54 protein-coding genes (2 of these 54 cut by a window edge) are annotated in these 57,671 nt (G+C 45.6%); 42 read left to right on the plus strand and 12 right to left on the minus strand.

Annotated elements, in window-relative coordinates; genetic code table 11:
* A protein-coding gene (locus EI981_RS05855) for a glycoside hydrolase family 52 protein (RefSeq protein ID WP_418789060.1) crosses the window boundary here: on the minus strand, positions 1 to 1,814 show its 5' portion. 298 nt of this gene lie to the left of the window's left edge; the window shows 1,814 of its 2,112 coding nt (coding positions 1–1,814); it begins with the start codon at positions 1,812 to 1,814; the stop codon falls past the left edge of the window.
* Between the two features lie 156 nt (positions 1,815 to 1,970).
* Between EI981_RS05855 and EI981_RS05860 the strand changes: the two genes are divergently transcribed.
* The 26 genes from EI981_RS05860 to EI981_RS05985 all read left to right on the plus strand — a co-directional run bounded on the left by EI981_RS05860 (position 1,971) and on the right by EI981_RS05985 (position 30,321).
* Positions 1,971 to 2,891: a helix-turn-helix domain-containing protein gene (locus EI981_RS05860; RefSeq protein ID WP_126996280.1), complete on the plus strand. Its 921-nt coding sequence runs from the start codon at positions 1,971 to 1,973 to the stop codon at positions 2,889 to 2,891.
* Positions 2,892 to 3,066: 175 nt separating this feature from the next.
* Positions 3,067 to 3,825, plus strand: a complete 759-nt coding sequence (locus EI981_RS05865) for a hypothetical protein (RefSeq protein WP_126996283.1) — start codon at positions 3,067 to 3,069, stop codon at positions 3,823 to 3,825.
* A 17-nt stretch (positions 3,826 to 3,842) separates the two neighbouring features.
* Positions 3,843 to 6,326, plus strand: coding sequence for a peptidoglycan-binding protein (locus EI981_RS05870; protein WP_126996285.1), 2,484 nt, complete (start codon positions 3,843 to 3,845; stop codon positions 6,324 to 6,326).
* 18 nt (positions 6,327 to 6,344) lie between these two features.
* Entirely contained in the window at positions 6,345 to 6,749 is a 405-nt protein-coding gene (locus tag EI981_RS05875; protein WP_126996287.1) for a hypothetical protein, read from the plus strand.
* A gap of 885 nt (positions 6,750 to 7,634) precedes the next feature.
* Positions 7,635 to 9,014: a CpaE/TadZ family protein gene (locus tag EI981_RS05885; protein WP_126996289.1), complete on the plus strand. Its 1,380-nt coding sequence runs from the start codon at positions 7,635 to 7,637 to the stop codon at positions 9,012 to 9,014.
* A gap of 4 nt (positions 9,015 to 9,018) precedes the next feature.
* Positions 9,019 to 9,894 (plus strand): flagellar biosynthesis protein FlgA, encoded by an 876-nt coding sequence (locus EI981_RS05890; protein ID WP_126996291.1) that lies wholly within the window; start codon positions 9,019 to 9,021, stop codon positions 9,892 to 9,894.
* On the plus strand, positions 9,873 to 10,700 hold the full coding sequence (locus EI981_RS05895) for a CpaE/TadZ family protein (RefSeq protein ID WP_126996293.1): 828 nt from the start codon (positions 9,873 to 9,875) through the stop codon (positions 10,698 to 10,700). Before EI981_RS05890 ends, EI981_RS05895 begins: the two co-directional genes overlap by 22 nt.
* A gap of 14 nt (positions 10,701 to 10,714) precedes the next feature.
* Entirely contained in the window at positions 10,715 to 12,184 is a 1,470-nt protein-coding gene (locus EI981_RS05900; protein ID WP_126996295.1) for a TadA family conjugal transfer-associated ATPase, read from the plus strand.
* Positions 12,162 to 13,145 carry a hypothetical protein gene (locus tag EI981_RS05905; protein ID WP_126996297.1) on the plus strand — a complete coding sequence of 328 codons (984 nt, stop codon included), beginning with the start codon at positions 12,162 to 12,164 and terminating at the stop codon, positions 13,143 to 13,145. Before EI981_RS05900 ends, EI981_RS05905 begins: the two co-directional genes overlap by 23 nt.
* Positions 13,142 to 14,023, plus strand: a complete 882-nt coding sequence (locus EI981_RS05910) for a hypothetical protein (protein WP_126996299.1) — start codon at positions 13,142 to 13,144, stop codon at positions 14,021 to 14,023. The genes EI981_RS05905 and EI981_RS05910 overlap by 4 nt, the downstream gene beginning before the upstream one ends.
* A 32-nt stretch (positions 14,024 to 14,055) precedes the next feature.
* Positions 14,056 to 14,262 carry a hypothetical protein gene (locus EI981_RS05915; protein WP_126996301.1) on the plus strand — a complete coding sequence of 69 codons (207 nt, stop codon included), beginning with the start codon at positions 14,056 to 14,058 and terminating at the stop codon, positions 14,260 to 14,262.
* A gap of 6 nt (positions 14,263 to 14,268) precedes the next feature.
* Positions 14,269 to 14,772 carry a hypothetical protein gene (locus EI981_RS05920; RefSeq protein WP_126996303.1) on the plus strand — a complete coding sequence of 168 codons (504 nt, stop codon included), beginning with the start codon at positions 14,269 to 14,271 and terminating at the stop codon, positions 14,770 to 14,772.
* On the plus strand, positions 14,769 to 15,269 hold the full coding sequence (locus EI981_RS05925) for a hypothetical protein (RefSeq protein WP_126996305.1): 501 nt from the start codon (positions 14,769 to 14,771) through the stop codon (positions 15,267 to 15,269). Before EI981_RS05920 ends, EI981_RS05925 begins: the two co-directional genes overlap by 4 nt.
* Before the next feature lie 18 nt (positions 15,270 to 15,287).
* Positions 15,288 to 15,518, plus strand: coding sequence for an EsaB/YukD family protein (locus EI981_RS05930; RefSeq protein WP_126996307.1), 231 nt, complete (start codon positions 15,288 to 15,290; stop codon positions 15,516 to 15,518).
* Positions 15,519 to 15,532: 14 nt separating this feature from the next.
* Entirely contained in the window at positions 15,533 to 16,354 is an 822-nt protein-coding gene (locus EI981_RS05935) for a DUF5050 domain-containing protein (protein WP_126996309.1), read from the plus strand.
* Between the two features lie 2 nt (positions 16,355 to 16,356).
* Positions 16,357 to 20,238, plus strand: coding sequence for a type VII secretion protein EssC (gene essC / locus EI981_RS05940; protein ID WP_126996311.1), 3,882 nt, complete (start codon positions 16,357 to 16,359; stop codon positions 20,236 to 20,238).
* Between the two features lie 43 nt (positions 20,239 to 20,281).
* A complete protein-coding gene (locus tag EI981_RS05945) occupies positions 20,282 to 20,608 on the plus strand; it encodes a WXG100 family type VII secretion target (protein ID WP_162616102.1) in 327 nt (108 codons plus the stop codon).
* A gap of 36 nt (positions 20,609 to 20,644) precedes the next feature.
* The gene (locus EI981_RS05950) at positions 20,645 to 20,944 is read left to right on the plus strand and encodes a hypothetical protein (protein WP_126996315.1); all 300 of its coding nucleotides are present in this window, start codon (positions 20,645 to 20,647) and stop codon (positions 20,942 to 20,944) included.
* 154 nt (positions 20,945 to 21,098) lie between these two features.
* Positions 21,099 to 21,974 (plus strand): copper amine oxidase N-terminal domain-containing protein, encoded by an 876-nt coding sequence (locus EI981_RS05955; RefSeq protein ID WP_126996317.1) that lies wholly within the window; start codon positions 21,099 to 21,101, stop codon positions 21,972 to 21,974.
* An 8-nt stretch (positions 21,975 to 21,982) separates the two neighbouring features.
* Positions 21,983 to 22,159, plus strand: a complete 177-nt coding sequence (locus EI981_RS28950; protein ID WP_162616103.1) for a hypothetical protein — start codon at positions 21,983 to 21,985, stop codon at positions 22,157 to 22,159.
* 252 nt (positions 22,160 to 22,411) lie between these two features.
* Positions 22,412 to 24,052 carry a hypothetical protein gene (locus EI981_RS05960; RefSeq protein WP_126996319.1) on the plus strand — a complete coding sequence of 547 codons (1,641 nt, stop codon included), beginning with the start codon at positions 22,412 to 22,414 and terminating at the stop codon, positions 24,050 to 24,052.
* A gap of 54 nt (positions 24,053 to 24,106) precedes the next feature.
* The gene (locus tag EI981_RS05965) at positions 24,107 to 26,392 is read left to right on the plus strand and encodes a pesticin C-terminus-like muramidase (protein WP_126996321.1); all 2,286 of its coding nucleotides are present in this window, start codon (positions 24,107 to 24,109) and stop codon (positions 26,390 to 26,392) included.
* On the plus strand, positions 26,393 to 26,956 hold the full coding sequence (locus EI981_RS05970) for a DL-endopeptidase inhibitor IseA family protein (RefSeq protein WP_126996323.1): 564 nt from the start codon (positions 26,393 to 26,395) through the stop codon (positions 26,954 to 26,956).
* 41 nt (positions 26,957 to 26,997) lie between these two features.
* Positions 26,998 to 28,338 (plus strand): hypothetical protein, encoded by a 1,341-nt coding sequence (locus EI981_RS05975; protein WP_126996325.1) that lies wholly within the window; start codon positions 26,998 to 27,000, stop codon positions 28,336 to 28,338.
* Positions 28,339 to 28,744: 406 nt separating this feature from the next.
* Positions 28,745 to 29,992 (plus strand): hypothetical protein, encoded by a 1,248-nt coding sequence (locus EI981_RS05980; protein WP_227011714.1) that lies wholly within the window; start codon positions 28,745 to 28,747, stop codon positions 29,990 to 29,992.
* 101 nt (positions 29,993 to 30,093) lie between these two features.
* A complete protein-coding gene (locus EI981_RS05985; RefSeq protein WP_126996329.1) occupies positions 30,094 to 30,321 on the plus strand; it encodes an RNA 2'-phosphotransferase family protein in 228 nt (75 codons plus the stop codon).
* 113 nt (positions 30,322 to 30,434) lie between these two features.
* Here the strand turns inward: EI981_RS05985 and EI981_RS05990 are convergent, their stop codons facing one another.
* Positions 30,435 to 30,788, minus strand: coding sequence for a hypothetical protein (locus EI981_RS05990; protein WP_126996331.1), 354 nt, complete (start codon positions 30,786 to 30,788; stop codon positions 30,435 to 30,437).
* A 349-nt stretch (positions 30,789 to 31,137) separates the two neighbouring features.
* On the opposite strand from EI981_RS05990, the gene EI981_RS05995 reads away from it, so the two are divergent.
* Positions 31,138 to 32,064: a DMT family transporter gene (locus EI981_RS05995; protein ID WP_126996333.1), complete on the plus strand. Its 927-nt coding sequence runs from the start codon at positions 31,138 to 31,140 to the stop codon at positions 32,062 to 32,064.
* A 73-nt stretch (positions 32,065 to 32,137) separates the two neighbouring features.
* Here EI981_RS05995 and EI981_RS06000 read toward each other — a convergent pair whose 3' ends face one another.
* Complete coding sequence (locus EI981_RS06000) at positions 32,138 to 33,136, minus strand: hypothetical protein (RefSeq protein WP_126996335.1); 999 nt, start codon at positions 33,134 to 33,136, stop codon at positions 32,138 to 32,140.
* Positions 33,137 to 33,225: 89 nt separating this feature from the next.
* Complete coding sequence (locus EI981_RS06005; protein ID WP_126996337.1) at positions 33,226 to 34,848, minus strand: glycoside hydrolase family 9 protein; 1,623 nt, start codon at positions 34,846 to 34,848, stop codon at positions 33,226 to 33,228.
* Positions 34,849 to 35,119: 271 nt separating this feature from the next.
* Here EI981_RS06005 and EI981_RS06010 point away from each other — a divergent pair, with 271 nt between their 5' ends.
* The 10 genes from EI981_RS06010 (at position 35,120) to EI981_RS06045 (ending at position 47,411) form a co-directional block, all read left to right on the plus strand.
* Complete coding sequence (locus tag EI981_RS06010) at positions 35,120 to 35,878, plus strand: YwaF family protein (protein ID WP_126996339.1); 759 nt, start codon at positions 35,120 to 35,122, stop codon at positions 35,876 to 35,878.
* Complete coding sequence (locus EI981_RS06015; protein WP_126996341.1) at positions 35,875 to 36,372, plus strand: mismatch-specific DNA-glycosylase; 498 nt, start codon at positions 35,875 to 35,877, stop codon at positions 36,370 to 36,372. Before EI981_RS06010 ends, EI981_RS06015 begins: the two co-directional genes overlap by 4 nt.
* A gap of 30 nt (positions 36,373 to 36,402) precedes the next feature.
* Positions 36,403 to 36,498: an S-layer homology domain-containing protein gene (locus EI981_RS30200; protein ID WP_227011877.1), complete on the plus strand. Its 96-nt coding sequence runs from the start codon at positions 36,403 to 36,405 to the stop codon at positions 36,496 to 36,498.
* Positions 36,499 to 36,567: 69 nt separating this feature from the next.
* Positions 36,568 to 36,768, plus strand: a complete 201-nt coding sequence (locus tag EI981_RS28955) for a hypothetical protein (RefSeq protein WP_162616105.1) — start codon at positions 36,568 to 36,570, stop codon at positions 36,766 to 36,768.
* Positions 36,769 to 37,211: 443 nt separating this feature from the next.
* A complete protein-coding gene (locus EI981_RS06020) occupies positions 37,212 to 37,988 on the plus strand; it encodes an amino acid ABC transporter substrate-binding protein (protein ID WP_127004403.1) in 777 nt (258 codons plus the stop codon).
* Between the two features lie 20 nt (positions 37,989 to 38,008).
* A complete protein-coding gene (locus EI981_RS06025; RefSeq protein WP_126996343.1) occupies positions 38,009 to 38,668 on the plus strand; it encodes an amino acid ABC transporter permease in 660 nt (219 codons plus the stop codon).
* Between the two features lie 17 nt (positions 38,669 to 38,685).
* The gene (locus EI981_RS06030; RefSeq protein ID WP_126996345.1) at positions 38,686 to 39,429 is read left to right on the plus strand and encodes an amino acid ABC transporter ATP-binding protein; all 744 of its coding nucleotides are present in this window, start codon (positions 38,686 to 38,688) and stop codon (positions 39,427 to 39,429) included.
* A gap of 167 nt (positions 39,430 to 39,596) precedes the next feature.
* Positions 39,597 to 41,672, plus strand: a complete 2,076-nt coding sequence (locus tag EI981_RS06035) for a GTP-binding protein (RefSeq protein WP_126996346.1) — start codon at positions 39,597 to 39,599, stop codon at positions 41,670 to 41,672.
* Between the two features lie 613 nt (positions 41,673 to 42,285).
* Positions 42,286 to 44,163, plus strand: a complete 1,878-nt coding sequence (locus EI981_RS06040) for an endonuclease MutS2 (protein ID WP_126996347.1) — start codon at positions 42,286 to 42,288, stop codon at positions 44,161 to 44,163.
* A 107-nt stretch (positions 44,164 to 44,270) separates the two neighbouring features.
* A complete protein-coding gene (locus EI981_RS06045) occupies positions 44,271 to 47,411 on the plus strand; it encodes a GNAT family N-acetyltransferase (RefSeq protein ID WP_126996348.1) in 3,141 nt (1,046 codons plus the stop codon).
* 220 nt (positions 47,412 to 47,631) lie between these two features.
* Here EI981_RS06045 and EI981_RS06050 read toward each other — a convergent pair whose 3' ends face one another.
* The 3 genes from EI981_RS06050 to EI981_RS06060 form a co-directional block, all read right to left on the minus strand.
* Positions 47,632 to 48,363: an HAD family hydrolase gene (locus tag EI981_RS06050; protein ID WP_126996349.1), complete on the minus strand. Its 732-nt coding sequence runs from the start codon at positions 48,361 to 48,363 to the stop codon at positions 47,632 to 47,634.
* Positions 48,364 to 48,788: 425 nt separating this feature from the next.
* On the minus strand, positions 48,789 to 49,604 hold the full coding sequence (locus tag EI981_RS06055) for a TPM domain-containing protein (RefSeq protein WP_126996350.1): 816 nt from the start codon (positions 49,602 to 49,604) through the stop codon (positions 48,789 to 48,791).
* The gene (locus tag EI981_RS06060) at positions 49,601 to 50,272 is read right to left on the minus strand and encodes a LemA family protein (RefSeq protein ID WP_126996352.1); all 672 of its coding nucleotides are present in this window, start codon (positions 50,270 to 50,272) and stop codon (positions 49,601 to 49,603) included. The genes EI981_RS06055 and EI981_RS06060 overlap by 4 nt, the downstream gene beginning before the upstream one ends.
* 334 nt (positions 50,273 to 50,606) lie before the next feature.
* On the opposite strand from EI981_RS06060, the gene EI981_RS29195 reads away from it, so the two are divergent.
* Complete coding sequence (locus EI981_RS29195) at positions 50,607 to 50,783, plus strand: hypothetical protein (RefSeq protein ID WP_193556523.1); 177 nt, start codon at positions 50,607 to 50,609, stop codon at positions 50,781 to 50,783.
* A gap of 92 nt (positions 50,784 to 50,875) precedes the next feature.
* Here EI981_RS29195 and EI981_RS06065 read toward each other — a convergent pair whose 3' ends face one another.
* From EI981_RS06065 to EI981_RS06080, 4 genes are all read right to left on the minus strand, one after another.
* Positions 50,876 to 51,799, minus strand: coding sequence for an AEC family transporter (locus EI981_RS06065; RefSeq protein ID WP_126996354.1), 924 nt, complete (start codon positions 51,797 to 51,799; stop codon positions 50,876 to 50,878).
* An 83-nt stretch (positions 51,800 to 51,882) separates the two neighbouring features.
* Complete coding sequence (locus EI981_RS06070) at positions 51,883 to 52,338, minus strand: threonine/serine exporter family protein (protein WP_126996356.1); 456 nt, start codon at positions 52,336 to 52,338, stop codon at positions 51,883 to 51,885.
* A 30-nt stretch (positions 52,339 to 52,368) separates the two neighbouring features.
* Positions 52,369 to 53,061, minus strand: a complete 693-nt coding sequence (locus tag EI981_RS06075) for a threonine/serine exporter family protein (RefSeq protein WP_127004405.1) — start codon at positions 53,059 to 53,061, stop codon at positions 52,369 to 52,371.
* A 140-nt stretch (positions 53,062 to 53,201) separates the two neighbouring features.
* Positions 53,202 to 53,540: a L,D-transpeptidase gene (locus EI981_RS06080; protein WP_126996358.1), complete on the minus strand. Its 339-nt coding sequence runs from the start codon at positions 53,538 to 53,540 to the stop codon at positions 53,202 to 53,204.
* 277 nt (positions 53,541 to 53,817) lie between these two features.
* Between EI981_RS06080 and EI981_RS30205 the strand changes: the two genes are divergently transcribed.
* Positions 53,818 to 54,135 (plus strand): nucleotidyl cyclase domain-containing protein, encoded by a 318-nt coding sequence (locus EI981_RS30205; protein WP_162616106.1) that lies wholly within the window; start codon positions 53,818 to 53,820, stop codon positions 54,133 to 54,135.
* Here the strand turns inward: EI981_RS30205 and EI981_RS06090 are convergent.
* Positions 54,050 to 54,367 carry a hypothetical protein gene (locus EI981_RS06090; RefSeq protein ID WP_126996362.1) on the minus strand — a complete coding sequence of 106 codons (318 nt, stop codon included), beginning with the start codon at positions 54,365 to 54,367 and terminating at the stop codon, positions 54,050 to 54,052. The genes EI981_RS30205 and EI981_RS06090 overlap by 86 nt on opposite strands.
* A 197-nt stretch (positions 54,368 to 54,564) precedes the next feature.
* On the opposite strand from EI981_RS06090, the gene EI981_RS06095 reads away from it, so the two are divergent.
* From EI981_RS06095 to EI981_RS06105, 3 genes are all read left to right on the plus strand, one after another.
* Positions 54,565 to 55,569, plus strand: coding sequence for a LacI family DNA-binding transcriptional regulator (locus EI981_RS06095; protein WP_127004407.1), 1,005 nt, complete (start codon positions 54,565 to 54,567; stop codon positions 55,567 to 55,569).
* Positions 55,570 to 55,646: 77 nt separating this feature from the next.
* Positions 55,647 to 56,981, plus strand: a complete 1,335-nt coding sequence (locus tag EI981_RS06100) for a glycoside hydrolase family 30 protein (RefSeq protein WP_126996364.1) — start codon at positions 55,647 to 55,649, stop codon at positions 56,979 to 56,981.
* 23 nt (positions 56,982 to 57,004) lie between these two features.
* Positions 57,005 to 57,671: the beginning of a cellobiose phosphorylase gene (locus EI981_RS06105; RefSeq protein WP_126996366.1), read on the plus strand. It continues 2,555 nt past the right edge of the window; 667 of the gene's 3,222 nt are visible here — the first part of the coding sequence; the start codon lies at positions 57,005 to 57,007; its stop codon lies beyond the right edge, outside the window.

The following is a 57,671-nucleotide window of genomic DNA, read 5'->3' on the forward strand; positions in this document are numbered from 1 at the left end:
ACTGTATTCAGATGCTTGTTCAGCGTCTGGATGTATGCACCGAAGCGTCCATTCGGATCAAGCGCTTCTTTGCAGCCGGTAAAGAGCGGGAAGATCAGCCCTTCGATAGCCGGAATAATTCGGGAATCGTTGTTCTCTTGAATGACAGCCGGAACGTAGCCTTCTGGCAGCATCTGCGACACAATAGTCGCTGCGCAGCGATCAGCTTGTTCAGCAGCCAGGCTTGCTTGTTCCCCACGGCCAAGCTTCGTGAACAGCTTCTCCATGGCTACATAAGCAGCCCAGCTCTTGCCGGCCAAATAGATGTTGTTCCGTGCTTGTCCAAGCGATACGTCAAGGCTGTCATAGGTTGTGATCTCAGCTCCACCCATCGTGCGGGAGCTATCGAGACCCATAATACCTGTGCGTTTGGCTGGATCCGGATGGTCACGGTTCACCATGCTCTCCAGGCACTGCTCCATAATGCTCAAGTTATCATTGATCCACTTGCTATCCTGTGTTTGCTGTACGTATACAGTAGCGCACAGTAACCAGTTCACGAGCTGCTCATGCGTCATGTGCGAGAAGCAGTCATCAATCGAATGCAGCTCGTAGGAGGAATATTCAGGCTTGGAGAAGGCATTGGCCACGCCCATATCATGGGTGAAGCTGATGCCGCCCGGATAAGGAGTCGGATCTCCAGGGAAGTGAACCTGATCGGTGTAGCTGTAGCGCTTCACGAACAGATCGAGCTCATTTTTCACGGTCCATGGGTTCATTTTCATCTCATAGAACAGTTGGTCTACGGTCAGGTCGAACGTATTCATCATCCGGTACTCGCCTTCATTCACAACCCAGAGCGCTTCTCCCTTGTGGTCGAGCAATTGTGTAGAGCCATAGTAGCTGCGAATTGAAGACTTAAGCATGAAGCGCTGATCGTCATTCAGGTGAGGTGCATCTGTGATGCGGTCAGCCTGCTGTGCAATTTCTACCTTCTTATCGAAGTGATCCATCGCATAAGCGGCAACCTCTTCAATATTTCCAAAATAGCGTGTGTAATAGTAGGTAGTATCGAGACCGGTTGTAACATATCCCTCACGGTAGAAGCAGATCGCAAAGCGGTAGGTTGCTTTCTCCCCTGCAGGTGTATCCATAAGCAGAGCGCCGACGGCTCCGAGACCAAAACGCAGATTCTCTTCGACCTTAGGCTCAAGAATGGCTTCCATTGTGAAGAAGCCTGCACTTTTTACTCGGCTGTCACTCGTCGCAATCGCGGTATGTCTGCCTTGTCCAATCCCGATAATCTCACCGTTCGTTACTTCTTCAAGACGGCGGATAGATCTGTACGGGTCGCTGTTCTGCAAGCCGAAGAAGGCCCGGCGGCTGCTTGTTCCGCGTGTGTTATCGACGACGATCTCAGCCAGAACGGCTGGCATAATGGCAAATTTAAGTTCCTCATCCTTGGAGGTAGCTGGATCAGGCACACTGTCAAATGGCGAATAGATCCGGAAGGTCAGATCTCCGGCTTGCCATTCATCGGTTGCCGCATTGAAGTTGCGAGTAATGCTCTCTTGGGCAAAAGAAGTGATCAGCTTATCTTCAACGACTTCTTTCTCGCCATCCTGTTCAGAAGTATAGCGATCGCGCTCATCCTGGCCCTCCCCGAAGAAAGGTAGCGCTTGGTAACGGTTCTTGCCATCCTCTTGCAGTCCAATGTATATATTCTGATTGGGCGGGCTAGCCAGTTCAAGATCTAAGCCGCCTTTCTTGCCGGGATAACCTAGTGTAAAACTCGCAAACGCTCCTATTGGAGAGTGGTGTGCGTTGAATAACATCTTCTTATCCAATTTAACTACCTCCTATATATAGAGATGATTATGTGATATGTTAATTATAACAAGGTAGAAAATGATATATTATATCCAAACTATGAATCAATTTACCCAAATTGACTACAAATTATCGAGCTTGGGTATAAGGAGGCTGCTGCCATGGAACTGGAACTGGCTAATAATCGTTATATCGCGGAATTTATGCTGCCGGATATGGATTCGACCTTTCGGATATTTGCATCCCATGTCCGTACGGTGACTAGGGATTGGTCATACCCTCGGCATACTCATCCTTTGTTTGAAGTCAATTTACTGCTCGCCGGGGGACAGGAGATGATTGTGAACAGTCAGCGTTATATCCAGAAGCCCGGTGATTTACTGCTGCTTAGGCCGGAGGATGTTCATGAGAGTCGGGCGATTGGTGAAGAGCCGATGACTTATTACTGTTTGCATTTTAATGCGGATGATCCTATTCTCCATGCCTTGCTGAGCCGTAGGAACTTCGACCTGTATGAGTCGACGAGCGCCCTGACCCGGGCAATTCGCCCAAGTCTGGACAAGCTGATCTCACTGACCTCAGCTAATGAGGTGCCGCTGAAGCTAGCTAACAAGATGAGGGCCATGTCCGCCGTATTCGACCTGCTTGCTGGCCTGAGCGAGGTGCTGTCAGAGCAGGGCGAGGAGGAACTGGCCAGCAGCAAGATGGGCAGGGTAGCCTTTGAGATTGCGGCGAGATTGGAGAAGTGTGTTGAGGATAGCGATATCCAGGGAGAGACTTTGTCCGAGGTTGAAAAGGAAGAGCAGCATTCCAGAGATGCTGTAGCGGCTGCCACCGCGGATCTCGGATACAGCGCTTCGTCTTGCAACCGCATCTTCCAGCGAGTATATGGTATATCGCCGCGCCAATATTTATCCGGCCTGAAGCTGAAGAAGGCCAAGCTTCTGCTCATGGAGCCCGAGCTTACGGTAGAGGCCGTCTCCACCCGTCTTGGCTACAAGGATATTGCCCATTTCAGCCGTCAATTCAAGCGCTGGACCGGAGAGTCCCCAGGGAAATTCCGGGCCCGGTTTCATGTGTGAGAGGAACTAGAGCACACCGTGCAATAGCTGATTTATAGCTATGCAGGTGTGCTTTTTTTAGTTTAATAGAATGGATGTTTATATCTGGATGAGTAGGGGGTTGTTCCTATATATACCAATTGTTATAATGTGGTTGGAAATTCTAATAGAAGGAAAAAGGGGAGGATTCTGCTAAATGGTGAAATGTACCCTGCCTAATGAGGAGCTATTTTACTTATGTATGCTGGCTGGTGCGGAGTCTCTGCTTGGGATTGAAGATTTACGAGGTAATTTGGACACAGAGGAAATTCGCAACAAGTGGATTGCGGTTTCAGATCGATTGATACATAAGGGGATTTTGTCATTTGAAGAGAACTCTGAGCTATACATAGATTCTGATTATGCTGAGCTGATCTCGGTACTGGCTTTTCCGGAGCAAGCATTCGCATGTTTGCTAGAGGAAAATGATGAAGTAAGCCTGGAGTTTATTCACTCACGCCATGGGAAATATACCTCTCTAAAAGGGGAAGAGAATTGCGAAGTGGAACTTTTTCTGGAGAGGGATGATTGTTTTAAACTGCTAGTGGAACATTTTCTGTTAAGTGATTGCCTTGAGGAACTGCAGTTTGATCTACCTGCTGAAATTATTAACTATGCGTTTGCCTTGGCTGGAACGGGAGCTGTGAAGAGCTCGGCAATGATGTTGGAGCCATATGGATTGAAGTATGAAGTAGCGGAGGAACTGACAAGGGCAGTGTATGATGAATCCTTATGTCGGATCGTTGCGGGGTATCGGTTTGATCGTGAGCATCCTGCGGAAGCTCTCTTCCATTGTCTAAAGACTCCGCAAGGGACGTGGATCACTTGTATGAGGCAAGGTCGGGAGCAGGTTAGGCTGTTTCGCCAACGACCGGAGGCTGCTTTACGACAAATTATTCAATTTCACGGGATATAGAGAGGAGCTCGGGGCTTATGGAGCAGAAGGTGAATCCCAATCAGGTAGAAGGATTGGCAGATAGCCTTGGACGTCTAAACCGAATGATTGAAGATCAGGTTACAGGAATGTGCAAGGATGTATCCCGAGTCGTGGGTGACACTCGTACCCAGTATTCGGAGGATTACGTTGGCAGAGCCGCAGATGAGGTAGAGCGCTTGATTCAGGAGATTCAGCAGCTGGCCCTGGCGATTGATGATCAGCTGCGAATTAAGGAGAAGACGTTGAGGTGGGCGGCAGGAGAATATGTTGAACGTGAGAAGGAAGCGATCCGGAAAATCGAAGAAATGCAGCAGAAGAAAATTCCTCTCGTTCTGAGTCGAGAAGCTCTATTCCAAGAGAAGAATCAAACCTTATCTCCATTTGGGGCCCTTCCCGTGTATCCATTCGTTTTATCCGCCTCAGTTTCACTGCCGGTATATATTCCACCCTTGTCTGAAGAATTAAGCTTAAATTCCGAGAAGTATAGCGATGAAGTGTTGCGGCTGCAGCAGAGATTGAAGGAGCTAGGCTATGAAGTAGAGGCCAATGGCTTCTTCGACGAGGAGACTCTAAAAGCGGTGAATCAGTTCAAAGATAATTATGGACTAGAGAACCGAAGAAGCGCAGCAGGCGTTGTAGACGATCAGATGTGGCGCTATTTGTTTGGAGGTTTAAATGGAATCCTGACAAAAGACTCAGGGGTCTATTCAGATCCAGTTAAGATAGTGCAGAGCCGTCTGAAGAAATTGGGATTTGATATTGAGGCAACAGGCTACTATGATGAACAGACCCAGCGAGCGATTGATGGATTCCGGGAAATCTACGGGAAGGATCTGTCCGGAGCAGACGGAGTCATTGGAGAGCAGACGTGGAATGCATTATTCAATATTAAAGTCCCCCAGCCTCAGTATACGATAGGAGCCTATGATCCGTATAATTCAGTAGATGTGAACGATATATTGAACCGTGACGATCCTGAAGTACAGAAAAGGTTGGAACAGACGTATTGGGCCACGTTATCGAAGGAAGAGCAGGATCGGCGGTATCGGGAAATCAAGGAGGAAATGGATGCGATCGATAATAAATGGGCAGACAAAATGCGTCGGGCCCAGAGCGGAATCGGAAATCAATTCTTCGCAAATTTGATTACAGGAACATCGAATGCTGTAGTCAATACTATTAATACCGCTTCAGCAGGATTACCGGAGTTGATTACCGAATGGATAATGGGACCGATGCCAGAAGGATACGTAGACCCGTTAGACGATCCATACGGAAAAAAGGCCGGAGTAATCGCAGGCAATATGGTCGGCTTCTTTCTACCATTCAAGTATTTAAAGGGGATCAAGACGCCAGCTCTATTAGCAAAGCTGTCCCCAACCGTGTTGCGATCGGTGACGGCAGAAGCCATATTCAGTGGAGTAACTGAAGTGTCTGATTCCGTAACGGATTTCCGCAAGGATGGAGATCAGAGCCTGGGAGAGCGATTATTCAATATAGCATTCAACTCTTCAGCAGCGGGTGTTGGTGATGTGGCATTTACTTACGCGTTCAAGACAATATCCGGCATGTTAAAAAGTTCAGGTGCACAAAAAATATTTGAGTATATTAGGCCGAAGAAGATAGAGAAAACCTATCAGGGTAATGAAAATGTCGATAAGAATTTGTATGATGAAATACGAAGACGCGTATTGCAGAATATTGAAAATAGTCGGAAAGCACGAGAAGCTTCTAAGTATAAGGAATATGCAAAAAAGGAAAAGTCGATACTTGATGATATTAATAAGAGACATCAATTAGAAGGAACGGGCAATGTTGTCAACAGAGTCCCCCTGCCAGATACATCAACTATAAAGAATATAGAACAAGCTATTATTAATAATAGATTAACTAAAGACAGCTTTTTATCTTTAATGAGAAAGTCTGCAAATGAATTAACACCAGATGAAGCAAGAATTATGGAAAATATCAGAAAAACCGTTCCAACCCCAGAAGTTAATACACCGTTACAAAAAGTGCTAAACCCTTCATTTGTTAACGGATATCTAGACGGCAGTTTCATGAATTTTAACGGAGGAAAAATAGGGGGTTGTATAACTACTGTAGAAGATGCATCAAAATTAATGAGTCCCAAAATAATATACGATGGATTACGTTTGGATTATCCAGGTACGCCATTTAGTCCAACAGATGGTTTTACGACGGTGATTAGGTTTACTTCTAAAGATGCAGGCAATATTAAAATCCCTTTTGGAGACAGTATGCCAAACCCTACAGGAGGAAGAGTGTCGACTATGACAGACCCATTTACCGGGAATGGATTTACTTCTGCAACAAATGGACAAATAATTCCAGAGTTCTATTCCGATGGGCTTACTTTAACTAATGGGGCTCAAATGATTAAAATCAGTAGTGATGGGATAGAAACCCTATTTGCTGTATTTGATAAAGTCGAGGGGAAATTTATACCTGTAAATTAATGACGAGGAGATGTTTTTATGTTGAGGACTTTGGGGATAAATGCAATTTATGATGAAAAGGAGTATGAGTTTATTGATCTTGATGATGGTACGTTTGCTTTGATTTCTAATGACAACAATGATTTAAATCGTGGTTTTGTTAAAGTGATAAATTCTAGTAATAGGTTTATTAAATATGTAAAACTCGAAGAGTTATCCTTTATCTATCAGAAGGATACTGAGGTGAAATATAAAGGAGACATTTTTATAGGTTCAATTATTGAAGGAAATCAAATAATGCTTTACACAAGGGATGTCCCTTTAGGAAAAAAGCATAATATGATGATGAGGGATAAGGATGAGTATTATCTCCATGTCGATTTAAAAGAAGTTGATGAAATAATCCAAATATTGAAACCATTATCTCAATATACAAAAAAGTAAAAAATACCCCATATAAAGCTTTTTAATTTTTGATTCATAATGGTATGAAACAGACACTGGTGATAGTTGGGTAAAAGCAGCTATCATCTTTTTATTTCCAAGACTTAGATAGCAATTTAGGTAAAGGGAACTGTCGCTCCACAAATTATTAAACCACCCACTGGTGAGATTATTGAATCAAGCCCTGAAAGTGCAATTCAATATTGGATAAATAGCATTAATAACGACTGGCTATTAAAGTGAATATCAAGGGGATCAAGACGTCGGCTCTATTAGCAAGGCTGTCCCCAACCTTACTGCGTTCGGTGACGGCTGAAGCCATATTTAGTGTAGTAAATACGGTTGGTTACTTCAAGCCATGAATAAATGGTGGGGGGATTTCGAGGATCTGCCTCCCGGATTAAAAGACATTGAACTAGATGAATGGTTTGTTAATTCAGAAAGGTGACAGAACAGGAAGCTAAGGGGATAACTTTTAAAGAGATGTTAAGACGAGAAAATGAGGTAGGTGTTAAATTTGTTGATAACCAATGGGAAGTATATAACGGACGAAAGGGCTAGTATAGTTACGGGTTCAATTATTAAGTTTAATAATGAAAGCAACGCTTTAGATAACTTTATAAAAAGATTAAGAACTGAAAAATCCAGCCTATCTTAGGTTGGATTTTTTTTCTTGAATTCAACTAATCAAAAAGAATCGTTGTCCGTGCGAAAATGAGCTTATTGCATAGGATAATCGACAAATCGATAGGCATATAGTCCTTAAAAAGGGCAATTTACCCATATAAGGTATTGTCTGAATGTGTAGATACTTGTATAATAGCATTCAGATAAAGAGGTAGATTTTACTAATTACTAGTAAATAATTCATTGGCAGGTGAATATATGAAACTACTAGTGATCGCCGGTGGATTTCATAGTTTGGTGTTGGGTAGTCTCTCTAGAAAGACCGTTGTTATTAATTCCAAAGGATTAGAACTTCAGGATCTGAGGGAGTTTGTTGCTGAAGAATCTCCAACTGCAGACTCAGTCTTGATTACTGATGAGGCGTTCTCGCAGAAGCTGGGCCAGGATCGCGAGCATCTGACTCATTTCCTGGAATGGGTGAAGGATAGCGGTCGTCCAGGGATTCCAGTACTCATCATCACCAGGGATAGCATGAGAGTTGAGGATTTCGCCGCACTGTCCTCACGATACAGCAATCTTAGAATAGTGACCATTGACAAGGTCCGAGCCCCGCTAGATATTTTTCAATTTGAACTTGATATAGCAGCCAGACGAGAATCCTCCTCGATACATACAAATTCACAAGCAGTACATAAGATTCAGAACGAAACGCAAGCAAATAAGGAACCTGTAGAACGTAAAAGATCATTCTTCGACCGTTTTCGCTCCAAGCCGGATAGTTCAACAGAGCAATTGGAAGCTACAGATCGATTAAGCCGGGAATTGGACAACATAAGCCGGGGAATTAGCCGGATTATAGCGATAACCGGGCATCGGGGAAGCGGAGTAACAAGTACGATTGTGAACTTGGCTCATGAAGCCTCGAAGCGGGGGCTAAGCACGATCATCATCGATATGGATACCGAGTATAGAAGTATGAATATGTACTTTGACCGTTTCCACGAAAGAACCAATAAAGAAGAACAAATGAGCTCTTCGCTCATCCGCACACTTGCCAGACCTCAAGATTACATGACAACCGCTTTTAATATCAAAGACAACTTATGGCTTACCTCACTAGGATATTCCTTTCACGACCACAGACTAATGGAGCAATTCTACAACAGTGAGAAATTAATAGGCTTGATCTCAGTACTAAGAAGCAGATTCAATCTGGTCTTACTGGATATGCCGTTGGATTTGTTCAGGAAGTTCAAAGAAACAATGATTCATATCGACATATTCGGGTTATGCGTTCCTAACAATTTACATGCCGTATTAAGTACGGTTCGGAACGTAGAAGTCGTGCTCGATCAAGAGAAGGCCACCTATCTAAATGCCAAGGCGAAGGTGATCGTTACTCAGTATAATGATCGTTCCAGATTTCAGGATCAATTATTTACACCGGATAAAGTGAGTGAGGTGTTAACTTCCGGATTGAGCGAGTACTTCCGCTATGACATGAGGACGGCAGGAGCTGTCCCTTACAATTCCGGATTCGATTCCCAGATTGAGACGGATGTTCCATTGACCAATACAGGCGCTGAATTCGAGAGAGCATTCGGTCAGATGCTTCTTAGATTAATGGAGGGTGCATAACACTATGGATTTAAAGACGGTAAAGAGCGTATCCCCGAACAGAAAATTGTTCAAGAAAATTTTAGCATTACTGCTCAGTATTCTTATCATTATTGTCTCTTATGTTGTTCTCAATAATGCCAATGAGGCAGCCAAGGATACGGTGGAGGTCCTTCGCATAAGTCAGTCGGGGGGAGTTCCGGCTTACGTTCCAATCACAGAGAAACAAATCAAGAAGTACTCGATCATTCGCAGAGAATATTCCGATGATATGGTACTGGCGAAGGATATGGATTCTGTGGTGGACAAATTCACCAAATACTACTTGCGGGACGACAGCATCCTCTACAAAGATCAATTCATGGATGAAAAGCCGCAGCAGAATGAATGGCTCTATGAAATGGAGGATCAACATGAGGTTCTTACCTTGCCCTATAACTTCCTGGAGGCAGGTGGAGATATTCTGATGCCTGGGGATCGGGTGAGGATCCGTGTCTCCTATGAACAGGAAGAAGGTTCATCAGCGGGCAATCCCAATGCGGGATATTCCTCTGGAGGATCCAAGATGAAGACAGAGATACTGTTCGACAGTATCGAAGTCCGTGACATGCTCAACTCAAGCAGCCACTCGATTTATGAAGTCTACAAAGAGGTGCTTAAGCTTAGTGAAGACAAGCGGCAGGAAGTGATGAAGAGCAATGACTTTCTGAAGAGTATTCAACCGAAATCGCTGCTGCTGGAAGGAACGAAGGAGCAAATCGATAATTTTGCCAAATATAACGGGTACGACGGTAAAAAGTATCTGATAACGATGCTTAGTCGCAAGAACAGTCAGGTGATATTAGATCAGTTGCCTACCTTGCAGAGGGAGGTAGAGTCATGGATCAAACCGAAAGACTAAGCCTCGATCAGGTACTAGACAAAATATCTCCCAAAGAATATATGGGCTCCGAATTCCAGGAGAGCAAGCTCATCTATAGCGTCATCGGATTTATACCAGCCTGCGATATGGTTGATAATGCGCTTGTGATTAGCAATTTAGGCTACATGCTATCCCAGAAGGGCTTAAATACCTGCATTCTGGACTTGAAGGTCTTCAATCCCAATCTGTATCACTATCTGGATGCTAAGCCGAATAAGAAAGGCAGCGGACTTATACGTGTACTGAAGAGCGACAAGGTGGATTTCCGGGAAGAGATCCAGGCTACTAAATACGAGAGACTATACCTGCTCTCCCCAAGTCCGCATGATCTGATTGAGGAATATTTGGATTTTGAATTCGATCATCTGGAACATGTAATTAATACGCTGAAGGGCATGTTCGATATCGTGCTAGTGGATATACCGAATAACCCTCCGCTGGAATTCTGTCTGGGAGCGATGAAATTTTCTCATATCGGCTTCTTTACTTCTACCGAGCGGATTGAAGCAACCAGCAACATGATCCGGCTGCTCGATTTTGCTTCATCGGTCGGCATTAGTACAGCCAAGTTCACGAGCGTTATTCTGATGAACATCCAGGATATTAACTATGATCACAAGGCAATCAGTGAGTTCGGACTCAATATTGTGGCTGCATTGCCGTATGTGAAGGCGGCTTACGCTTATTCCTTGGAAGGCAAGCTGTATGTAAGGGATAATCCTCTGATTAACAGATATTTTCTGAAGCAAATGAGGCGCCTAACGGATATCCTCTGCAACCAGTAAGGAGGGAGAGACGAATGCTTACTCGCGCCAAGATTAGTGATATGCAGCAGAAGGTGAGCTATCAGGTCAGCAAAAAAGAAGATATGGACGACCTGAAGAACAAATATACGACGATTCAATTTGAAGAGGCACTAGAGCATTGCCAGAAATATATCACCAAGGTGGCGACGCATGCTTTCAGACGGGAACATGATCCTGCACGAAAGAGAGAGATGACCAAGGCCTACATCAATGAGTTCGTAGATTCACAGAAGCCGGTTGTCGAAGGCTATTACGAATTGGTTGATCTAAAAAGGGCGCTGATTGACGAGATCACTCACTATGGTCCGATTACGAAAGCGATGGAGGATCCGGCAATTGATGAGATTCGCATTAACGGGATAGAGCAGATCTTTGTTGAGACAGGCGGTAAGACATTACCTTGGGAGCATCAATTTCTGGATCGTGATCATCTGGAGAGGATTATCTCCAAGCTGCTCGGCGTCTCCAAAGTACGCTTAACTCCGAAAATTCCGATGGTCAATGCCAGGACGATTGAAGGATACCGGGTCAATGCGACACATGCAGATATATCTCCTTACGATATGCCTGCGGTAGTTATCCGGAAGTTCAGCAAGAAGAGCATCACACCGGAAATGATGATCAAGAACGAATCATTCTCTGTGAACATGTTCAAGATGCTGTCTCTGCTTCCCAAATCTGACCTGTCCTGGATTACGGTAGGGCCGACCGGCAGCGGCAAGACAACGCTTAACGAAATGATGGTTAAGGAGATTAACCCGCTGTCCCGAATCATCACGATAGAGAATCCATCGGAAATGCGCTTGCTTCGCCGCGAAGGGAATCTGGAGCATGGCAGAATCATTAATGATGTGTTGCAGTATGAATCGGTTCCGGATGACGATGATGCCAGTCCGGCTACGATGGAGAACTTGCTGATTAACGCGATGCGGCAATCCCCTCACTGGATTGGCCCAGGGGAGTTGAGAACTCCGGGAGAGTTCGCGACCGCGCTTCGCGCCGCCCAGACCGGGCACTTCTTCTTCACAACCTTGCATGCCGAAGGAGACAGAGAGGCGATCTTCCGCTTCTTGACAGCCTATCTGATGGCCTCGAATGAGCCGGCTGAACTTGCTCTTCGCAACATCTGCAGCGCCGTCAAGTTTGTTGTGTTCCAGGAGAAGCTCGCAGATGGTACACGTAAGGTTACTTCAATCTCCGAGGTGATCGGCTCCGAAGGTCTGGAACCGATTATCAATCCGATCTATAAATTTATCTCTGAGGATGTGGTGGAAGACGAGGAGACGCATCGAGTACTGAAGATCATTGGTAAACATAAGCGGGTGGGGACATTGTCAGAGAAGGTGCAGCAGACGATGATCAAGGCGGGGATTAAGCGAAGCAGATTTGAGTTTCTGACAGCAGAGCCTGCAGAAGATGAGATAGAGGAGTATGGGTTCGATGGATACAACTTCAATCATTAGTCTGTTCTTCGGTATAGCTGCATTTATTGTTCTGAACTCCATGTTCGAGATTCGTTTCTTCGAAGGGACAGGTCGTTTCTTCCTGAACCTATTGGATACTTTCGCAGAGTACTTAGGGAAATACAACACGAAACGCTATGTGGAGCGGATGAAGAAGGAACGGATCGTTAAGCAGAAAGAGAATGTGTATGCGAAGTACAACCGGCTTGTTGAGGGACTGATCATTGACTTCAATTTACCGTTGACTTTAGAGAGCTTTACGTCTCTGCTCTGTATTTGCTTCGCGATTGTTGTCCTGGTCGTCGTCATTTTTATGCAGAACGTGACTCTGGCGGTAGTCGTTACGGTTGCTATTTTCATTGGGCTCTTGACCTACTTCGTCATGCAGTCTAAGGCGATCAAGGCGGAGAAGCTGGAGAGCATCATGGATGCTGAAGATATCATCTGTCCTCTTGCCAGAGAGGGAGTGCTTGTGGCGATTAAGAAGGTGATGGAGAGCGACGAGTACATTAGGCCCGGGATCAGGCCGTACTTCCAGCAGTTCATCGATAACTGCGAGAATAACGGTTACTCCTTCAAGCAGGCGATTACACTCCTTAACCGACAGCTTGGTCCCAAGTTCGATAACTTCACCAAGAAAGCGATCGTGTTCGAATACAATGAGCGCAAAGGGATGGCCGATATCTTCCTCGACATTGTTGATGAGAATGCCGTGCTACGAGAGATCAACGCCAGGAAGGACCGGATCTTCCGCAAGATGAATCGTGACTTTTTACTGAAGACCGTGATTATCGTGCTGTTCTTCCTGTACGCTCTATCGGTCAAGGATTTCCGCGAGTTCATGCTCTATACGACTTTTGGGAAAGTCATCAATACATCAATGATCAGTATTATTTGTCTGAGCTTCGCCCGAACGCAGGCGTTGCAGGGAAATCTGGGACCTGGAAGTGATGGCAAATGAGTCTGTTGGTGAAGCTTATCGCTCTGGCCTGTGTGATATATCTGGTGAAGGTATTTATTTATCCCTATTTCAAGCCAGTCAATCGAAGGCAGAAGAAGCGCAACCGCAAGTACCTGCAGGAGCGCAAGAACGAGCAGTTCAATCAGAAGCTTAAGAACTTCAAACGCAACTTCGCAGAGAAGTATGTTAGCAAGCTGCTCAGTAATGCCGAGCGAATGAGATTCCAGAAAATGATCGATCGCCTCGATCTTCCAATCAAGGCGGAAGAGCTGCGGGCAGAGCAATTGTTTTATATGGCCTGCGGGATCGTTGTAACGGTCGTGATGATGACGGCGAATCAGCTCCTTGGTTATGTAACAGCGATTTTCATCGTTCTAGGCTGGATGTATCCGGTATCGGAGATGGAGAAGAAGATTGAGAAGAAGAACAAGAATATTGCCTTCGATTTTCCGGCCTTCTACAGCATGGTTTACTACCAGTACTCGAAATCGGTCAATATTTATCTGGCGGATGTCATCCGCGATTATTTGCCCAATGCCCAGGCGGATATGGCCGAGGAGCTGGGTGTTATGCTCGACAATATTGAGTATGGCGAGGAATACGCCCTGAAGCAGCTGAAAAAGCGCGTGCCAATTCATTACATCATCAAGTTTTGCGATGTAATGGAAACCCGGCTCAAAGGCTATGACAATATCTCGCAAATGGTCTATCTCAAGAACGAGGTGGACAGTTACCGAATCCTTGCATTGGAGGAGGATCTGGAGCGTCGGCAGAAGACGAATTCTAGGGTTCAGCTGGTGCTGATTGGGGTATTGGGGATTTATATAATGGTTTATTTTGCTTTTTCAATTATGAGTTCTATCAAAATGTTTCTATAAAAATGCACTTAAAAAAATGGAGGTATTAAGTTATGGAGCAAAAAAGTCAAAGAAAAAATGAAAGAACCTCTTTCTGGAGAGAAGAAAGGGGAGAGATTGGGATTAAACAGATAGCGATTACTGTTGGAGTGATTGTCCTCGTAGGTCTTTCTATTACCATTGTTAATGGCAAAATCGGGGAGTGGTTGGATACAATATTCGGAATATTTACGAAATACATTAACGAAATAACGGGATAAACATAAATGCGAGCCTTTGCTAAATCTATGTTGATTTCAATTTTTGCTGTCATCGTTATTATGCTATTTACTAACTTGGTTTTCTTCTTTCCCTGGTATATGACTTTAGTTGTCGAAACTTTTAATGTTACTCAGTACGTAGCAAGTGATAATTATCTTAAAGAAAGTTATTATAACGATACAAAGGAGCGATTGGAGAAGCGTCCAATTTTTTCTCAGAAAGCTAATGACATAAAAATTGTTGCTGAACATGAAGATCACCATTCTACTAAAGGAAATGATGACGTATATGATTATGAGAAAAAGGATGATGCAGATAAACCTTATAGGCAGCGGGGAGAATCAGTAATAGTAACGATAAGTGCTGTATACCCTCTAAGTGTTAAATTATGGGGGGAGAGGTATGAAAGAGAAATACCTGTATCTTTTACGTTAAAAACGACGGGCCTCAAGCATTATAAAGATCTGGAATATGACGAATATTTAGAAAATTGGAATGGACAACCATGAGAAATGTCGCTATTGGTTTATTACTATTAGTCTTAGCTTCCGTTATAGTTCAGCCATTAATAGAAATAGTAAATCTAGGACGTGAAAAGTTAATTCTTAGTACTGCGATTATTACATCTGCTCGTTCAGCCAAGGATCGAAGTTTGGAGTATAAATTCCAGAGGGATTTAAATGCCGTAGTTAATGAAAAACTGTTTGCTGAATATTTTGCAGATGCATTTCTGAAATCAATGAATCTATCTTTAGTAAACTCGGATGGTATTAATAAATATAGATTCAAACCAGAGAAAGACAAATATAATGATATTATTGTAACTTTGGATTTTGTAAAAGAAGGGGACGGATTATCCAATCAATATGTTACAACGGTAAGGATGAGAGCTGAGACTGAATATAAGTTTAAAACTAAAGCGATGCAATTAGTGGAGAAGATGAGTATTAACGAAAAGAATAACTTAGTTGAGGAACGAATTCTCATCCTCTCCATTAAGAACTAACCATAGGGATGTGACGGCATGGACTATATTATAGTCACTTTTCAGGCGGGGCCGCAGATGACGAAGGAGCTGAAGATTCCGGTATTTGTGACTCCGGAAGATCTCCTCGCTATGCTGTCTGAAGCGCTGGGGCTGCCGATTAGAGCTGAGCATCGGATTCAGGCGGAGCCTCTGGGGCGAATTCTGGAACACACCCGGACACTTGAAGAGGAGGGCGTAGCGGATGGAGCGCTGCTTACTCTCATATAGAAGGGGCCGATTAAATGATAGGAAACGGTAGCAATGGCGGATTAGCTCTAAAAATAGGCGAAAATCTGCTTCTGACGGATATTAAGCATTACTCTGGTACATGGATGTACAATAACGCAACTGAAGAAGCAAAGCTGCTGGATGGCGTGTTCTGGTTCATGAACCAGGCGGAGAATATGATCGTGTACAGTGATCAGGCGCGTGGAAATAAATTATGCAGCATCGATCTGGGAACACACATCTCACAAGTGCTCGTTGATCAGCCAGCGTATGGAGTCATTGTTCATGGCGACTGGATTTACTATCTCAATGAATCTGATCATGCTATCTATCGCTGTACTTGGAATGGCAGGGATAAGTCTCGGATTGCGGATGATAAAGTTGAATCTTTTCTAATCGATCAGGAACGCATTTATTACACGACTCAACAAGGGATCAGAAGCTGTAGTCTGACCGGCCGGGATAGAGAACTCGTCTCGGAAGATACGGCGGTTCATATGCTCTTAATCGGCAACAAGCTAGCCTACGCCAATCGAAAGAATCGTTATTTACTGACCTTACTAAATTTACATACTGGAACTACTGAACTGGATCAAGATATTTCACCGAATAGTCTGAATAGTGACGGGCGTTATTTGTACTGTGCTAACCGCGGCAATGAGATGACCATATACCGTATTGATCCGGAGATGGGGCATAAAATACGGATTTGCGGTGAAAGTGCAGATTACCTTCATATCGTAGAGGACAGGATTTATTTCTGTAGCCGCAGAGAATGGAACAGCATGTCGCTAACAGGTGGTCAAGCCGTCAAAATTGATTTCTCTGAGAGGTAATTATGATTAACGAAAAATATGAATTTAGTCGTCAGCCTCGGTTTCTGCCGGAAATGCCGAGAGGTGAAATTGAAATACCCAATCCGCCCAGTGCTTATGATAAACCGGAAATAGCGTGGTTTGCTATTTTAGCTCCACCAGCGGTCATGCTCGTTATTTCAATGCTGCTGGCGATGACCTCCAATTCAAGGTACATGCTGTTGTCTATTTCGATGACGATCATGACTCTGATTGTCTCTCTAACCGGGGCCGCCTCTCAAATCAAGAAGTATAAAAAGAAGAAGAAGGAACGGGAGAAGAAGTATTTGCAATTCATTGCCGACAGTCGAAGTGAACTACAGCTTGCCAGAGAACAGCAGATCAAAGCGATGAATGAGATGAATCCCGATCCTAATGCCTGCCTGCAGCGAATACAGGAATCGGACAATCGTCTCTGGGAAAGAACGCCGTCATCTCCGGACTTTCTATCGCTTCGTCTCGGGGTGGGGAGTGTATCAGCTGCCTTGCGAATTAATTATACCAAGCAGGCGATCATTATGGAGACAGATCCGCTCTTGATGGAGCCGCAGCGGTTAGCGCTTGAATTTGACCGTGTACCGGGCGTTCCTGTCTCTGTTGACCTCATTGCATCAGAAATATGCGGCATTGCAGGCGAGGAAGACAAGACCTTTGACATGGTTACGCAAATGCTGCTTCAGCTCATTACTCATCATGGCTACGATGATGTGCGGGTCGTTATACTGGCCTCTGAAGAAGGCTTGGAGAAATGGGATTGGCTTAAGCATTTACCGCATCTATGGAGCGAGGGATATGGTATTCGGTTTCTGCTGTGCGGCAAGGCCATCGCGCATGCTGTATTTGGAGAATTAAATACCGTCTTCAAGGAACGGGAGATGAAGAAGCTTGGCGGAATTCCCCTTCCCCATTATGTGTTCATTATCGAGGAGCCGTCTCTTCTTGAAGAGGAACCGGTTAATAAATACCTTTACAACAAAAGCGCTTCGCTTGGAATCTCTTCCGTATATATTGCCAGAAATCAGGCCTATCTTCCGATGAACTGTAAGCAAGTTATATTGGTTCAGGGGAAAACTGGAGAGCTGGCCGACCGGGAGACCGGAGAAAAGACGACCTTCAATCCGGATACGGTCAACCTGCAGTCACTCAGCGAGTCGGTTCGGAAAATGGCTCCGCTGCGAATTAAAAATTCAGGCGGCAACTTTACTTTACCCACCTCATTAACGCTATTGGATATGCTGCAAGCGAAGAAGACCGGGGAAATTGATTTATTAACACGCTGGAATATGAATAAGCCGTATCAGGGGATGAGTGTTCCGATTGGGGCTAAAGCGGGTGGAACGTTATTCCATCTGGATATGCATGAGACTGGACATGGTCCGCATGGACTGGTGGCAGGGACGACCGGATCAGGGAAGAGTGAGTTGCTTCAGAGCATCATTATTTCTCTGGCGATCAACTATCACCCGCATGATGTCGTGTTTGTACTTATCGATTATAAGGGCGGCGGCATGGCTGATGTCTTCCAGGGAATGCCGCATCTCGTAGGCACGATTACGAATTTGGGCGGGAATCAGACTACAAGGGCGCTTCTATCCATTAAGAGCGAACTGATGAGAAGACAGCGTCTGTTCTCCGAGTTTGGCGTGAACAACATCGATAAGTACCAGAAGCTGTACTATAGCCACAATGCAGGCGGTCATATGCCGGCCATACCGCATTTGATCATGATCGCGGATGAGTTCGCTGAATTGAAGCAGGACCAGCCTGATTTTATGAAGGAACTGGTTAGTGCAGCCCGTGTAGGCCGTAGCTTGGGAGTGCATCTGATCCTGGCCACTCAGAAACCGGCCGGGGTAGTAGATGACCAGATCTGGAGTAACTCTAAATTCAAGATTTGTCTCAAGGTACAGGATGAGCGGGATAGCCGGGATGTCATCAAGCGTCCGGATGCCGCGATGATCAAGGAGCCAGGCAGGGCATTTATCCAGGTAGGAAATGATGAGATATTCGAATTATTCCAATCGACTTATTCTGGTGCTGATTATGATCCTGAAGGTGAGCTGCAAAAAAATGAAAACAAAACAAAAAGAATCTACGAAGTTTCATTAAACGGTAGGATCGAACAAATTTATCCTCGATATGAAGAAAAGATTGTGAAGCATGAACTGCCTTCGCAACTTGGCGCAACGGTAGAGCATATCGTTAGAACCGCTGAACGGACTAATATTGAGCCGTTGAAGGGGCCTTGGCTGCCTCCACTTCCAGAATTAGTATACACTGATGGTATTTTAGAAAATAAACAAGAGCTTGGACATTGGTCTAAACAGGAGAACCTGCTGAGAGTACCTGTTGGCATAATGGATGATCCAAGAAGCCAAAGCCAGGATCTACTGGAGATTGACTTTGCAAATGAAGGAAATTTATTTGTATACGGTGCTTCTGGGACCGGTAAGACAGAATTTCTAAAGACGCTCTGTATGTCTATGGCACATAACTATTCTGCTGAAGATGTGAATATTTACATCATGGATTTCGGAGGCAACTCGCTTCGCATTTTCGAGAAGCTTCCTCATGTAGGCGGTGTTATGACCATTGAGGAGAAGGCCAAGATCGATCAGTTTATCATGTTCCTATTCAGGGAGATCGAAGAGAGGAAAGTACTGTTCGAGCAGAGCGGTAGTAACGGTTTTAACGCTTATCGACATAGTGGAAGGAAGCTAGCCTCGATTGTACTGATGATTGATAATTATTTCGCTCTATCGGAGTCCTATGAGGATTTGGATGCACATATGATGCTACTGGCCCGGGAAGGGACGAAATATGGTATCTACCTGGTGGCAACAGCTTCTAACGCTACTTTCGTAAGATATAAGTTCAGTGTCAATTTCAAGCTGGCTGTTACTTTCCAGATGACAGACAAAGGGGATTACGCAGGAGTTGTCGGCAGGACGGAAGGGTTAGAGCCTATGAAGGTTCTCGGCAGGGGCTTGGTACGAGGCAAGCCGCCGTTGGAGTTTCAGGCTTCGCTGCCAGAATATGAAGGACTCACTTGCGATCAACTTCTGGATCGTTTTGCAAGTCTTGAGACGTTCCAGGCCAAACCTATTCCGATTATGCCATCGAGCATTGATATCGAGCAGATCAATAAAGAAGCAGGTAAGCTCGCTATTGGCTTGGCTAATAATGATCTTCAACCTGTCTATGTTGATCTTTATACCACACCGATTATTATGGTTGCCGGTGAAGCAATGTCTGGAAAAAGCACATTGCTTCGTTCCTGGGTTAGCCTACTGGATGAAGTGCAAGTTTATGCGCTTGATTCCAATGGTATGGGACTGTTCGAGATCATGAGGCTTCCTTATGTCACGGATTTGGCGGAGGTCGAGGAATCTTTTATCGATGAGATGAAGGAACTGCTGGATGAACGCCGGAGCCAGATGGCAGAGTGTAGGCGAGGAGGCGGAGACATCAAGCAATTGATGAGATCATGGAAGCAAATTGTCTTCGTATTCGATAAGCTGAGCGAGTTCACCGACGGGGATAATTACGCACTCAAAGAACTGCTTGAACGGATTGTGAAGCAGGAGCGCGGGATGAAGGTAGCTCTTATAGCTGCGGATGTGATCTCTGATTTTAACGGCAATTGGGATAGCCTTGGTAAAGCGATTAAGGAAGAGCAGACGGGGATTCTGCTTGGCAGTATCAAGGAGCAGGGGCTCTTCTCGGCAAGATTGCCTTATGGCATGACGGAGAAGGAAATGGACAATTATGATGGCTATTTCATTCATAAGAGCAAATTTGTAGGCATGAGATGTGCAACCATTCCGGCCAATGATGCTACGCAATCTTTAGTGCTTACTAATTAACATTACGGGTGCCGAGATCCTAAATATCTGAGGGGAAATGGATATGTCAACTGTATCAGAAATCAAGAATAAGGCCAGCCGGGTATCAGAAGTAAAAAGTGATATCAATAGCGAGGCTTCAAGCTGCTATGGGCAGGTTAATGATTCGAGTTCCTGGTGGCAGGGGGACGCAGCTAAGGCTTTTCGAACCGGATATAAGGAGTTGCACACAGATATCAAATCTCTGATCAGTAAAATGACAAGCCTGTCCTCCAATCTGAGCAGTTTAAGTAGTAAAGTTCAACGGGCAGATGATGAGAAAAGATTAGCTGCCGAGGCTGCGGCCAGGGCTGAGGCTCAGAAGAAGGCATCCAAGATCATGCAGTATTAGGTAGATAGGAACAGCTTGAAAGGAGGTGAAATAAAAATGGCAGCGAACCAACAAAAGTTTGATTTTGACCAAGCTAAAAACTTGGAGTCCAAACTACAAAGTGAAATCAGTAAAATCGAAGCTGATCTGAAAAAGATGGCGACTATGGTTGAAGGTGTCAGATCTTGGTGGTCTGGTGGCTCGGAAGAGGCATTTATTGGTAATTTCCAAACAACTAAAGCGGAAGTAGTTAAAAGCCTGAACGTTTGGGTTGATGATTACAAGAAGCTGATCCAGAATATTGCTGAAATCAAGAGACAAAGTGATGCAGATCTTGCAAGTCAACTCAAAATCTAATCAGGTAAGTGTGGACATGGTGGCGGCTATAGTCGCCACCATGTCTAGCGTTTTATAGGTAAGCTAGGTTGGAAAATAACTATTTAACATATATAGAGTGAACAAGAAGAGAATTAGAAGGAAGATAAGTCTTTGAAAGTAAGGAGGGGAGTTAATGGGAATAAAGAAAGTTGGAGTAGTGCTAGTGTCTATGGTTCTAGTTCTTGTTATGTTGTCGGGAATATCATCCGCGGCACCATCGTCTTTAAGGGTAAAGCTCAACGGAGTAGGAATCTCTTTTCCGGATGCCCAGCCTTATGTAGATAAGAATAATCGGGTACAGGTTCCTGTTCGATTTGTAAGTGAAGCACTTGGTGCCAAGGTGGGCTGGGCCAGCAAGACACAGGAAGTTACGATTGAACTCGATGGAACAAAGCTCGTCCTAACCATTGGCAAGAAATCCTATAAAATCAACGAGTCTACTAAACTCATGGATACGGCTGCCTTAAGAAAATCGAACAGAACCTTCGTTCCATTGCGCTTTGTAAGTGAAGGCTTGGGAGCCAAGGTGAAGTGGGATTCAGCCAATTATACCGTTGAGATTACAACGGGGGATGGAACGACAGCTTCTAGTGGGGAGACTGATGAAAATCCAGCTTTGAAGCCAGTTGATCAAGAGACTTGGGAAGCCTCCAGATCTATGGAGGGAAAGACTGACAAACGAACGACGGAAGGCTTTAGCTATTATAGTATTTATAAATCTGGATTATCACCGGGTACAACTCATTATAAAAAAGAGTACGGAAATACTAGAACAATCTTGAGCATATTGTTGACTATGGATAACCTTGATGCACAAGCTAAAGATCTTGATGAACTTTTACGCCAAAAGATAGACGGTAAAACGGTAGATGAAGTTACGAAATATGTAAGGCAAAAGAAGAACCAGGAAGATGTACTTTCAGAAAAAGTATTTAAAGATGATACCTATAAAATTGTTGTGGAATCAAAGGAATGGCTTGATGTGAATATAGAAGTTTGGTATAAGTAGGGTTTTCTATGAAAAATATATTTAATAGACATCAGGGATTAGAGGGATACAGTGATTCACGTACAGAAGGCAGCAATACCAAATATAATTACCGTGAATATGTAAAGGAAGGACAGTATATTTACAAAATTACGGAAACGTCAAAGATAACCATTCAAGTAAATCCTGAAAATATCCCTTTATAACACCCATGCCAATATGCCAAATGGGAATTATAGTATCAAGGTTTGGTTTGATGACACGAAGTTAACTGAAATGAAGCATATGTACAGCAACCTAGACCTCCTAAAAGGCATTGCAGACATGGATTCAATCAATGTAACTGTAGTAGGTTCAATGTTTGATGATTTGAATAATTAGACTAGATATGGCGGCAAAAGATAAACTTTTGTCGCCATGTTTGTTATTAGAACTTGATATGGGAAAGGAAATCATTAATGAGTAGTATCAAAGTGGACTCTACTAAACTGGAGGAGCTATCTGCTAATAGAGTATATATTTTAATTACTTTAATTCTAATGATTATATTCTTAGTTGCATGCGACTCGACAAAGAAATTATCCGAAGAACCAAAAGAATCTTCAACGGCAATAGGTAATCAAGTCACACTTGAGCAGGCTACTGAGCTTAAACCGGAATTTGATTTGAGTAATCCAACTTTTTATCAAAATTTCATCTCATATTTCGATATGGATAAGGAATCATTGTTTGCTGCTTTAAAGAAAACATATGATGAAACTCCTGTTGAAGGTATAGATGAGAAATCAGGTTTGGAATGGATCAAGTTGAAACAAGCTGGCTTACAGTTTTATTTAACGGAAGAGGCTGGGATACCTGTTAGTCAAGTAGATATTATGTCTTCAAGTCCTATTCATTTTGGTAAGACGAAGGGTGGAATGAATTTTGCTGATATTATGAAGCAATTAGGTGAAACAATAATTGATGCTGGGTCATTGGGAACTACAGAAGACAGGACTTATAGAATTTCCTACCCTCTAGACGAATTTAGTGTCAATTTTACAACGACTAACGTATTTGAAGACAGTGCAGTTATGTCGATTCATTCATGGGGATATTATGATGAAAAGCCGACTCTATTGAACCCAAATGAGATAATTACAAGTTATGGTACGTTGACACTTCCTGATTCATGGATTGGACGGATTGCAATAGAAGATATAGGTAACGAGCCGACTATATTATATTTGGGCCGTCATAGTGATTTTCCATTATTTCGACTTTCATCTATGAATATAACTGAATGGAGTACTTTGAGTCAGAGTGATCAAGCCCAATTTCATATCATCTCACAAGACAAGGATTGGATTGTGGCTGTGACAACTACATTTACCAATAGACCTAATAATGAACAAGAACTGAGCGAATTTAATCATATGAAATTACAGCTTGAAGAGATATGGGGGACTTTTAAGTCAACAGTTGTGTCAGATGAAATAGAAGAAGGGAATTTATCTTATCTGTGCAATAATTCAACCTTAGAACTCCTGAATATCGATCGCGTTGTTACGGTGTATGAAGAGGCTCATAACATGATATCAACAGATGAATCAGAATTTGCAACGGATGAATATTTTAGCGAAATGGGAAAATGCTATTCATCTCAAATCGATAAATTGACGAGTAAGGATTCTTCTTTAAAAATAAGTACGAACAAGCTGCTAGATCACATAAAGGAATTAAATGGTACTTGGTTCACTGTCCATTACTTGGCGGACGGGGGAGGGACGATGTGGAGTCATTTCTCTTCTAGACGAAGTGCTATGGTGGATGTGGCAGTTTATATTTACCTAAATCAGCTAGAAATCAATCTAGATCAAAAAATAAATAAAGACCAGATTAGTGAAAGAATCGACCAATTATCAAAATATCGTGAATTTTATTATTCAGGTTCAATTGAAACTATAAATGAGTCGGATATAAAACAACTAAAAGAAGCAAGGCAACAGCTAGTAGGTTCTTATGATAACATAATCAGCATTTTAAAAGAGATGCCACAAAGTGAAGCCGCAATGAATCTCTTCGATTTTTTACTGAAATATGATGATCAAATTTATTAAACAAGCTATTTCTTTGTTTGTTATTAGAACTTGATATGGGAAAGGAAATAATTAATGAGTAGTATCAAAGTGGACTCTACTAAACTGGAAGAGCTATCTGCTAGTCTGAAGCGCTTAAGTGGAACGGTTGAGGATCGGGAGAAGTACATCAATTCAATCATTACAGAATTAATTCGCGATGTTCGAAGACAGTATTCTGAACAACGGGATGTACAGCTGGCTTTGAATCATGTCGAGGAGGATCTACGGGAAGTAAGGAAACTAGCCGACAAGGTAACGCAAGGTCTAGCAAAAAAGTCAACCGCATTATTACAGGCTTCCGGACAGTATCAGGCAGAAGAAAAAGCGACACAGAGGATGATCGGTCAAACCCAACCACCTTCTACTTATTATTCCAGTGGTGGGGACCTTGCCGGTGAAGGGCTGAACAACTATTTAATGGATAAATTGTTCGAAGACCCTGTAGTACAGGAATTGCACTTGAAAGCGATGAACGGCACAGAAGAAGAACGGCAAGAAGCGAAAGAGAAGCTGGATGCCATATTCAAAGCGCGGGACACCATTGCAAGGGCGCAAGTGGCTTATGCAACATATAAGTTGTTTGGTAACAGTTATTTGATGGAGATGGCTCATAAAGAAGCAATGAGACAGCGAAATATATTAAAGGGATATGGCATAAAAGAAGAGCTTTACAAAGAAGGAGTCAATCTAAGTCACCTATACACAGGAACAGCATTACAAGCATGTTCTTATGATCCATCCATACAGCTTACAAAAGACGGAAAATCAGTATCAGTACTTATGCCTCAAGATAATCAATATACATATTTACTGGGTTTAGTGATCAAGGGTGGTTCTGAAGGGGCCTGGGCCAAAAAACAGTTGGATGAAATACATAAATGGCTTAGCGAGATTGGCCGCGCTCAGGTAGCCTGGCATGAATACAAGTTAAAAGATATGAAGAAGAAAATGGAAGGAGCCCATATATACGCTGAGAAACTCCGGACAACCCTGAAGGAGAAATACTCCCTGTCCTCAGGAATGGTAGACGATGTGGACTTAAAATATATGTGGACAGGCACGGGATCTGCGGGGAAGTATTTGAGTGAATCGGAAAGTATCACCACTAATTCTAATACAAAATTAGAACCTCAGAAGAATCAACTACTATCCAGGGAAAGTATAGATATGATTTTAAAATTTGAAATTACTAGTAAAGAATATTATATAGGACATTATCAGCATCCTATTCTACCAGGTGAGAGTAGTGGCATTACTATAGGAATCGGTTATGACTTGGGACAAATTTCTTTAGAAGAATTTAAGAGGGACTGGGGGGATAAGCTGTCCAGCTCGGATTTCGAACTCTTATCTCAATGTATTGGGAAACACTTGAAAGACGGCGATAATGCGAATAATAAAAACATGAAGAATCTATTAGCAGCGGTTAGTAAAGTGACTATAAGCTTGGATAAGGCGGAGTCTGTTTATTTAAACAAAACGTTACCTAAATATGTGGGATTAGCCAAAAAGACCTTTCCAAATTTCGACAAATTGCCTGAAAATGCACAAGGGGCTTTAGTAAGCCTAGTTATTAATCGGGGTGGAGGTTTAGATAGAACTAACAATCGCCGCAAGGAAATGGTCGAAATATCGGATTTTATGAAGAATAAGACTGTTTTCTCTCAATCGGATTTGAATTATATTGCAAGTAAGATTACAGAAATGAAGCGCCTATGGCCAAATACTAACGGGTTGCAAGTTCGCAGAGATATTGAAGCGGCTTTCTTAAAAAATGCATTAAAATCCAATGAGAATTCTACTATAACTTCTCCATCATATAACCCACCTGATAAAAGTACCAATACCCTAGATGGGAGTGGGAACAATCTTAAAGTTGAACCGGTAAATCAAATTGATCTAAACAAAAAGGGTTGTGCTGTGGCTTCATTCGTTATGGTAGCTAACTTTTTTGGAGCGAAAACGGACTTTAGAACGGTAGAATCTAAGTTTGTCGGTAAGGGGTACATGCTGGATTTCTCCAAAGCGGCTAAAGCTTATGGACTGAAATATTCAGACAAAAGGGGACTTACAGAAGCTGAGGTTTTGGCGCTTGCAAGAAACAGCTTGGATAAGGGAGAGCCAGTTCTGATACAAATTTATGGAAATGGAGTAACCCATTTTGTGGTGGCGATAGGATATAAGGGAGATGGTAAAGCTGCTAAAGATTTTACTATTGTCGATCCTTGGGGCGGGGTAGAAAAAACCTTGGATAAAGCATCCAGATATAATGAAGCTCCTGTTACATCTATTAGGTTTATAACTAAGGAGGGAAAGTGAGTGAGAGGGAATTTATATAAACTGCTAGCTGTTGTTATAATGGTCTCTTTTATAGTAGGATGCGGTCTTAAAGATATGACAAATGCGAAGGAGAATGTACCTATGATACCAACACTAAATGAAGAAGCGGCTCTAAAGCTAAGGACAGAAGCAATTGCTAAGTTCTATAGCGTCTTTCATGATGGAGGGGGAAGTGCAGAGTTAAATGACGAAAGAATCGCGAACGATGAATATTATTATTATTTTTGTGATGATCTAGATTCACTGGAAAAAATAAAAGCGGCACTTCTACCGTTTTTTAGTACAGATATTGTTTCAGAACTGGTTGATTCGTACCCTATATCGGAAATTAACGGCAAGTTATCATATCAACCCTATGATGTGGGATCTATGCTTAAATGGGATGAAGCTAAAGGAACATTAAAGAAGGATCAGGCGGATGTTAAAGTATATGAATTTATTGTTCCCGACATCGACGGAGTTACAGAACCGATAGAAGTCGAATTTGTCAATATTGAGAATAGTGGATGGAGGATCAATACAGACCCAGTAAATATCCTGTAGTTAATTAGCATATTACTTGCCTACGGAGAGGAGAGAGGTACATGCGGAAAGCGATTTTACTTATTATATTAGTTATGTTATCTGCTTGTAGTAATGAAAAAGAAAATAGTATCTCCGTTCCACTGTCTTCAATAACAAATGATGTTGAAACAAGTATTGATTCTTATGAAGAACAAGGAGTTGAAAAAGGGATCCTCTCCGATAAGGATAATGCGAAGCTATGTATGGAATCCTTAACAAGAGAAAGACAAAAATATTCAAGTACGATGTTTAGTATTCTTTCATCGCAAGTTTATTTAAATAAAAAATTTGGTTTGTATGACGCAGATCTCGAACAAACAAACTCAATTCTAGCAAAGAAACCTCAGCCTATTTTTTTTAGTGAGGAGAGAGATACCATACTGATCTATCCGGGTATGGGGTATCGGAATACTTCTATTGAAATGGATACGTCCGAAGAGAAGTTTAATGAGATGGTACGGTCTTCTTCCGAGGAGAATAAACCTTGGGAAGTGGATGCTGCTCAAATAAAGGGTTTAGCTGGTTGCTCGGTCTTGCCTGTTAAGGATATTGCCTATACAAGTACGGGTGGGGCAATGGAGAGATCATTGAGTGATGAAGTAGCTTCTCCAGCTTATGATTACTTGAACACATTAAATATGTGGGGCGGACAAGCCAATGCTGCTAGCACATATGGCTCGAGAATAAATGCATCTTCTAAGAATACCGAAATGTTTGAATTAAATGATCAATACGTTTATGTTTATTTCCCTGATCGTGAAATAGATACATTGATTCTTCAGCATGTAGGAAAAGGGACTGCTACAGAGCTCATCTTTTCAGAAATAGAAGCTGAGAAGGGTTGGCACGTCTTTATGGCTAAAACCAGAGAGAGTCCTTGGTTTGAAAATCCCCCCTATGTGTTGGATTACACGGAAGGATACTCACAATTTATTATAAAAACGAAGGGGGAATCTATTTATATGACTAACCAATATCATTCTTCGTTACAAGCTCAATACACTGATGTGATCAAGGATACGCAGAGAAGCTCATTAGTTGGTATCTACTATGCTGGTGAAGCCAGCCTAACTATTGATTCCTATCAAGATGGCAAGATTGGGGGGACTCTCAGTAGAGCTAGCTACAATTTAAGTAAAATAGCAGAAGTAAGCTTTTCAGGTGAAGTTGTTGATAATCAGTTGAAATTCTCCTTTGAAGGAGATGGCTATGGAACAGAGGGGCTTAGCCAGGGAGTCTTGCGTTTAAATAATGATCAACTTGAGGTGAGTCTAAAGATTTATCCTAATGAGGGAGATTGGTCATTTACAGATGGAGATCTGGTATTTACGAAATCTTTAAGAACATATCTGTATGAGTAATAGTAGGAATACACACCAGAGATTGTGAAAGACTCTATAGATGCTCTCCTCACTGAAAATGACTGATTCAATCTCTTGGACCTTCGAAATCCATCGTGCATGCGGATTTCCCTTTACGGGTTGTTGTGAATGGGAAGAAGGTTGGATTTCCGGATGCAAAGCCTTTCAATATTGAGGGACTTCCCAAGGTGTTAATGGACAAACCTCAAGACTATGTCCAGATGATCCAACCCCCTACCTACAAGCCTAATGAGAGTGTTGGATATACACTGTTATATCAAATGAGAATGATGAAGGTATAAGCAATAAAGTGATGTTGAACAAAGACTGGTGAAGCACTATATATGGAGGAGTGGTATAGGAAGTGAAGTATCTGTCAACCTGGATCCTGCTAGTGTGCATCGTATTGGCCACTGTTGGATGTAACCTAAATGAAGATACGAATACAAACCTAGCTAGCCAAGAGATACATAACAAAATTCAAGAGGAGAATGAAGTTCAGAACTTACAACAGTTTCACCTCGGAATGACAATTGATAAAGTCAGAGAGGTTCTTGAAGCTAATGATATTGAAATAATAAATGAAATTGAAAATACCGGCGATTCAGACGCATGGGATTGGGGAAATAAGTCCATATGGACAGAAGGGATAAGTTTTACTTTTGATCATGATTATATACTATATGAACTTGAATATGAGAATGATGAAGCAACTGAGTTAGGGGTTAAAGCTGGAGACAAAATAGACCTTTTGAAAGAGGTGTATGGGAATAATTATAAATTGTATTCTTATGATCAATTAGTAGATTTGGGTGTAGTCATTTCGAAAGATCTAACAGCAGAGATCTATGAATATCAGATGGAAGATCATTATTTTCGAGTATTCGTTATTGATTCAAAAATAACTAGCTGGGGAATCTCGAAATATAAGCTTGGAACGAATAGCCCTATTACCGAAGATTATTCTCAAGTTGCACTGCATAAGCAGGATAACCCTGTTAAGAAGAAGTTATGGGAAGAATTTCAACATTATAGAGAACTAATTCATGCAGACAATAATTCCAAGTATACTCAAATATTAGCTTCGGATCGAGCCCGGGGGCTGCTCACGTTAGATAAGTTGGGATTTTTCAAACTGAGTGAATACGAGTTCAATCAAGTAAATAAAAGTAGAGAGGAACTGAGGAGTGTCTTGGAACATTCCGTTGTATATTCTGGATATTCATCAAACAATGAGCATATTATAGCGATAATCTCGCCACAATCTTATGAGAGTGAAAGCTATCAAGAGGCCATAAATCTGGTAGCCAATCAAGATGATGAATATGAGTTCTTGTCGTATATTACAGAGCAGTCTGATGAACGCTCCTTGTTAGTAGGCTTGGATCTAAAAATTGAGAGCACATCTGTTCAAACGGATGAGATGAATATAGAAAAAATAATAGTATCAAATCCAGATGATTCAAATTCCGATACTGCTTATTTTGCAGAAGAATTAACCGATGTTATAGCAAAATATAAACGGACAAAGATGGTAAATAATAGCCTTAAAAGTGGAGAATGGTACGCTTTAGCATATGACGGGACTTTAATTTATGATCCTGTTATTACAGTGTTTTTAAATGGCGAACAAGTTGTTTTGAGTAGACAGTAGTGACAGCAAGGCGGAGCCACTTCTCTACAAAACGAGTGAGATGGTGAATTGGTTGATCAACACGACAATTTGGGAAGAGTAGTGGAGCATTTGCGACAACGATGGAGCAGGAAATCACCGACATGTCCAAGGATGTGAGTCGTCTGCTCCAAAATAAGAAGCGAATTATTGGAAATTTAGTTAATATGATTGAGATGGCAGATAAAAAGCGACATGAGATTTTGGATGGTAGAATAAGAGCGATTTATGGCCATTCTACACCTCAAAAAATATTAAAAACTGCAGTTGTCCACCCTCAATCCTGTATCATGGGACAGCAAGACATTTAGTTGATCAGATTTTATTGAGGGACTTCAACCGATGGCGAGGCTTTATCAGGCTATTTTGCTTGGAAAATAAACGGCCAAACGTTTGAAATAATACGTCTGGCCGTTTTCGAATATTAATAAGTTTGATTCAAACTTACAGGTCCTAGACTGCCATATGATCCTTGGAATTGTCCTTTAAGGACATAAGTGCCTGCACTAAGATAACCTACTGAATACTCGACTGGACTTGGAGAGGTTGGCCCAATATTTGCAGTAGTCGAGAAGACTTTACTAAGTTGACCGGAAGGCCCTTTGGAATAAAGCGATAACTCAACAGTTTCATTCGTAGAGCTCCATAGTCCGACACTTAATTTATATTGAGCTGATTGACTGACTGTCAAATCATGGGATGTTGCAGTATAGGCAGCAAATGCGCTAGTAGAGAAAGAGAATAAGGCCAGTAATAAGATCAATGCAACTTTTTTCATTAATTTCACCTCCCTTCATATTATGGAGTAACAGAAGAAAACTAAGATTGAAAAGTAATATTTTAACTATTGTAACAAAATAATGATTATATGCATATATATTAAATTTCTGAATTTTCATTGTGATTAGATGAGCCAATGCTATTAATTTCCCTATCTCTTCCCCCAATTCTAGTGTATAATCAAAGTTTAAGAGTTTCATATTAAGCATCTGAAGATGGCTTATCATACATAATCATGTCAAGGAATAGAGTTGACACGGAGGTGTCAGCTTTTTTTCTATGGGCTTCTTACGGTTTCAAGGAAAAATACATAAATAGAGAGATCATAGAGTAGGAGGACGAGAGAAATGTGGTTTGTCTTTGCTGTGGCTGCGGCAACATGCTTTGGGATGCGGGGAATCTTGTATCAGTGGACGTCCCAGCGTCCGCTTGATCGGAATTTACTGTTGTTTGGCGTTTATTTGTCGGGAACAATCATTGCACTGGCCAGCAATGTGTTTGCGGGTCAAGCGTGGAATAATGGGGCAATGATCGGTCTGTTGATGGGGGTATTCTCCTTCATCGCTAACGCCTCGATGTATAAAGGCTACGCGGTCGGCAAGGCATCGTTGATCGCTTTATTCACCGGTCTGCCGCCCGTGGTCGTGGTCATTGTGGCTTATCTGTTGTGGGGAGAGACGTTGAATCCGTGGCAGATTGTTTCCTTTGCCGTGGTTATTCTCGGACTATTGCTGATTAAGTACTCCCAGGATTTAAAGCTTGGACAATTAAAAGGCATTCAATGGGGCATTCTGACCATGCTGTTCTTCGGCATGACCGATTTAACCTCCAAGCAAGCCACACTTTCGGGAGCCTCTACGCTTCCGTTGTTATCCGTGATGTATGGGACGGGAGCGGTACTATTTGGCACACAGTGGGCCATAAGCCAGTACAGGACCTCCAAGAAGGTGGCCGGTAGTGCAGTCGCAGAGACTGAAGGCTCTGTATCGAGTGCAGCTTCTACTGCAACAGCTTCCGCTCCTGTGCAATGGAGCCGCGGCAAGACGCTTGGCTGGGGTCTGTTTGTCGGGATTTCCAATATCGCCGGCATGATCTTCCTGATCCCGGCTTTTCGTGGAGGAGTGACCGGGATCGTCTCAGCGATCAGCGCCATGAACGTTGTGTTCGTACTGCTGTATGCCCGGTTCTATCTGAAGGAGTCGATGTCGCTGCGAGAGGTCTTGGGATTGTCGACCGCGCTGATAGGCATTTTGCTGCTGCGTTTACTTGCTTAGCGTAAAATAAACCCGAAAGATAAGCATCCTTCTGACAGGCGCTTCTCTTTCGGGTTTTTTCATTATTTAACGGCTACTCAGGCTCTATCCCCAAAAACTTCTCACGCATCTTCTTCAATGTATCCGAATCCTTATAATCGTTCTTGGCCGCAGTATCCATATATTGCTTGAGATCGGCAAGAAGCTGGCTTTGGCTGGCCTCAGTTTTGCTTACATAAGCGTTGTAGGTCTTCTGGGCTTCATCATTCATGATGTGCGTGGAATAGTCGAATAATTGGCTATTATCGCTCCCAAAGAAAATAGCCCCCTTATACTGTTGAAACAAATCCTTCATTTCTTTATAACGAGGAGAGGAAGGATAATCTGTCATGAAGGACTCGGCATCAAGCGCTCGATTCAGAAGCTCTTCCAGACTGACGGCAACTGCTGCGTCACGAAGAGCTGGCGCTTTAGTATCCCTGGCCTTCAGCTTGATATAAGCCGCGATATCCTCATTAATCTTATCCTCGTATTGGGTATAGGTCTCGTAATCGATAACCGGGAAGAAGACCCCCTCTACTGAATAGAGGAAATAACCGTTATCTTGTGTCTCAGACAGCAAATCCTTCAGCTTGCCATCCGGTAATTGGGAGATGATATCTTCCAGACTGCGCGTATAGGCATCGTTATTGGCCAGTTCCTGCAGAATGCCTTCTGCGTAATAACGTTCTTCAAGGGCTGGTGTTGCTTGTATCTGCGCGTCCTCAAGGGAGAGAAGCATTTGAGTGGCCTGCTCTCTGGATACCTCATTAATATGCTCCTGAAGATAGCTGATCGCCTCTGACAGCTTGCCATCGTTCTGCAACAATGCGTTATACTCGGCGCTCACCTTCGCAGCTTGATCTGCTACAGCTTGATCATCTTGATCTGTAGAGGGATTATTCTGTTCATTAGATGGGACGTTCTGTTCACTTGCATTTTCATGGTTCTGGGCATTAGTGTTTGGTTCCGTGTCAGGCTGCTTATTGTTGCATGCAGCAAGCGCCAATACCGTTGCAAGGGCCAACGTTATCCTCATCATCTTCTTATGCAATGCAAAATTCCTCCTTAGATGCGATGCCTTTTGGTTATCATAACGCTGGCTCACGGTCAAAGGTTGCAGCCATTTCCAAGTGCATGATTTCATTTAATAAAATGAGATACGACGAATACGGCAGGAGAGTTCCAATAGATGGTGACCTCATTGCCGGCAAAGCTGTCCTGATGGTCGATATAACATTGCGCCGGAGCTTTACCCTGTAGATGCTCCATCATATAATCGTCATTAAGTCCATGATTCGGACCGCCAGCCACCAGGCCAGGCACGGGATCATCAACCTGGTCTCCGACAGAAGGACGATGATGTGGATGCATGACGGGACGATCTCCATATCCGGTAACATAGCTTATATCCAGCACATTACGCCCCAGTAAATAATGCATATGCTCCAACGCACAAGCTTCGTATTCTTTTTGTCCGCTGAAATGATAGGCAAGCAATAGCAGCGTAGCCCGATTCATCAGAAGCATATTGCTACCCCAGATATAGTCCGTCTTCGCGAGGGAGATCAAATATCCATCCGTAGCGCTTCGTCGGACCGATTGGTCTGCTTCATTGATCAATCCGCTTAACAGTGAAGAGCGCAAATCCTGCTCAACCTCGAAGTTATCATTCAGCAGGTAAGCGATCGTTCCATACCCGCCCATATCTGCCCATCCGAGCTCATACTTGGGGAAAGCTTTTCTTGCTAGATCCAGAAAGGCGGTGTGGTAAGCGACTTCTCCAGTGGTCCGGTACAGTTCGCCTGCGGCCCAGTAGCGCTCGTCCAGATCTAGGTCATCACCGTATTCGCCAGTGTACACATCCATAGGATTTCTGAAGCCTCGGACGTCGGGATGTTCTTCAAGCCAGGACCATGCCCGTCTTGCTGCCTGGAGGCAATGATGTGCAAACTCAGGATCAAAGGACTTATAAATCCGGCATGCCATAGCCATGACTCCGGCGAAGCATCCGGTGGCAGTGGCTGAGACAGCAAGGAAGTACAGATCATCACGGTCCTTTTCAGGAATAATGGTAAGCGCAGGAAAATACTTGGTCGTTAGCTTATGAAACACGCCACCGCTCTGCTTATCCTGCATTTTGAACAGCCATTCCAGCTCATAACGGCATTCATGCAGAATATCGGGGATCTTCCCGTCCGTCTCCGGAATAGGTGTAGCTTGGTAAAAAGCTTGTGGGTGGAGTTCATAGGCCAGAAGCAGATCAGCGACGGCCTTGGCTCCGGGGCCGGAGTATTTACCATAATCTCCGGCATCATGCCAGCCTCCGCTGCTGTCCAGCCTGCGAGAAGGATCATCGTATACGATCCCTTCCTGGGTATGACAGGCTTGATGCGTCCACTTCCCGGCATATTCCTCCTCCAGTTCCATACCGCAGCGGAACAGATAGAACGCTCGTAATAGCCCGCGGTGAACCTGTTCGTAGGGTTGCTCTGAAATGGTAAAAGAAGCTGACTTGCGACCATTCAGCTCAATATGATATATCCCGGGTGTAGTCCAACTGGAGAAGTCGGCATGAGAGATGGATACTCCAGCCATATGATCCTCGACGGGATTAGTGGTATTCCCTTCATGTACAATCTCTCCGAGCCGGTCGTCAACTAGATGGAAAATGCCGCTATCGTTAGCGATAACGGCGATCTTGCCAAAATTCTTAGGATAGCCGATTTGATTCACGGCAATATTGCGTTGCTCCTGTCCGTTCATCGTTTCTCACACTCCAATTATGTAATCGTTTTCAAATAACAATCCAATTTCTGTTAGTATCATTCTTATCCTTACATGTTCCGGGCGGCTTGACAAGACTCCTTATTAAATCACTTACCTTCATTATTATGAATCACGCTCTGCCAAGAGTGCTGTTCATCCTCAGTCAGCTCATGGTACTATTGCATATAATTAGGGGAAGCTTTACTAGAAACCGTACCTTATGAACACATATAACAGGAACTATTTTTATTGAAGGAGTGAAGGATTCATGGATGCTTTCTTTTCCTCCGGGGCGATGTCCGGCTTTGTCCTTCTATCTCTCCCTCACCTGCTGGCGCTTGCCGTCGTGCTGCTTCTGATTCTAGGCTTATATTATACGAGAATTACGATACGCAATCGCCCGTGGTTAAGGAGGGCCGTCCGCTACGGCTTGGCCTTGTTATTGCTTCTGTCTGAAGTCAGCCTAAATATCTGGTATTTGGAGCAGAACGTCTGGGATGCTCGTTACACGCTGCCGCTTGAGCTATGCAGCCTTACGCTTCTGTTATCCATCATTATGCTGCTGACGGGCAGCCGCTGGCTTTATCCCTTTCTGTTCTTCGCCGGGATTGGGGGTGCTCTCCAAGCACTGGTTACGCCTAATTTGCTGTATGAATTTCCGCATTTCCGCTATTTTCAATTTTTTATCTCTCATGCGGCGATTATATTAGCTTCGTTATACATGACCTGGATCGAAAGTTACAGACCTGGCTGGAAGTCCATTGCTTGGGCGATGCTCTTGCTGAATATTTCAGCAGCTGCAGTATGGGGAGTAGACTATGCCATCGGGGCGAACTACATGTTCCTGGCTCATAAACCGGATACGGCGTCTCTGCTCGATCTATTAGGTCCGTATCCATATTATTTGCTTGTGGAGGAAGGAATCGCCCTGATGATGTTTATAATATTGTATGTCATCTTCTTCTTACTTCCCGATAAAATAACGCAGTATAATCGCAGCAGGAAAGGAGCTCGATCATCATCATGAAGGAGATACCCGATCATTTGCGAACCGGACTATCGGTCGTGTTCATAGGATTCAATCCCAGCCCGAAATCGGGGGAGGTGGGTCATCATTATGCCAACCCGCGTAATAACTTCTGGCGTATTCTGTATCGCTCGGGACTGACACCTCGCTTGTATACGGCTGCAGAGGATCATGAACTGTTGGAGCTGGGATACGGCTTCACCAATATTGTATCTAGGCCGACGCGCACGGCGGAGGAGATCACCCGGGAGGAATATGCGCAAGGCAGGCAAATTCTACGCGATAAGCTTGAGCTTTACCGTCCGGAAGTGGCTTGCTTTGTCGGAAAAGGGGTATATACGGAATTTAGCCGCCGTTCTCATGCGGAATGGGGGTTCCAAGAGGAGCCGATCATCGAGGATGTTCGGGAATTTGTAGCTCCTTCCTCCAGTGGGTTAGTGCGGATGCCAATGGAGGAGATCATTTCTATTTATAAGGGGTTGTTCCAAGGATGAACAGCAGGGGCCAGGTGACTTCTGCGGTAGCTGCGGCGGCATTCACAGACAAGTAGCTCCTGGGCCCAGGAGGCTGTAGCAGAAGTGCATGCGCTCGGCTTCATTAAGGGGTGGGCCAACGGCTAATTTGCACCACAGAGCCAGACTACTCGGGCTGAGGCTGCCCAGATAGTTGCTAGATTGATTAACGGATAATTGGGGTCAGGATATTGCAGTGGGGCTGCTTCATGGTCGATTTATGGCCAAGGGCAGTCCTTGTTCTATGTAGCCGTAGTCACCGCGTCGCGCACATTGTGCCAAGTTGGGACGAGTCACGTAACCGCTTCACTCAAAGTTACCTTTATTTCCATGACCGCCACCATGCGACGCCATAACGGGCGCTGGGAGCTGCGCTAGGGGCAAAATGGCCAGCAGCAGCGAGAAAAGATGCAAAAGTGCATCTTTTCATCAGAGACACGCAGGGGAAATTGTAAATTGATGCAAAAGTGCAGGATTTCCAAAGGATTTGGTTGATTTTATGAGAAATAGGCTTAAAAAGAGGTAAAACTGCAGTTTTTTTCTAAAAATAGGCGAATTAATCGCTAAAAACCTGCATTATTGCATCTTTTTCATTTCATAGATTAGGTCAGCTGGAAATGACTTCTTTCTATCGACTATTTTACAGTAGTGTGCTATTATAGAGTCCTGATAACGTGGTAACGAACTAAAGCGTTTGGGCTGAATCTTGAAACTGGAGTAATCATACGAGAGCAGGCGCAAGCGAACTAAAGAGCAAAATTATTTTAATATAATTACCATGATTGTTCGGATTATTGAGTATTACGGGGGAGAGAGAAATGATGAAGAAGACGGGATTAATTAGCCTAATCGTAGTGGCCATGTTTGTGGCCTTGGCCGGATGCGGCGCATCGGGATCAAGTAAGAATGAGAACAAGCTGGTGATCGGGATCGATGATCAATTTGCACCGCTTGGATTCCGGGACAAAGATAATAATATCGTAGGCTTCGATATTGACTATGCTAGAGCTGCCGCGGAGAAGATGGGTAAGGAAGCGGTATTCCAGCCAATCGATTGGAAGGCGAAGGAATCCGAGCTGAAGAGCGGCCGGATCGACTTGATCTGGAACGGATATACGATTACAGATGAACGCAAAGAGATGGTGCTGTTTACGAAGCCTTATCTGGAGAATAGCCAGGTTATCGTGACGCTGGTGGACTCGGAGATTGCTGGAGTGAATGATCTGGCAGGCAAGGTTGTCGGACTGCAGGCTCAGTCGTCGGCTGCCGATGCGCTGGATGCCAATCCGATCAAAGACAAGATCAAGACCGTATCTGAATTTTCCGATAACGTGCTTGCATTAAGCGACCTCAAGACGAAGCGTCTTGATGCGGTTATTATCGATGAAGTAGTAGCTCGCTACTATCTATCTCAAGAGGAAGGGACCTTTAAGATTCTGGATGAGTCGTTAGCTCCTGAACTCTATGGTATCGGCGTGAAGCAAGGCAATGAAGAGCTGCTGAACAAGCTGCAGCAGGCACTCGATGAACTGAACAGCGATGGGACTGCAGCGGAGATTTCTAAGAAATGGTTCGGCGAGGATAAAGTGCTGAAATAGATCGTGAGGAGACGTTGGGTATGAGCTTGGACTACATCTTAGAGATCATTGGACCTATGCTGGAAGGCGTAAAAATGACGGTGTTGCTGTTCTTTCTGGCCATCATTACGTCCGTTCCGCTCGGATTCCTCGTCACCTTAATGGTGAAGAGCCGAATTAAGCCGCTGGCAGGGCTGGCGCATATATATATTTACGTCATGCGGGGAACGCCTCTATTGCTGCAAATGCTCGTCATTTGCTTCGGATTGCCTGTCATTCCGGGGATTGGACAGTATTTGGTCATGGATCGCTTCGTCGCTGCTTGCCTAGCCTTCACCTTGAACTATGGCGCTTATTTTGCTGAGATCTTCCGCGGCGGGTTGCTGGCGATCGATCGGGGACAGTATGAGGCGGCTCAAGTATTAGGCTTGAGCAAATGGCATACGACGACGCGAGTCGTGCTGCCGCAGATGTTCCGAATCGCGCTTCCGGCGGTAGCCAATGAATCGATTACCCTTGTGAAGGATACTGCTCTGCTCTATGCCGTTGCGGTGCCGGAGCTGCTGCATTTTGCCCAGACAGCGGTGAACCGCGACTTTACGATCGTGCCTTTCTTTGTAGCGGGGGTTATATATCTATTGATGACGCTAGTGTTGACCTTGCTGTTCAAAGCACTTGAGCGGAAGCTCAAATTCGAATAAAAGGACGTAGAATCGTTATGGCAATCATAGAGGTTATGAATCTTAGAAAATCGTTCGGTACCGTGGATGTGCTGAAGAATGTATCCTTATCGGTCAATGCGCAGGAAGTGGTCGCCGTCATTGGTCCGTCTGGTTCTGGGAAGAGCACGATGCTGCGCAGCCTGGCGTATCTGGAGAAGATCGATGGCGGCAGCATTCAAATTGGCGGAGGATTTCTGGCCAAGGATGGGAATTACTCTGCTGCTCCTAAGGTGAAGGAGATTACATCACGAATGGGAATGGTGTTCCAGCATTTCAATCTGTTCCCTCACTTGACGGTTCGCGACAATCTGGAGCTTGCGCCCCGGTTAGTGAAGAAGCTTCCCGCTGTAGAACTGCGTAATAGAGCTTCAGAGTTGTTGGAGAAGGTCGGCCTGCTTGATAAGGCTGATGTCTATCCGGCCAATCTATCCGGCGGGCAGAAGCAGAGGGTAGCGATTGCAAGAGCACTAATGATGAGCCCGGAGATTCTGCTCTTTGACGAGCCGACATCGGCGCTTGATCCAGAGTTAACGGGCGAGGTGTTGGAAGTCATGAAGCAGCTTGCTGAGGAGCATATGACGATGATCGTTGTTACTCATGAGATGGGCTTTGCGCGTGAAGTCGCCGATCGGGTCATGTTCATGGCCGACGGTGAGTTTATTGAAGCAGGAACACCGGAGCAACTATTTGATCATCCACAGCATGAGCGGACAAAAGCTTTTTTAACTAGAGTGTTATAGGAATGAGAAGTGTAAATCGGCTGTTTGAGCAAAATCATACAACGGGGCGCCATAGGGTGCTTCGTTTTTTGCTCTGGGAAGAATCTGAATCGGCATTTCTTATATCGTGGGATGGCCGTGTCGGTTATAATGATTGAACAATTAACACCCCTAGTAAGGAGAATAATATGGCACAATCCAGAACAAAACGGCTAAACGTCGGTATATTTGCGCATGTGGATGCGGGAAAGACGACGACGACAGAGCATATTCTATTTGAGAGCGGCCGAACTCGGGAATTGGGAAGCGTGGACGAGGGGACTGCTTTGACTGATTCTATGGACGTAGAGCGGCAGCGTGGCATCTCCGTGCGATCAGCGCTTACTGCATTCCATTGGAACGGGGCTCAGATTAATTTGGTAGATACACCGGGGCATGTCGACTTTCTGTCTGAGGTGGAGCGCTCTTTGCGCGTGATGGACTGTGCTGTCCTCATCGTGTCGGCTGTAGAAGGAGTACAGGCACAGACGGAGATGATCTGGAACGGATTGCGTAGATTGGGTATCCCGACCTTGTTATTTGTGAATAAGATGGACCGGGTCGGGGCTGATTCGGAAGCGGTATTGGAGCAAATTCGCAAGCATCTCTCGCCTGATGCCATACCGCTGCAAATCCCACTGGGAAGGGAACAGGAATTCCGTGGTACGATACATCTGTTAGACGAATACTGGGAAAACGGTGAGGAATCGCCCGCAAATAATCGACCTGAACATGGGGGCAACGGAGTAAATCGAACGATTGAAAATAGAAATGACGAGGAAGAGCGGAATCTTGAAGAAGCGCGTAATCGACTCTATGATTTTCTCGCGGAACGGGATGATGCCTTATTTGAGGCCTACTTGGAAAATAATACAGTTCCAGAAGAACGATGGATGAGCACGATGAGTGAAATGATCAGGAAGGCGCTTATTTTTCCGGTCATGTATGGAGCGGCTTCGCGGGGAATAGGCATCCCTGCTCTGCTTGATGCTATCGTACAATATTTGCCTGATGCGGGTGGCAATCCGCAAGGTGCTCTATCTGGCATCGTCTTCAAGATAGAACGGGACAAGATGATGGGGCGGATGGCTTATGTTCGTGTATATGAAGGGAGTATGCGCAACCGGGATATCGTATACAACCATACACAGGGCATTCAGGAGAAAGTGACGCAAATCCGCAAGGTCGAAGGAGGACGTACCGAAGATCTTGGGCTGCTGGAAGCGGGGGATATTGCTGCCGTCTGTGGTCTGACACAGGTCAGAATCGGGGATGTGCTGGGGGGACCTGAGGCGATTCCGCCGGAGGCCCATCTCGCAGTACCATTGCTGACGGTCCGCGTTCATTGGGCGAATGAGGAACAATATCCGCAGGTCGTTCAGGCACTACAGGAGCTGTCCGATGAGGACCCACTGCTCGATGTGCAGTGGCTGCAGGATGAGCGTGAGCTGCATGCCAAGGTGATGGGACCGATTCAGCTCGAAATACTTAGTAGTATTCTAGAGACGCGATATGGATTATCCGTAACCTTCGGGCAGCCTTCGGTCATCTACAAGGAGACGCCGCTGCAGAGCGGTGAGGGCTTCATCGCATATACAATGCCTAAGCCGTGCTGGGCGATACTGCGCTTCAAGATTGAGCCGGGGCCTCGGGGCAGCGGACTGGTCTATGAATCACAGGTCAAAAGCGAGGATTTGCTGGCACAGTACCAGAACGAAGTACAGCGACGAGTACCGGAGGCACTTATGCAGGGACTTCATGGCTGGGAAGTAACCGATCTGAAGGTCACCTTGATATATGGTCAACATCATGTATGGCATACACATCCGCTTGATTTCGCTGTGGCGACGCCAATGGGGATGATGGATGGCTTAGCGAATACAGGAACAGCATTGCTGGAGCCGATGCTACGTGTGCGGATCATCGTCCCTGAAGAGAATGGGGGCCGGGTCATGAACGATCTGGTGCAGATGCGTGGTACCTACGATCCGCCTGTGCTTCAAGGAGAGCGGATGTTGATTGAAGGTAGGGTTCCGCTTGCGACATCGATGAATTACCCGGTAGAGCTCAGTTCCTATACGAAGGGACGCAGTACATTCGCTTCCTTCTTCGACGGCTATGAGCCCTGTCCGCCAGAAGTGAAGGCGGTAAGACAGCGCCGAGGTGTTAGTCCTCTGGACCAGGCAAAATATATACTTAGCGTAAGAAAAGCGCTGCAAGGATGATCATCCATCCTGCAGCGCTTTTTTGGTTGATGGGACAAACCCCATTCTACATATAAGCCTTCCTAATAATATATGTTCAAAAGTATTTTGTAAGTAAATTTTATCTTGTTAACTTGACTGCAGCCAGTGCGTGTAGTAAACTGAATGCAATTTTACTAAGGGGAGATTTTGATGTCCAAGGTCGTTCTTAACTAATAAATTCCATACTTGAAGTTTTCAACAGTCACAAGGGCCATTTGCTGAAATAGAGTGGTCGGTTTTGTTGCGGGCATATGAAGACTTCGGAATTAGTTAAGAACAACGGATATATCTAAGCCTTAGGGCCAACTAGTATTATTCACCCATCCGTACTGAGTTCAGTTCGGATTTTTTTGTTTTTTTGGCGTGATAATCTAGATGGTTTCTATAAAGGGAAGGGATGACGTATGTTCATCCCTTCCCTTTTTTTGTCTTTATCAGGATTGATGCATGTCAAAATTAGATGTTGCCATGCAATTCGAACCAAAGCAGATTATGAATTCAGGAGGTATTAGGTGAGAACGTAACTTGTCGAGTGTGGAGAATATTGTCTCTTTTATTGAAAAAAACGATAATTTGGAGGTATTAAGAACCAATGAATGAAATGAATTTGAAGCGACTGGAATATGACAAAATTAAAAATCAAATGATCTCTTTTACCGTCTCATCTGGTGGCAGAAGTCTAGCTGAGCAGCATCAACCAAGCTCAGACGGGGCAGTTGTCAGAGAATGGCTGGGAGAGACAACAGAGGCTGCCGCCCTGCTTGAAGCGGGATCGAGCGTTCCACTGTCGGCGATGGAAGGAATCGAACCGTTCCTGGCTACGCTGGGCAAAGGGAAAATCTACAATGAAAGGGAACTTGGCCAGTTGGCTGGCTGGCTAAACTCGGTAGGACAGATGAAGCGTTATATGGACGCTAAGCGACAGAATGCCCCGACTATTAGCGTTTACTCCGATTCGATGAATGAATGTCCGGCGCTGCGTGAGCATCTGGAACGCTGTATTCGCAACGGTGCCCTGACAGATCAGGCCAGCGCGGCTCTAGCCGAAGCCAGACGCCACATTGTGCTGTCGGAATCTAAGATCGAACGCAAGGTGAGTCAGACATTGGCCAAGTACAAACATGCGCTGCAGGAGCACCTGGTCAGTAAACGCAACGACCATTATGTGCTTCCAGTGAAGCGGGATTACCGAAAGCAGGTGCCAGGCACGGTATGGGATGAGTCGGCGAGCGGTCAGACCTTATTTATTGAGCCTGCTGATGTAGCCGAGCTGCATGCCGAATGGCAGATGTGGAAAGGAGAGGAGGAGCGCGAGCGGATGATTGTGCTCTCCGAGCTGTCGGAAATGGTGGAAAGCCAAGGCAGCAAGTTGAAATGGAATTTAGAGGTTATGGCCTCCTTCGATTTCATATTCGCACGTGCCAAGCTTTCTCGCACCTGGGATGGTATCCGCGTCCGACTGTCCGCTCATCCGGTCATCAAACTCATCGATGCGAAGCATCCGCTGCTCGGCAAGGAATGTAAGCCGTTGAACGTATCGATCGGCCAGCATTGGAGGCAACTCGTCATTACGGGGCCGAATTCAGGGGGGAAAACGGTCACACTCAAGACAATCGGCCTGCTGACGCTCATGGTGCAATCAGGTCTGCTGATTCCCGCCCGCGAAGGCACGGTCTTCGGGATTTTCGAGCATGTGCTTGCCGATGTCGGTGACGGGCAGAGCATCGAGCACTCGCTCAGCACCTTCTCCGCCCATATGGCCAACCTCAAGGAGATGCTGGATGTAGCAGGAGGCCGCTCGCTGCTGCTGCTGGATGAGTTGGCGGCCGGGACCGATCCCGGTGAAGGCATCGCGTTATCAATCGCATTGCTGGAAGAATTTTTACGACGCGGCTCAATCGTAGCAGCGACGACCCACTTCAACGAGATCAAACGCTTTGCCGCACAAACTCCGGGATGCGTAAATGCGCGCATGGCATTTGATCCCCAGACACTGCGTTCGTTGTATCGGTTGGAGATTGGCGAGGCTGGTGACAGCTTTGCCTTTGCGATTGCCCGTCGCTTCGGGTTGCCGGAGCATTTGATTGTCAGAGCAGAGGAAAAAGCAGCTGCTGGACATGCAGACAAGAGCGGTGAATGGCTGACATCAGGCAGCGAAGTGGAATTCATTCCATTGCCGGATGAAGATGAGGATGATAAGGGGCAGGGAAGCACTAACGCTTCTCAAGTCGAAGAACTGACCTGGCAGAGCCAGCCAACTGGAAGTAACGATCAGGAAGCTAATGGCGATAATGAGCCAGCAGCCAATCATCCATTGCAAGTCGGGGACAGCATATGGATTCCTTCACTAAAGTGTAGTGGAACGATACAGCAGTTGGAAGATACCAAAGATGAGGTCGTTGTTCAGGTGATGGGCAAAAAACTGACCATTAGTAACCGCTGGTTGTCACTGGATCCTCCTACGGAATGATGGACAAAGGAGTGCAGATCACTGACAGAGATGATATCGATGATCGCCGGATCTGGTTCATTTTGGCATTTTCATAGTATGATTGGGGTGGAAAAGAGGTGGATTGTATGTCTAAGTCTATTGAGATTGTAAACTATCATCCGAAGTATGCGGCAGGTATTGCGGTGATGTGGGATCGCAGTCAGGATGAATGGGGCGGCGGCACGACCATCAGTACAGCTGAGCAAGTAAAGCGGGAGGAGGAAAACTCGGATTCCTTAGCTGTTTTCCTTGCGGTTTGCGGCGAAGAGGTCGTCGGTTACTGCAGTCTAAGCGAGTATCGGGAAGATACCGGAGCCCTTTATATTCAATTGTTGAATGTGCGGCCGGATTATCATGGCAAGAAAGTCGGCAAAATGCTCGTGCTGCGGGCGGTAGAGGAGACGATTCAGCGCGGATGGCCGCGTGTCGATCTATACACGTGGGAAGCGAATATGAAGGCGGTGCCGCTTTACAAACGATGCGGCTTCTTCTGGGAAGACCGCGAAGATATGACGCATTTCATGAACTTTATTCCTCAGGTGGTGAACTGTGCGGCGCTTGCGCCGTATTTGGAAGGGATCGATTGGTATACGGACTCGGCGCGAACCATCGAGGTGGCACCAGATGGCAAGGAGAATAATGGTTTTCATACGTATATATATGAATGGCAAAAAGCTGGGCGGGAACTTCGTGTAGGTGTTGAACGAAGAGGAAGAGGCATTTGTCTGATCGAAACGGAAGACTACCTGCTGTCAGCGACAGTGGAACAGGCCGAGCCCGTATTTGGTCAAGAATACATGGTCAGGTACCATATCGTTAATAAATCGGGCGCGCCGCTTAGGCTCGATATCGAAGGTGTTAACGATCGGAATATTACGTTCGACTGGCAGCAAACGGTTGATGTGGAAAGCGAGCAGTTGCTGACGGCTCGATTCTTTGTCGGGGAGATCGAGGAGCCGCAAAGCGATCGTCAGACCTGCCCGACCGTTCGAGCGAACGTGAAGATTAATGGCCTTGATGCGGTTCTGCAGGTTGGCATCGTACCGAAATTTCCGGCTAATATCATGATGAAGGTACCCGACTTGATGTATGCGCAGCAGGGGCGATACGAGTTCTATCTGGATATTGAGAATCATTACCCGGAAGCCGCCTTTTTCACGTTTGAACTCGCTTCCGAACCTTGGTTGAAGCTGGAACGCCGCGAATGTACGGTCCATTTGGAGGCAAAAGAACGAATTTCCCTGCCTGTTCCGTGCAAACTTTTGGATAACGGTTTCTATGAGAAGAAGCTGGAAGTACTCGCTCGTCTAGAAAGCGGGCAAATGGTGCGATTTGTCCGCTCCATCGGCGGAGGGTTTCGCGGACCTGGTGCGATGTGTGTTGGCGAGACCGAGCACTTGCGAGTGGCGATGAACGGGAAATATACGCTCGAATACAGTAAAGAAGACAATAGCCTACAAGTCGTTGGTTGGGGGCGGGAGTACGGATTTTCGCTGATGCATCCGCAAGTCGGCAAGCCGTATTCCGGAGAATTATCGAAGATAAGACCGGAGCGTGTGGAACGAATAGAGGAGCGTGGCGCTGTCGGTTTTATCTATACCTATCGATCTGATGCTTTTTCGCAGGTGCTGCTGCATGTACATTCATTGCTTTATGCGGACGGTACCGTAAAGTTGTGGCAGGAGTTAGAGAATGTCTCCGACCGTGCGACTGCCGGCGATATGTGGATTTCCCAGCGGGTTATCCATGAGCTATATCGAGCTGTACTTCCATATGATGGACGTTATGTGGAAATGAACGATTCACACGGTTCCGATTACGACTACTGGAACGGTGATAAAGTAGGCGAACCGTGGCTTTTCTTCCGCGGTGACGGGGTAGCAAACGGTATCTGCTGGTCCGATATACATCGAATGAACTTGGGCAACTGGTTCCTCGAGTTGGAAACGCCGCTCGGACAGCTAGAAGCTGGCGAGAGGAAGCGGTCCGGCGAAATGATGCTGTCATTAGGAGGGTTTGACGATTGGCGGTCGTTCCGCGACTTTGCCCTGAAGCGGGCCGAGCTGCCGCAACCGTTGCAAGCGATCGGCGATGTGGCACTGACGGTGAACGATGGCAATCCATTCGTATTGCCCGGTGAGGATGGCGTTTCCGTGACGCTGCACGACGTAAAGCAGAGTTTATGGGAAGGGGAAGTGGCAGCCTCGTACGACAGCGATAAGTCTGTCGCCAATGAGATCGCCGGCGGCGAGCCATCGGCGAGCAAGGTGGCATTGACGTTGGAAGAGGAAATCGCGGAAGCCCGGTTTACATTGCCCCTGCCGCACCGCAGCTGTGATACGGTACGGGTGGATGCTCGACTAAGCTCGCTGGACGAGTCATACCGAACCGCATTGTTCCCGATTTCTTCCGGCAGCGTAGAGTGTTGGGAGATGGAGGAAGCGGACAAGAAGACGCATGAAGTGAACAATGGACTGATCCGTATTTCCGCGTCCGCAGATTATTATCCGGGTTTGCGTTCAATGACAGTAGGTGGTCGCGAATGGCTCGCTTCCGGGTTTCCGGTGTACGGCTCCAAGTCCTGGTGGAATCCATGGATCGGTGGGATGTACGATCAGCTCAATAACATGGGGCCTTTATCGGTATTGAAGGAGGAACGCTCAGCGTCTTTCGTGAGCCAATCGGATGCCATGGGCAATAACTGGTCTGGAATCCGGGTTCGTCTCTCCGTACGAAAGCATGAGAAATACAAGGGGTTGACATGTGACATGTATTATCTCATGCTGCCAGGGGTGCCGGTTCTCGCTTATTGGACGGAAATTCGGCAAGAAACGGGAACGTATTTGTATAACGAATCTTCATCGACCGAGATGTTCCTTCGTCTGGGCGAGAGTCCGGGAGAAGATTGGCTGCGGACATTCGGCCCACGAGGGGAGACGATTCGTTATCGGCTTGGCTCTGGCGATATGCAGGCGGAAGAAACGAAGGACTATGCGTTTGGACGCCACGGACAATCAGGCGTCATGCATGTGGTAATGGACGAATCTATGATTCGGCCGAACGTTTATTCCACTAAAGGGATTGCTTGTCTGACCTTTAAGCGGCGCTTGGAGCTGCCGCACGGCAGTGTCACTCGCTCGGCTCCGGTGTTTTTCGTATTCGCCGACGATCTGTTGCCAGTGGAAGCGCTGCATGGATTGCGTCAGTTGACATTCCCTAGTTCATAACCCAATAGCAAGGAAGGGGAAAGGTAGAAATGAAAATCATTAAATGCGCATATGCATTTATCCCATATCGAGTCCTTTAAAGAATCAAACGCCCCGGCCTAGATAAGAGTTATCTAAGGCTGGGGCGTTTCGTGATTATCTGAGTCGTTATTTGAAAGTAAGGAAATTAAAATTTGCCTCGATTGGTTTTCTTATCAAAAGTGGACTTTTGAACAACCTATTATAGCAGAAGGGATGCCAATTCATCATAACTTGCAGCCTCAAAATGAGGACGATGCTCGGATTCGGGTCCAACCTTACGATGATTGAACCAGATCACATTCCAGCCGCCGTTCAATGCGCCGATGACATCATTGCGCCAGGAATCGCCAATGTAGCAGCAAGCTTCGGCAGGAAGTCCGAGCTGCTCGGCGACATGATCGAATAAACCGCGGTCCGGCTTCGTGATTCCGACTGCACCGGAGATGAAGATGAGCTCGGCGGGTATTATCTCCCGAAGTCCCAAAGCATTGATCTTCTGCATTTGATGCTGTGGCGGTCCGTTTGTAATCAATCCGACGGTAACGCCACTATCCTTCAATTGCTTGATTAGCTCCTTGGCTCCATCGAATAATTGGATCGTGAATTGATGCTGCAAATACTCCTCCTGCACCTTGTCTGCTTGCATATCAGTGACATGCAGCCCGAATTCCTCTAAGGTGAATTTGAATCGGTTACGCCGCATTTCCAGAAGTACGGTACCATGCGTTGGCGTCCCCCCGGCTTGGGCAGATAAGTAATCGCTATAATATCTCATCCGATGATAAGCTGCCTCATAGGGGAACTGTTCATGGGTATGAAGTACATTTTGCAGTGCTTGGCGAAACGGGATGAGATGATCATATAAGGTGTCATCTACATCAAAGAATACGGCCTGCGGGGATAGAGCAGCTTGTAATGATGGTATATTCATGTTCTAGAGACTCTCTCCTTCAAGTATGGTCTACTAGAAATTATACCGGATATAGGGACAAGCTGCTCGCTTATTGGAGGTAGTTCACAAAGTTCACTATTGATAAGAAAACCAATCGAAGATAATCCGAGGATGAGCGACCGCTATTCATCGGTAGGCTTTCTTGCGATATAGAATTTCATCAGCTACGCTGATAACTTGTAAATTCTCTATCTAACACGAAGTAGATCATGAAGCTATTCGACATCGAATCTTGAATTCAGCCGGGCCTAAGCGAATGCTTACGGAGTCATGTTTCCTACGGAAACATCTCAGGTGCTCACGAACCCACTACGTACGCTCTGCTCCTTTCGTCCCTAGCTTCATCCAACCTTCTCGGTGCTGAAAACTGGTCTTTTTGAACACATACTATAGGAACTGTAAGGTTAGAATCTTCGGCTTGCGCCTCCGCCGCCTGAGGATCCTCCACCACCCCCGCTGAAGCCACCGCCGCCGAATCCGCCGCCTCCCCCTCGGCCGCCGCCACGGCTGAGCATCGCCAGCAGAAAGAAGGTCATTCGTCCACCGAAGAAGATGAAATCGATCGCCAGGAAGACGACAACCAAGATGATCCAGCCCAGAGGCAGATCGCCGCCCTCATCACCTGGAGATTCCGGGACGACTACATTTTGCGGCGTTAATTGATCCTCTACCCCGTATTCCTTGGCTACTTCATTGTAGAGTACCTTATAAGTCTCCACGATGGCATCGCCAGGCTTGTTCTGAACGAGATAGGGAATCGTGACCTGATCGAGGATTCGTCCAACTTTTCCGTCGGGCAGAGCCCCTTCCAAGCCGTACCCCACCTCAATCCGCAGCGGGCGATTACCAGGTTCTCCATCCTCCATCGAGAGGAGCAGCAGCACCCCGTTGTTCAATTTCTGATCGCCCAGACGAAACTGTCGGAAGGCTTGCAACGCATATTCCTCCACGGAATAGCCATCCAGTGAAGTCACCGTTAAGACGGCGATTTGCGCTTTTGTCTTATCCTCCAACGCCCGTCCTAGCCTGTTCAGCTCATACTTCTGGTCGCTGGATAGCAACTTCTCGAAATCCTGAACATAGATATCTCCTCGAGGAGTAGGTAACTTCGGGGCTGCATCAGCGACTAGACTGTAAGGAAAGAGCAAGGAGATGATTGCCAACAGAAGCAGACCAGGCCGGAACAGATTCCGCAGAAGCCGCTTCGAGTGGCTGATCATGCGCTTGCACCAGCCATCAGTACGACTGCTGCTGCGAATACACCGCTCATTGGAGCAGTCTTGTCATCAAAGCGAAGCGACGTATTTCCTGTGCCGAAGTCGACCTGTGGATTCGTTCTCGATTCTGTGGTTGTCTCGAAATAGGCCCTCTTATCGAAGCCCATCATGCCGGCGAGCAGATTGCCTGGGAAACGCTTGATCAGTTTATTGTAATCGGCAACTGCATTGTTATAGTCGTTCCGGGCAACCGCGATGCGATTCTCGGTACCTGATAATTCGTCCATCAGCTGAGTAAACTGCGTGTCTGCCTTAAGCGTAGGATAGTTCTCGACTACGACCAGCAAGCGGCTAAGCGCGCTCGAGAGCTGTGCGTCGGCATCTGCCATCTCGGCTGGGGTTCTTGCTCCTCCCAGGGCCGCGCGGGCATCGGAGACAGACTTAATGACTTCCTTCTCATGTTCCGCATAGCCTTTTACTGTATTGACCAGGTTTGGAATCAGATCATATCTGCGTTGCAACTGTACGTCAATCTTGCTCCATTGCTGATCAACCGTCTCTTCCGCAGTAACATACGAATTATATTTACCTGCGAACATGGCGATGAAGATGACGATTACAGCAACGATAATGACTACTGGTATTACCCAGCCTCTTCTTCTTGAATTCATAAAAATCTCTCCTTCTCATTTACTGCTAACAGTACTTTATGGGACTTGCACGTGAACTATTCATTTTTACGAATTAGATGGCACATAGTTTCATGGTTGCTGAAAAAAGCTCAATTTTCAGAAATTGAGAAAAATTTGCAAGAGGGATTAAGACCATGCGGGAGAATGATGGAGGATGTTTAAGAATGTTATTTATGAGATGAATCAGGCCGCGCTGGATTGTAGTATTTTTGGCTTGAAGGCGATGTACAGGATTTCCCCTAAAAGGGTGAAAGCTCTATACTAGAAACTGTATTTATTAATCGTGACTATAACTTAGAGGAGATGACTTTACTTGCGTAATCATGAGATGTTGGAGCGCCGCAGTGAAATGCTAAAACGACGGATTGGTGAGTTGATCGCCAAGGAGAACCAATACGGATTAGGAAGGCAAGAAAGTCACTTTCTGCAGATGTCGATCAGAGAACTGCACCAGACTTCGTTTGAATTGAACGGAAGGATTCAAGCCTAAGCATTTGCAAAATAAAAAATCAGGGATATCCGCTGGTACGAAAATTCTGCGGATCATCCCTGATTTTTTTACTTTGTTAGTGGATCCCAGGTTTATAATAAATGCTTCGCGATGGAGATAAGGGCGGTAATCGTCACAATATTCAGCAGCGTCGAGATCAGTACGGTCTGCGAAGCGAAATCAGGCTCGTTATTGTATTCCTCAGCCAGAATCGTACTGTTGACTCCGGTTGGCATACCAGAAGCGATGAGCAGCGCTTGGGCGGGAATGCCCCGCATGCCGAGCACCATAATTAAGGTGAAACCGACCACTGGACCTATAAGCAGGCGAAGCAATACGCTGATATATACATCGAGCCGATCCAGCCGCAGTGGATACTTAATGATCTGTGCACCAAGCGTCAAGAGCGCGATGCTGACCATCGAGTCAGCCATATAACCGAGCGGCTTCGAGACGAAATTCGGCAGCGGCATCTTCAGCACATGGAAGACCAAGCCCAGTACGAGCGCGTAAGGCACCGGCATTTTTAGAAATCCGGTCAGTGCTGCCTTCAAACTGCCTCCATTCTTGGCTTTCTGAATCGACATTACGCCATAGGTGAAGGTGACGAGACTCTGGAAGGTCATAATGAGAGCTTGTAGAGACATCGCCATAGGATCTCCCTTGAAGGCCAGTTGATTAACTGGCAGACCGTAGTTTCCCGAATTGTCGAGCAGCAGGCTGTTCGTAAAAGCTGCCTTCATGCCTTGACTGAATTTCATTCTGCGGCTGACAAGGGAGCTGACCCCGTAGAGCAAAGCAATATACAGTACATAGAATAAAGTTACACTACCGAGCAATTCCGCCGACATTTCTGATTGGTACATGCTAAGGAATACGACCGCCGGGGTAATATAGTAGAAGTTGATCTTGGCCAATGTATATAGATCAAGCCGAAAGATGCGGTGCATCACAGCCCCGATTCCGATTAGCACGAAAATGGGCAGCACGACATCCAGCAATATCTCGATAATCATCTTGGTGGTTCATCCTCATTTCAAACAATGTCCTGAGACACAGCAGTTCAAAGACCCCGGTTCCCGATGATGGAAGCTGGGGTCTATTTGCTGCGGAGCTTATTCGGTACCCGGACTGGGATTTTGCGGATCAGCTGATTCAGAACCTCGGATATGACAAGTCCGATGGCAATGGAGCCGGAGATCAGAAATGCCTGGGTTGCAAGCTGAATAGCTGCATAATAATTATTTTCTACGAATCTCCGCATCGCGTCGTAGGCTAGCCCTCCAGGAACGAGGGGAATAATTCCTGCAACGCTGAAAATAATAACAGGCTTCTTGTAGATTCGGGCGAAGAACTGGCTGATCACTCCGACGATGAAGGTCGCCGTGACGGTGGCAAATATCGTATCGATGCGGGGGGTTAGCAAGTAGTAAGCTGCCCAGCCCAACATCCCGGATAGACCGCACTGCAGTAAGGTACGCCGTGGTGCATTGAAGATGACGACGAATGCGGCGCTGGCGAAGAAACTGGTAATTAGCTGCAGAATTAGCGTCATATGTCAATCAAGCCTTCCCTTTCTGGCAAATTAGAATATCGTGAACAACACAGCAACACCCGCGCCGATCGCAAAGGCGGTCAGAAAAGCTTCCGCACCGCGAGACAGGCCTGAGACCAAATGGCCAGCCATCAAATCCCTGACAGCATTTGTAATCAGCAGACCAGGTACAAGCGGCATCACTGAGCCAATAATAATCTTGTCCAGCTGTGAACCGACTCCAATAGAGACGAGTAAGAACGCAAGTAGTCCAATTAGCAAAGAGGCGACAAATTCGGCAAAAAATCTCACCTTCACCCAACGATGCAGCAAAATGAAGGCCGAGAATCCTAGTCCGCCGCATAGCACTCCGGGGATGAAATCGGATAAACCCGCTTTGAACATATAAGTGAAGCAACCGCTCGATAGAGCTGCGGCTGCAATTTGTACCCATACAGGATAAGCCCGATTCACGGTATCGACCTCAGTCAATAGCTTGTAGGCATCATCTACTGATAGTGCATGACTGCACAATTTCCTGGAGATGTCGTTCACCCTGGATACCTTCTGCAGGTCCGTTGTCCTGTCCTGTACCCGGATCAGCTTCGCTTGCTGCTTCTCTCCGCACTGAAAGATGATGCCAGTAGGGGTAACGTAGCTTTGCGAAGGGGTTAGATTTAATGCGTCGGCGATCCGAATCATCGTATCCTCCACCCGGTATGTCTCTGCTCCGCTTTGCAGCATGATTCGTCCTGCCAGAAGACATATATCGATAGGATCATATGTAGCTGCCACGCTGTCCAAACTGGTTCCCCGTCCTTTCTAAATAACTGCAGTCATTATATCATGAGTGTTCCCCAATGCGAATACTTTTGTCCCAACAACTAGCCTCGTATCGTCACTCGGGTTCCAATCGGTACAAGGGAAGCGAGCTCCAATACGTCACTGTTGAACATACGAATACAGCCATGCGAGACAATATGGCCGATCGAGGAGGGATCATTCGTCCCATGAATGCCATAATGCGGCTTGGACAACCCCATCCAGAAAGCTCCGAAAGGACCTCCGGGATTGGGCTGCTTGTTAATAATGGCATAGTCGCCAATGGGAGTTGGAGTGAGCATCTTGCCGACGCCGATCGGGTACCCTTTGACTACTGTATCACCGTCCAACAAGTAGAGTTGACGATCCGATACATCCACAATGATGCGATAATCAGGCATGAAATGTCCTCCCTTGAATTGAAGAGTATGATTCATTAAGCAGATGGCTCTGGACACTTGGACTAACCCTGCTTATGTCCTCCGTTATTTATAATCTTATGTTTGAGAATCAGAATTTGATCATATTGATTATATTTGTGATTTGCTATAGCGTTGTAGGACTCTTCGTGTACATCATGCTGAAATATCTTAACAATTCCGCAGAATCTCTGCGTATTATGCATGAAGCTGCGGTTCAGCCCATTCGAGAGTGATTGCTGAGCGCGTCAGAAGAACGGTGGAGAACACAATCTTCACTTTGAAGGATGGGATGAGGCTGCACATTACGTTATCTATCGGTTGTTCGACTTATCCTGATATTAGTAAGGAGCAACTGTTGGAGATTGCTGACAAGAGGTTATATTCTGCCAAAAGAAAACGGGAGGAATCAGGTAGGCATGGACAGGGGATAGGAAAAAAGAAATCCGGGCTAGAGGAATGTGCGTTGCATTCCCCTGGCCCGGTTCTTGTTAGTCGCGCTCTTCTTCCACTTCATCTCCATTGTATCCGTTCAAGAGATCTATACCGTGCATCGTCGTATCGATGTCGGGTGTAGCTGGATCTACAGGGGTATCCGACTGTATCGCGTCTGCATCGGGAACATCGGGGAATGTATCTTCGCGATCATCGCTGCTGTTCTCAGGACCGGGCTCACTTATACCTTGGGTAATTCGAGTATCGAAGGGGAGTGCATCGTCACGCGGGATATCGTTCTCGAAGCGGTATTCTGCAAGCAGCTTATATTGCTCGTAGACAAGATCACCAGTCGTCTTCGGGTAATCGTCCATGATGAAGTTCCTCCTGTATATAGTCTATAGGGTGTGATTGGTTGGTCATATGGGAAGTTTACCCCGGATTTTCGCGATTCAGCCAAGAAATTTGAGCATCGACCGGGATGCATATATTATGCACTGGCTATTGACTTCAAAGTGGAGGACGACTACAATTTCCATGAATCGTGCGGATGATACAGGAGGCGAGAAGGATAGTTACCATTTATGATATAGCCAAAAAAACAGGGTTCTCACCGACGACAGTCTCCAAGGTATTTAACGGTTATTCCGATGTCAGCCAGAAGACGAGACGAATCATTATGGATACGGCTGAGGAGCTGGGCTATTTGCCAAATGCACATGCCCGGTCATTAACGACGAAGCGGTCATGGACGATCGGCATCTTGTTCATTGAAACCTCTGGGGTTGGACTTCTCCATCCTTATTTTGGTGGGGTAATCGAGGGGTTCAAGAAGGTAGCTACTTCCAAAGGATATGACCTGATGTTTGTCTCTAAGGATATCGGCGGCAAGAAGAGCGGTTATCTGGAGCATTGTAAAATTCGTGGCGTTGACGGTGTTGTTATTGTGCTGCCGGATTATACGGATCCCTATTTCATCGAGCTATTGGAATCCGATATCCCTTGTGTGCTGCTGGATCAAGAGTCGGACAGCAAGAGTACCGTTTATTCGGATAATGTGGCGGGAAGTATTGAGGCCATTGAATACTTATACTCGCTGGGTCATCGTGATATCGCCTATATTAACGGCGGTCAGACTTTTGCCGGCGAGAAGCGTCTGCAGGGCTATATGCAGGGGATGCAGAAATTGGGCCTGCCGGTTCTACCGCAGCACATTGTACAGGGAAGCTATGATTATACGGTGGAATCCGGGCGGATTGCGATGGAGGAGCTGCTGAAGTTGGATACTTTGCCAACAGCTGTCTTCGTGGCTGGGGACAATTTTGCAATTGGCGCAATTGGTGCCATTAAGGCACATGGCCTCTCGGTGCCGGAGGATATTTCAGCAGTTGGCTTCGATGATATAGAAATGGCGAAATATGTAACACCGGCCTTAACTACGGTCCGGCAGGATACATATGTACTTGGCAAGCGCGCCGCTGACATGTTAATCTATTGCATAGAAGGCGGATCAGAAATACAACAGGCTGTTATTCCAGTTGAATTGGTAATCCGGGATTCATGCCGTCCGCTATGAGGTTCCGGTTTCCTTTTTTTTAACGAAAATCGAAACCGGTTTCGATTTTGTGATAACAATGAAAAGGAGAGATGAAAATGGCTAATTGGTCTAAGGTATTAACCGCCCGTGATTCGGGAGAGAGACTTACATCCCAGGGACAGATTGTAAGCGTTAGCAGCAGATTGAAGCGATCGGCAATCAAGCTTGATCCGGAGCAGCAGTTCCAGACGATAATCGGATTCGGAGGTGCGTTTACAGAGGCGGCTGCTTATACGCTGTCGCGTATGAGCCCGGAGAAGAGGGATGAAGCCATCCGCAGTTATTTTGATCCAGAACATGGTCTGGGCTATACGATCGGCAGAGTGCATATCCATAGCTGTGACTTCGCCCTGGAGAACTACACTTATGTGGAGGATCACGATACAGAGCTGAACAGCTTCGATATTTCCAGAGACCGGAAATGGGTTCTTCCGCTGATCCATGACGCTGTGAAGACGGCAGGGCAGGATATTACGATGCTTGCGTCGCCTTGGAGTCCGCCGGCATGGATGAAGACGAACGGGGAGATGAACAACGGCGGCCAATTGAAGCCTGAATTCCGTGATGCGTGGGCGCTGTACTATACCAAGTTCATCAAGGCCTATCGCGAGGAAGGCGTTCCAATCTGGGGGATTACTGTTCAGAATGAACCAGCTGCAGTGCAGACTTGGGACTCCTGTATCTACAGCGGCGAGGAGGAGCGCGATTTTGTACGCGATTACCTTGGCCCTACAATGCATCGCGAAGGATTGGCAGATGTGAATATCCTGATCTGGGACCATAACCGCGATCTGATGGTAGAACGGGCATCGGCAGTGCTTTCGGACCCGGAAGCTGCCAAGTACGTATGGGGAACCGGGTTCCACTGGTATGTCAGTGAGGAGTTTGAGAATGTTGGCAAGGTGCATGATCTGTTCCCAGATAAGCATCTGCTCTTCACGGAAGGTTGCAAGGAAGGTGGAGCCAAGTTCGGCAGCTGGACGAATGGCGAGCATTATGGCCGTAATATGATCGGTGACCTAAACCAATGGACAGAGGGCTATCTGGACTGGAACCTGATTCTGGATGAGACCGGTGGACCGAACCATGTCAACAATCTGTGCGATGCACCGATCATTGCTGATACGAAGACGAATACGCTTCATTACAATATTTCCTACTACTATATCGGCCATTTCAGCAAATACATCATTCCGGGTGCGGTACGAATCGGCGTGAACTCCGGGAATGCGGTCCTCGGTACGACGGCATTCCGCAATCCGGATGGCAGTATAGCCGCTGTGGTCATGAATGAAACGGATGAGCAGCAAGCTTTCTCACTTGTTCTGGGAACAGAAGGGGTCTCCGAAGTGCTCCCAGCACATTCGATCGCGACTTATATCATCAAGTAAATACGATTGGGGTGCAATCATCTATGCCTAATTATATGTTCAAGGACAATACATTTGTTATCGAGCAGTTCGATCAAGTGAAGCCTTTCTCCAGCTTCCTGCCAGGGATTGCTGGACTCAGAGGGATTCCGATGTGGACGTTCTATGTGAACCGCGGCCAGGCCGTATGCAGCTTCGGAATTCGTGACAAGAACAGTCCGATTATGGAATTCTCTCCTGCCAGCATATCCTATCAGTCGGTATCGATGAAGGGGTTCCGCACTTTCATCAAGATAGATGGACAGGACTCTATATATGAACCGTTCCAGAGCACTGCTCCAGACCAGGATGCTGTGCGCAGGATGGAAATCCGGTCTAACGATATCAGCATAACAGAGGTTCACTCGTCCAAAGGCTTGCGGACCAAGGTGACTTATTTTCATATTCCTAATGATGACTTCGCAGCGCTTGTACGCAAGGTTGAGCTGACGAATATTTTTGGGCAGCCGATTCACCTGGAAGTTCTTGACGGAATGCCGGAAATATTGCCGTACGGAGTAGAGAATTCAGGCTATAAGGAGATCGGCAACCTGCTGCGCAGCTGGATGGAGGTCGAGAATCTGGATCGAGGCGTTCCATATTACCGCGTCCGTTCCAGTACAGGTGACGAGGCTGAGGTCAGTGAGGTGAAGAACGGCCACTTCTATTTAT

This window comes from Paenibacillus lutimineralis, from assembly GCF_003991425.1.
In the GTDB taxonomy this organism is placed as follows: domain Bacteria; phylum Bacillota; class Bacilli; order Paenibacillales; family Paenibacillaceae; genus Fontibacillus; species Fontibacillus lutimineralis.

Bases quoted from the DNA above. Each gene is read 5' to 3' on its own strand.
- EI981_RS05860 (WP_126996280.1), top strand. From the start codon at position 1,971: ATGGAACTGGAACTGGCTAATAATCGTTATATCGCGGAATTTATGCTG.
- EI981_RS05865 (WP_126996283.1), top strand. From the start codon at position 3,067: ATGGTGAAATGTACCCTGCCTAATGAGGAGCTATTTTACTTATGTATG.
- EI981_RS05870 (WP_126996285.1), top strand. From the start codon at position 3,843: ATGGAGCAGAAGGTGAATCCCAATCAGGTAGAAGGATTGGCAGATAGC.
- EI981_RS05875 (WP_126996287.1), top strand. From the start codon at position 6,345: ATGTTGAGGACTTTGGGGATAAATGCAATTTATGATGAAAAGGAGTAT.
- EI981_RS05885 (WP_126996289.1), top strand. From the start codon at position 7,635: ATGAAACTACTAGTGATCGCCGGTGGATTTCATAGTTTGGTGTTGGGT.
- EI981_RS05890 (WP_126996291.1), top strand. From the start codon at position 9,019: ATGGATTTAAAGACGGTAAAGAGCGTATCCCCGAACAGAAAATTGTTC.
- EI981_RS05895 (WP_126996293.1), top strand. From the start codon at position 9,873: ATGGATCAAACCGAAAGACTAAGCCTCGATCAGGTACTAGACAAAATA.
- EI981_RS05900 (WP_126996295.1), top strand. From the start codon at position 10,715: ATGCTTACTCGCGCCAAGATTAGTGATATGCAGCAGAAGGTGAGCTAT.
- EI981_RS05905 (WP_126996297.1), top strand. From the start codon at position 12,162: ATGGATACAACTTCAATCATTAGTCTGTTCTTCGGTATAGCTGCATTT.
- EI981_RS05910 (WP_126996299.1), top strand. From the start codon at position 13,142: ATGAGTCTGTTGGTGAAGCTTATCGCTCTGGCCTGTGTGATATATCTG.
- EI981_RS05915 (WP_126996301.1), top strand. From the start codon at position 14,056: ATGGAGCAAAAAAGTCAAAGAAAAAATGAAAGAACCTCTTTCTGGAGA.
- EI981_RS05920 (WP_126996303.1), top strand. From the start codon at position 14,269: ATGCGAGCCTTTGCTAAATCTATGTTGATTTCAATTTTTGCTGTCATC.
- EI981_RS05925 (WP_126996305.1), top strand. From the start codon at position 14,769: ATGAGAAATGTCGCTATTGGTTTATTACTATTAGTCTTAGCTTCCGTT.
- EI981_RS05930 (WP_126996307.1), top strand. From the start codon at position 15,288: ATGGACTATATTATAGTCACTTTTCAGGCGGGGCCGCAGATGACGAAG.
- EI981_RS05935 (WP_126996309.1), top strand. From the start codon at position 15,533: ATGATAGGAAACGGTAGCAATGGCGGATTAGCTCTAAAAATAGGCGAA.
- essC (WP_126996311.1), top strand. From the start codon at position 16,357: ATGATTAACGAAAAATATGAATTTAGTCGTCAGCCTCGGTTTCTGCCG.
- EI981_RS05945 (WP_162616102.1), top strand. From the start codon at position 20,282: ATGTCAACTGTATCAGAAATCAAGAATAAGGCCAGCCGGGTATCAGAA.
- EI981_RS05950 (WP_126996315.1), top strand. From the start codon at position 20,645: ATGGCAGCGAACCAACAAAAGTTTGATTTTGACCAAGCTAAAAACTTG.
- EI981_RS05955 (WP_126996317.1), top strand. From the start codon at position 21,099: ATGGGAATAAAGAAAGTTGGAGTAGTGCTAGTGTCTATGGTTCTAGTT.
- EI981_RS28950 (WP_162616103.1), top strand. From the start codon at position 21,983: ATGAAAAATATATTTAATAGACATCAGGGATTAGAGGGATACAGTGAT.
- EI981_RS05960 (WP_126996319.1), top strand. From the start codon at position 22,412: ATGAGTAGTATCAAAGTGGACTCTACTAAACTGGAGGAGCTATCTGCT.
- EI981_RS05965 (WP_126996321.1), top strand. From the start codon at position 24,107: ATGAGTAGTATCAAAGTGGACTCTACTAAACTGGAAGAGCTATCTGCT.
- EI981_RS05975 (WP_126996325.1), top strand. From the start codon at position 26,998: ATGCGGAAAGCGATTTTACTTATTATATTAGTTATGTTATCTGCTTGT.
- EI981_RS05985 (WP_126996329.1), top strand. From the start codon at position 30,094: ATGGAGCAGGAAATCACCGACATGTCCAAGGATGTGAGTCGTCTGCTC.
- EI981_RS05990 (WP_126996331.1), bottom strand. From the start codon at position 30,788: ATGAAAAAAGTTGCATTGATCTTATTACTGGCCTTATTCTCTTTCTCT.
- EI981_RS05995 (WP_126996333.1), top strand. From the start codon at position 31,138: ATGTGGTTTGTCTTTGCTGTGGCTGCGGCAACATGCTTTGGGATGCGG.
- EI981_RS06005 (WP_126996337.1), bottom strand. From the start codon at position 34,848: ATGAACGGACAGGAGCAACGCAATATTGCCGTGAATCAAATCGGCTAT.
- EI981_RS06010 (WP_126996339.1), top strand. From the start codon at position 35,120: ATGGATGCTTTCTTTTCCTCCGGGGCGATGTCCGGCTTTGTCCTTCTA.
- EI981_RS06015 (WP_126996341.1), top strand. From the start codon at position 35,875: ATGAAGGAGATACCCGATCATTTGCGAACCGGACTATCGGTCGTGTTC.
- EI981_RS06020 (WP_127004403.1), top strand. From the start codon at position 37,212: ATGAAGAAGACGGGATTAATTAGCCTAATCGTAGTGGCCATGTTTGTG.
- EI981_RS06025 (WP_126996343.1), top strand. From the start codon at position 38,009: ATGAGCTTGGACTACATCTTAGAGATCATTGGACCTATGCTGGAAGGC.
- EI981_RS06030 (WP_126996345.1), top strand. From the start codon at position 38,686: ATGGCAATCATAGAGGTTATGAATCTTAGAAAATCGTTCGGTACCGTG.
- EI981_RS06035 (WP_126996346.1), top strand. From the start codon at position 39,597: ATGGCACAATCCAGAACAAAACGGCTAAACGTCGGTATATTTGCGCAT.
- EI981_RS06040 (WP_126996347.1), top strand. From the start codon at position 42,286: ATGAATGAAATGAATTTGAAGCGACTGGAATATGACAAAATTAAAAAT.
- EI981_RS06045 (WP_126996348.1), top strand. From the start codon at position 44,271: ATGTCTAAGTCTATTGAGATTGTAAACTATCATCCGAAGTATGCGGCA.
- EI981_RS06050 (WP_126996349.1), bottom strand. From the start codon at position 48,363: ATGAATATACCATCATTACAAGCTGCTCTATCCCCGCAGGCCGTATTC.
- EI981_RS06055 (WP_126996350.1), bottom strand. From the start codon at position 49,604: ATGATCAGCCACTCGAAGCGGCTTCTGCGGAATCTGTTCCGGCCTGGT.
- EI981_RS06060 (WP_126996352.1), bottom strand. From the start codon at position 50,272: ATGAATTCAAGAAGAAGAGGCTGGGTAATACCAGTAGTCATTATCGTT.
- EI981_RS06065 (WP_126996354.1), bottom strand. From the start codon at position 51,799: ATGATTATCGAGATATTGCTGGATGTCGTGCTGCCCATTTTCGTGCTA.
- EI981_RS06070 (WP_126996356.1), bottom strand. From the start codon at position 52,338: ATGACGCTAATTCTGCAGCTAATTACCAGTTTCTTCGCCAGCGCCGCA.
- EI981_RS06075 (WP_127004405.1), bottom strand. From the start codon at position 53,061: ATGCTGCAAAGCGGAGCAGAGACATACCGGGTGGAGGATACGATGATT.
- EI981_RS06080 (WP_126996358.1), bottom strand. From the start codon at position 53,540: ATGCCTGATTATCGCATCATTGTGGATGTATCGGATCGTCAACTCTAC.
- EI981_RS06090 (WP_126996362.1), bottom strand. From the start codon at position 54,367: ATGGACGATTACCCGAAGACGACTGGTGATCTTGTCTACGAGCAATAT.
- EI981_RS06100 (WP_126996364.1), top strand. From the start codon at position 55,647: ATGGCTAATTGGTCTAAGGTATTAACCGCCCGTGATTCGGGAGAGAGA.